This window comes from Flavobacterium sp. GSB-24 (assembly GCF_027924665.1).
Taxonomy (GTDB): Bacteria; Bacteroidota; Bacteroidia; order Flavobacteriales; family Flavobacteriaceae; genus Flavobacterium.
The window spans coordinates 2,652,267-2,709,937 of the sequence record NZ_AP027043.1 but is presented as its reverse complement, the minus strand read 5'-3'; the positions used below and the strand labels follow the sequence as shown (position 1 = coordinate 2,709,937).

Annotated in this window: 49 protein-coding genes and 3 pseudogenes (2 of these 52 cut by a window edge); 32 read left to right on the top strand and 20 right to left on the bottom strand. The window is 33.0% G+C overall.

All coding sequences use genetic code 11. The annotated features are described in order from the left end of the window. A protein-coding gene (locus QMG60_RS11835; protein WP_281865018.1) for a HAMP domain-containing sensor histidine kinase crosses the window boundary here: on the bottom strand, nucleotides 1-228 show its 5' end (the start). Its footprint begins 822 nt before the window's first position; 228 of the gene's 1,050 nt are visible here — the first part of the coding sequence; the start codon lies at nucleotides 226-228; its stop codon lies beyond the left edge, outside the window. Between the two features lie 159 nt (nucleotides 229-387). On the opposite strand from QMG60_RS11835, the gene rlmD reads away from it, so the two are divergent. The 3 genes from rlmD to QMG60_RS11820 are packed head-to-tail and all read left to right on the top strand — an operon-like array spanning nucleotide 388 to nucleotide 3,136. Next, nucleotides 388-1,800 carry a 23S rRNA (uracil(1939)-C(5))-methyltransferase RlmD gene (rlmD, locus tag QMG60_RS11830; protein WP_281865017.1) on the top strand — a complete coding sequence of 471 codons (1,413 nt, stop codon included), beginning with the start codon at nucleotides 388-390 and terminating at the stop codon, nucleotides 1,798-1,800. A gap of 9 nt (nucleotides 1,801-1,809) precedes the next feature. Continuing rightward, nucleotides 1,810-2,346 carry a DUF6452 family protein gene (locus QMG60_RS11825; protein WP_057118664.1) on the top strand — a complete coding sequence of 179 codons (537 nt, stop codon included), beginning with the start codon at nucleotides 1,810-1,812 and terminating at the stop codon, nucleotides 2,344-2,346. Then, nucleotides 2,318-3,136 carry a DUF6048 family protein gene (locus QMG60_RS11820; protein ID WP_057118665.1) on the top strand — a complete coding sequence of 273 codons (819 nt, stop codon included), beginning with the start codon at nucleotides 2,318-2,320 and terminating at the stop codon, nucleotides 3,134-3,136. Before QMG60_RS11825 ends, QMG60_RS11820 begins: the two co-directional genes overlap by 29 nt. Before the next feature lie 140 nt (nucleotides 3,137-3,276). On the opposite strand, the gene QMG60_RS11815 is transcribed toward QMG60_RS11820, so the two are convergent. Both QMG60_RS11815 and QMG60_RS11810 read right to left on the bottom strand, forming a co-directional pair. Further along, the gene (locus QMG60_RS11815; protein ID WP_057118667.1) at nucleotides 3,277-3,513 is read right to left on the bottom strand and encodes a hypothetical protein; all 237 of its coding nucleotides are present in this window, start codon (nucleotides 3,511-3,513) and stop codon (nucleotides 3,277-3,279) included. A 164-nt stretch (nucleotides 3,514-3,677) separates the two neighbouring features. Continuing rightward, the gene (locus QMG60_RS11810) at nucleotides 3,678-4,841 is read right to left on the bottom strand and encodes a THUMP domain-containing protein (RefSeq protein ID WP_281865016.1); all 1,164 of its coding nucleotides are present in this window, start codon (nucleotides 4,839-4,841) and stop codon (nucleotides 3,678-3,680) included. 158 nt (nucleotides 4,842-4,999) lie between these two features. Here QMG60_RS11810 and QMG60_RS11805 point away from each other — a divergent pair, with 158 nt between their 5' ends. Together QMG60_RS11805 and QMG60_RS11800 are read left to right on the top strand one after the other, a co-directional pair. Beyond that, nucleotides 5,000-5,764: a class I SAM-dependent methyltransferase gene (locus QMG60_RS11805; protein WP_057118671.1), complete on the top strand. Its 765-nt coding sequence runs from the start codon at nucleotides 5,000-5,002 to the stop codon at nucleotides 5,762-5,764. A gap of 81 nt (nucleotides 5,765-5,845) precedes the next feature. After that, entirely contained in the window at nucleotides 5,846-6,514 is a 669-nt protein-coding gene (locus QMG60_RS11800; RefSeq protein WP_281865015.1) for a ZIP family metal transporter, read from the top strand. An 80-nt stretch (nucleotides 6,515-6,594) separates the two neighbouring features. Here QMG60_RS11800 and QMG60_RS11795 read toward each other — a convergent pair whose 3' ends face one another. Both QMG60_RS11795 and QMG60_RS11790 read right to left on the bottom strand, forming a co-directional pair. After that, entirely contained in the window at nucleotides 6,595-8,982 is a 2,388-nt protein-coding gene (locus QMG60_RS11795) for an outer membrane beta-barrel family protein (RefSeq protein WP_281865014.1), read from the bottom strand. 154 nt (nucleotides 8,983-9,136) lie between these two features. Continuing rightward, nucleotides 9,137-10,273 (bottom strand): helix-turn-helix transcriptional regulator, encoded by a 1,137-nt coding sequence (locus QMG60_RS11790; protein WP_281865013.1) that lies wholly within the window; start codon nucleotides 10,271-10,273, stop codon nucleotides 9,137-9,139. Between the two features lie 169 nt (nucleotides 10,274-10,442). Between QMG60_RS11790 and murQ the strand changes: the two genes are divergently transcribed. The 9 genes from murQ to QMG60_RS11745 all read left to right on the top strand — a co-directional run bounded on the left by murQ (nucleotide 10,443) and on the right by QMG60_RS11745 (nucleotide 19,732). After that, nucleotides 10,443-11,255, top strand: coding sequence for an N-acetylmuramic acid 6-phosphate etherase (gene murQ / locus QMG60_RS11785; RefSeq protein WP_281865012.1), 813 nt, complete (start codon nucleotides 10,443-10,445; stop codon nucleotides 11,253-11,255). 175 nt (nucleotides 11,256-11,430) lie between these two features. Beyond that, nucleotides 11,431-11,652, top strand: coding sequence for a DUF6095 family protein (locus tag QMG60_RS11780; RefSeq protein WP_281865011.1), 222 nt, complete (start codon nucleotides 11,431-11,433; stop codon nucleotides 11,650-11,652). A gap of 84 nt (nucleotides 11,653-11,736) precedes the next feature. Further along, nucleotides 11,737-12,309 carry a pentapeptide repeat-containing protein gene (locus tag QMG60_RS11775; protein WP_281865010.1) on the top strand — a complete coding sequence of 191 codons (573 nt, stop codon included), beginning with the start codon at nucleotides 11,737-11,739 and terminating at the stop codon, nucleotides 12,307-12,309. A gap of 117 nt (nucleotides 12,310-12,426) precedes the next feature. After that, nucleotides 12,427-13,005 carry a DUF1572 family protein gene (locus tag QMG60_RS11770; protein WP_281865009.1) on the top strand — a complete coding sequence of 193 codons (579 nt, stop codon included), beginning with the start codon at nucleotides 12,427-12,429 and terminating at the stop codon, nucleotides 13,003-13,005. A gap of 85 nt (nucleotides 13,006-13,090) precedes the next feature. Beyond that, nucleotides 13,091-13,462 carry a hypothetical protein gene (locus tag QMG60_RS11765; protein ID WP_057118688.1) on the top strand — a complete coding sequence of 124 codons (372 nt, stop codon included), beginning with the start codon at nucleotides 13,091-13,093 and terminating at the stop codon, nucleotides 13,460-13,462. A gap of 226 nt (nucleotides 13,463-13,688) precedes the next feature. Then, nucleotides 13,689-15,608 (top strand): DUF294 nucleotidyltransferase-like domain-containing protein, encoded by a 1,920-nt coding sequence (locus QMG60_RS11760; RefSeq protein WP_281865008.1) that lies wholly within the window; start codon nucleotides 13,689-13,691, stop codon nucleotides 15,606-15,608. Nucleotides 15,609-15,610: 2 nt separating this feature from the next. Continuing rightward, on the top strand, nucleotides 15,611-16,240 hold the full coding sequence (locus QMG60_RS11755) for a 3'-5' exonuclease (protein WP_281865007.1): 630 nt from the start codon (nucleotides 15,611-15,613) through the stop codon (nucleotides 16,238-16,240). 161 nt (nucleotides 16,241-16,401) lie between these two features. Continuing rightward, a complete protein-coding gene (locus tag QMG60_RS11750; RefSeq protein WP_281865006.1) occupies nucleotides 16,402-17,880 on the top strand; it encodes a hypothetical protein in 1,479 nt (492 codons plus the stop codon). 67 nt (nucleotides 17,881-17,947) lie between these two features. Beyond that, the gene (locus QMG60_RS11745) at nucleotides 17,948-19,732 is read left to right on the top strand and encodes a cytochrome c peroxidase (protein WP_281865005.1); all 1,785 of its coding nucleotides are present in this window, start codon (nucleotides 17,948-17,950) and stop codon (nucleotides 19,730-19,732) included. A gap of 62 nt (nucleotides 19,733-19,794) precedes the next feature. Here QMG60_RS11745 and QMG60_RS11740 read toward each other — a convergent pair whose 3' ends face one another. Beyond that, nucleotides 19,795-20,292, bottom strand: coding sequence for a hypothetical protein (locus QMG60_RS11740; protein ID WP_281865004.1), 498 nt, complete (start codon nucleotides 20,290-20,292; stop codon nucleotides 19,795-19,797). An 83-nt stretch (nucleotides 20,293-20,375) separates the two neighbouring features. Between QMG60_RS11740 and QMG60_RS11735 the strand changes: the two are divergent. Continuing rightward, nucleotides 20,376-21,341 (top strand): annotated as a pseudogene (locus tag QMG60_RS11735) (AAA family ATPase); the annotation flags it as partial. Between the two features lie 83 nt (nucleotides 21,342-21,424). On the opposite strand, the gene QMG60_RS11730 reads toward QMG60_RS11735, so the two are convergent. From QMG60_RS11730 to ychF, 9 genes are all read right to left on the bottom strand, one after another. After that, nucleotides 21,425-22,165 carry a hypothetical protein gene (locus QMG60_RS11730; protein ID WP_281865003.1) on the bottom strand — a complete coding sequence of 247 codons (741 nt, stop codon included), beginning with the start codon at nucleotides 22,163-22,165 and terminating at the stop codon, nucleotides 21,425-21,427. A 209-nt stretch (nucleotides 22,166-22,374) separates the two neighbouring features. Next, the gene (locus tag QMG60_RS11725) at nucleotides 22,375-25,092 is read right to left on the bottom strand and encodes a DNA gyrase/topoisomerase IV subunit A (protein ID WP_281865002.1); all 2,718 of its coding nucleotides are present in this window, start codon (nucleotides 25,090-25,092) and stop codon (nucleotides 22,375-22,377) included. 57 nt (nucleotides 25,093-25,149) lie between these two features. Further along, nucleotides 25,150-27,018, bottom strand: coding sequence for a DNA topoisomerase IV subunit B (locus QMG60_RS11720; RefSeq protein WP_281865001.1), 1,869 nt, complete (start codon nucleotides 27,016-27,018; stop codon nucleotides 25,150-25,152). A 164-nt stretch (nucleotides 27,019-27,182) separates the two neighbouring features. Then, nucleotides 27,183-28,358 carry a nicotinate phosphoribosyltransferase gene (gene pncB, locus QMG60_RS11715; protein ID WP_281865000.1) on the bottom strand — a complete coding sequence of 392 codons (1,176 nt, stop codon included), beginning with the start codon at nucleotides 28,356-28,358 and terminating at the stop codon, nucleotides 27,183-27,185. Between the two features lie 45 nt (nucleotides 28,359-28,403). Beyond that, on the bottom strand, nucleotides 28,404-29,384 hold the full coding sequence (locus QMG60_RS11710; protein WP_281864999.1) for a transglutaminase domain-containing protein: 981 nt from the start codon (nucleotides 29,382-29,384) through the stop codon (nucleotides 28,404-28,406). After that, nucleotides 29,385-29,909 carry an NAD(P)H-dependent oxidoreductase gene (locus QMG60_RS11705; RefSeq protein WP_281864998.1) on the bottom strand — a complete coding sequence of 175 codons (525 nt, stop codon included), beginning with the start codon at nucleotides 29,907-29,909 and terminating at the stop codon, nucleotides 29,385-29,387. A gap of 67 nt (nucleotides 29,910-29,976) precedes the next feature. Then, entirely contained in the window at nucleotides 29,977-30,897 is a 921-nt protein-coding gene (locus tag QMG60_RS11700; protein ID WP_134140900.1) for a YihY/virulence factor BrkB family protein, read from the bottom strand. 116 nt (nucleotides 30,898-31,013) lie between these two features. Further along, nucleotides 31,014-31,691 (bottom strand): TIGR02117 family protein, encoded by a 678-nt coding sequence (locus tag QMG60_RS11695; protein WP_281864997.1) that lies wholly within the window; start codon nucleotides 31,689-31,691, stop codon nucleotides 31,014-31,016. A gap of 273 nt (nucleotides 31,692-31,964) precedes the next feature. Beyond that, nucleotides 31,965-33,059, bottom strand: a complete 1,095-nt coding sequence (gene ychF, locus QMG60_RS11690; RefSeq protein ID WP_281864996.1) for a redox-regulated ATPase YchF — start codon at nucleotides 33,057-33,059, stop codon at nucleotides 31,965-31,967. A gap of 292 nt (nucleotides 33,060-33,351) precedes the next feature. Here ychF and QMG60_RS11685 point away from each other — a divergent pair, with 292 nt between their 5' ends. Further along, nucleotides 33,352-35,985, top strand: coding sequence for a TonB-dependent receptor (locus QMG60_RS11685; RefSeq protein ID WP_281864995.1), 2,634 nt, complete (start codon nucleotides 33,352-33,354; stop codon nucleotides 35,983-35,985). A gap of 234 nt (nucleotides 35,986-36,219) precedes the next feature. Here QMG60_RS11685 and QMG60_RS11680 read toward each other — a convergent pair whose 3' ends face one another. Further along, nucleotides 36,220-37,377: a hypothetical protein gene (locus QMG60_RS11680; RefSeq protein ID WP_281864994.1), complete on the bottom strand. Its 1,158-nt coding sequence runs from the start codon at nucleotides 37,375-37,377 to the stop codon at nucleotides 36,220-36,222. Nucleotides 37,378-37,545: 168 nt separating this feature from the next. Then, complete coding sequence (locus QMG60_RS11675) at nucleotides 37,546-37,896, bottom strand: 4Fe-4S dicluster domain-containing protein (RefSeq protein WP_057118719.1); 351 nt, start codon at nucleotides 37,894-37,896, stop codon at nucleotides 37,546-37,548. Nucleotides 37,897-38,033: 137 nt separating this feature from the next. On the opposite strand from QMG60_RS11675, the gene QMG60_RS11670 reads away from it, so the two are divergent. The 7 genes from QMG60_RS11670 to QMG60_RS11640 all read left to right on the top strand — a co-directional run bounded on the left by QMG60_RS11670 (nucleotide 38,034) and on the right by QMG60_RS11640 (nucleotide 46,141). Next, on the top strand, nucleotides 38,034-39,107 hold the full coding sequence (locus QMG60_RS11670) for an acyl-CoA reductase (protein WP_281864993.1): 1,074 nt from the start codon (nucleotides 38,034-38,036) through the stop codon (nucleotides 39,105-39,107). Between the two features lie 93 nt (nucleotides 39,108-39,200). After that, nucleotides 39,201-40,271: a 3-phosphoserine/phosphohydroxythreonine transaminase gene (gene serC, locus QMG60_RS11665; protein ID WP_281864992.1), complete on the top strand. Its 1,071-nt coding sequence runs from the start codon at nucleotides 39,201-39,203 to the stop codon at nucleotides 40,269-40,271. A gap of 151 nt (nucleotides 40,272-40,422) precedes the next feature. Continuing rightward, entirely contained in the window at nucleotides 40,423-41,373 is a 951-nt protein-coding gene (locus QMG60_RS11660; protein ID WP_057118726.1) for a D-2-hydroxyacid dehydrogenase, read from the top strand. A gap of 104 nt (nucleotides 41,374-41,477) precedes the next feature. Continuing rightward, nucleotides 41,478-42,041: a hypothetical protein gene (locus QMG60_RS11655; protein WP_281864991.1), complete on the top strand. Its 564-nt coding sequence runs from the start codon at nucleotides 41,478-41,480 to the stop codon at nucleotides 42,039-42,041. A gap of 177 nt (nucleotides 42,042-42,218) precedes the next feature. Next, nucleotides 42,219-42,656 (top strand): DUF6146 family protein, encoded by a 438-nt coding sequence (locus QMG60_RS11650; RefSeq protein WP_134140887.1) that lies wholly within the window; start codon nucleotides 42,219-42,221, stop codon nucleotides 42,654-42,656. 33 nt (nucleotides 42,657-42,689) lie between these two features. Next, entirely contained in the window at nucleotides 42,690-42,995 is a 306-nt protein-coding gene (locus QMG60_RS11645) for a DUF6787 family protein (RefSeq protein WP_057118734.1), read from the top strand. 365 nt (nucleotides 42,996-43,360) lie between these two features. Beyond that, nucleotides 43,361-46,141, top strand: coding sequence for a T9SS type A sorting domain-containing protein (locus tag QMG60_RS11640; RefSeq protein ID WP_281864990.1), 2,781 nt, complete (start codon nucleotides 43,361-43,363; stop codon nucleotides 46,139-46,141). A gap of 21 nt (nucleotides 46,142-46,162) precedes the next feature. Here QMG60_RS11640 and QMG60_RS11635 read toward each other — a convergent pair whose 3' ends face one another. Next, a complete protein-coding gene (locus QMG60_RS11635) occupies nucleotides 46,163-46,459 on the bottom strand; it encodes a hypothetical protein (protein ID WP_057118739.1) in 297 nt (98 codons plus the stop codon). A 222-nt stretch (nucleotides 46,460-46,681) separates the two neighbouring features. Between QMG60_RS11635 and QMG60_RS11630 the strand changes: the two are divergent. From QMG60_RS11630 to QMG60_RS11610, 5 genes and pseudogenes are all read left to right on the top strand, one after another. Next, a pseudogene (locus QMG60_RS11630) lies at nucleotides 46,682-46,900 on the top strand (ATP-binding cassette domain-containing protein); the annotation flags it as partial. A gap of 213 nt (nucleotides 46,901-47,113) precedes the next feature. Beyond that, a pseudogene (locus tag QMG60_RS11625) lies at nucleotides 47,114-47,560 on the top strand (ABC transporter ATP-binding protein); the annotation flags it as partial. After that, nucleotides 47,560-49,260 carry a hypothetical protein gene (locus tag QMG60_RS11620; RefSeq protein WP_281864989.1) on the top strand — a complete coding sequence of 567 codons (1,701 nt, stop codon included), beginning with the start codon at nucleotides 47,560-47,562 and terminating at the stop codon, nucleotides 49,258-49,260. The pseudogene QMG60_RS11625 and the gene QMG60_RS11620, both read left to right, overlap by 1 nt. After that, complete coding sequence (locus QMG60_RS11615) at nucleotides 49,253-50,017, top strand: TIGR02757 family protein (protein WP_281864988.1); 765 nt, start codon at nucleotides 49,253-49,255, stop codon at nucleotides 50,015-50,017. Before QMG60_RS11620 ends, QMG60_RS11615 begins: the two co-directional genes overlap by 8 nt. A 113-nt stretch (nucleotides 50,018-50,130) precedes the next feature. After that, the gene (locus tag QMG60_RS11610) at nucleotides 50,131-51,483 is read left to right on the top strand and encodes a DEAD/DEAH box helicase (protein ID WP_057118742.1); all 1,353 of its coding nucleotides are present in this window, start codon (nucleotides 50,131-50,133) and stop codon (nucleotides 51,481-51,483) included. 151 nt (nucleotides 51,484-51,634) lie between these two features. Here QMG60_RS11610 and QMG60_RS11605 read toward each other — a convergent pair whose 3' ends face one another. Beyond that, nucleotides 51,635-52,747 (bottom strand): lactonase family protein, encoded by a 1,113-nt coding sequence (locus QMG60_RS11605; RefSeq protein ID WP_281864987.1) that lies wholly within the window; start codon nucleotides 52,745-52,747, stop codon nucleotides 51,635-51,637. 226 nt (nucleotides 52,748-52,973) lie between these two features. On the opposite strand from QMG60_RS11605, the gene QMG60_RS11600 reads away from it, so the two are divergent. The 4 genes from QMG60_RS11600 to QMG60_RS11585 all read left to right on the top strand — a co-directional run bounded on the left by QMG60_RS11600 (nucleotide 52,974) and on the right by QMG60_RS11585 (nucleotide 57,280). Further along, entirely contained in the window at nucleotides 52,974-54,902 is a 1,929-nt protein-coding gene (locus QMG60_RS11600; protein ID WP_281864986.1) for a BatA and WFA domain-containing protein, read from the top strand. A 70-nt stretch (nucleotides 54,903-54,972) separates the two neighbouring features. After that, entirely contained in the window at nucleotides 54,973-56,223 is a 1,251-nt protein-coding gene (locus tag QMG60_RS11595; protein ID WP_281864985.1) for a dihydroorotase, read from the top strand. A gap of 4 nt (nucleotides 56,224-56,227) precedes the next feature. Then, complete coding sequence (locus tag QMG60_RS11590; RefSeq protein ID WP_281864984.1) at nucleotides 56,228-56,554, top strand: hypothetical protein; 327 nt, start codon at nucleotides 56,228-56,230, stop codon at nucleotides 56,552-56,554. A gap of 81 nt (nucleotides 56,555-56,635) precedes the next feature. Continuing rightward, nucleotides 56,636-57,280 (top strand): alpha/beta fold hydrolase, encoded by a 645-nt coding sequence (locus QMG60_RS11585; RefSeq protein ID WP_281864983.1) that lies wholly within the window; start codon nucleotides 56,636-56,638, stop codon nucleotides 57,278-57,280. Nucleotides 57,281-57,346: 66 nt separating this feature from the next. Here QMG60_RS11585 and QMG60_RS11580 read toward each other — a convergent pair whose 3' ends face one another. After that, on the bottom strand, nucleotides 57,347-57,671 hold the 3' portion of the coding sequence (locus QMG60_RS11580) for a hypothetical protein (RefSeq protein ID WP_281864982.1). It continues 101 nt past the right edge of the window; 325 of the gene's 426 nt are visible here — the last part of the coding sequence; the start codon falls outside the window, past its right edge; the stop codon is at nucleotides 57,347-57,349.

The following is a 57,671-nucleotide window of genomic DNA, read 5'->3' as shown; positions in this document are numbered from 1 at the left end:
TTTAATTAACTTATTTAAAACTAAAAGTGTTATCGCCGTTGCCAGCAAAGTCATTATTAAAGAAAAAACGAGAATTGAAGTTGGAGAAATACTGTACTTAAAATACAATACAAAAAATAATATTCCGATTAAAGGAATATGAATCCCTATAAAAGCAACAAATAAAAATTTGAATGCATAACTTTTTTTCAGAAAGCTGATTTGTGAGAGCGCGTGATACAACTTCATAAAAAGAGGACAATATGGTAGGTTGAAATTCTAATTTTATTAGGATTATTATGCAAACAAAATTAGCTTTTAAAGTTTACTAAACTAATTTTTTGAAGAATTTCTAAAATATTTTTAAAATTAAATTTGTAAAAGTTTTCAAAGGCTTATTTTTGCGCTATGGGAAGAAAAAATACAGACAAAGTTGTCTTTCATCAAATTCAAGTTCTTGATGCCGGTGCAAAAGGAGTTTCGGTTGCCAAAGCACCTGACGGAAAAGTAATCTTTATTCCGAATGTGGTACCTGGAGATGTAGTTGACGTGCAGACATTTAAAAAAAGAAAGGCGTATTACGAAGGTAAAGCCGTAAAATTTCACGAATTATCTGATTATAGAGTAGAACCAATTTGTGAGCATTTTGGAGTATGCGGAGGCTGTAAATGGCAAAATATGAAGTATAGCCAGCAGCTTGCATTTAAACAAAATGAAGTTAAAAATCATTTACAAAGAATAGGAAAAATTGAACTTCCGGAATTTGAAACTATTTTAGGTTCTGAGAAACAGTTTTTCTATAGAAATAAAATGGAATTTTCTTTTTCTAACAGCCGCTGGCTTACAGAAAAAGAAATTGGAAGTACAGAAGATTTAGGAAATAGAAATGCATTAGGATTTCATATTCCGAAAATGTGGGACAAAATTCTAGACATTAATAAATGTCATTTACAAGAGGATCCTTCAAATGCAATTCGTAACGAAATTCGTGCATTTGCAAACGAACATAATTTAGCGTTTTTTAATCCGAGAGAGCATTCTGGATTATTGAGAACCGTAATGATTCGTACCGTTTCGACAGGAGAAATCATGGTTTTAATTCAGTTTTTTGAAGAAGACAAAGAAAACAGAGAGTTAATTCTAGATCATTTATACGAGAAATTCCCTCAAATTACTTCATTACAATATGTTGTAAACGGAAAACCAAATGATACTATCTACGATCAGGATGTTGTTCTTTATAAAGGAAGAAATTACATTCTAGAAGAAATGGAAGGTTTGAAATTTAGCATCAACGCTAAATCTTTCTATCAAACTAACTCAGATCAAGCGTACGAATTATATAAAATAACTCGTGATTTTGCTGATCTTACTGGAAATGAAATCGTTTATGATTTATATACAGGAACTGGAACAATTGCTCAGTTCGTTTCTAAAAAAGCAAAAAAAGTAATCGGAGTAGAAAGTGTTCCTGAAGCTATTATTGATGCAAAAGCCAATGCAGAACGCAATAATATTACCAATTGTGAGTTTTTTGTTGGAGACATGAAAGTTGTATTTAATGAAGCTTTTATTACTCAACACGGTAAACCTGATGTAATTATTACAGATCCACCGCGCGACGGAATGCATAAAGACGTAGTAGAACAAATCTTAAAAATTGCTCCAAAAAGAGTCGTTTATGTAAGCTGTAATTCTGCAACTCAAGCTCGTGATTTGGCTTTAATGGATGAAAAATACAAAGTTACACGTGTAAGACCTGTAGATATGTTTCCGCAGACACATCATGTTGAAAATGTTGTACTTTTAGAACTTCGATAGAAAATATACATGAAAAAATTACTCTCTATTTTGCTGCTCTTTACTTTTGGCTTATCAAGCTGCGAGAAAGATGATATCTGCGATGCAAACACACCAACTACACCTAGATTGATAATTACATTCTATGATATTGCCAATCCTACCAAAACTAGGAATGTCAATAATTTAAAAGTAATTGGCGAAGGAATGACCGAAGGAATCGTTTTTAACGAAAATGGCACAGATGAGACTAAATATCTAACTAGCGGAAGTACGGTTGCAATTCCTTTAAAAGTTAATGACGGTACGGTTACCTATAAATTTATTTATAATGCTGCCAGTACAAACCCAACATCAATTAATACTGATGTATTAACTATAAATTACACCAGTCAAAATGTATACGTGTCTAGAGCATGTGGTTTTAAAACTATTTTTGCTTTAAAACCTGTTGATCCTTTTCTTCGCACAGATCCAGATGGAGATACCGTTTGGATGACTGATGTACAATTAAAAAACCCTAACATTGAATCTGAAAATGAAACACACATTGAAGTTTATTTCTAGTATTTTTTTATTCTTTTCAGTGTTTTTAGGGCAAGCTCAAGACACGCCAGAAATATCACCAAATAAAAAAGATACTATTGTAAAACCCAAAACTGTAACTAGTAAACCACCAGTTCAGAAAGCTGAGGTAAAAAAAGACAGTGTCGTCAAAACAGATCGTTACGGTCTTCGTGTTGGTGTAGATTTGTACAAACTTACCCGCGGTCTTTATGACAAAGATTATAAAGGAGTAGAATTTGTTGGTGATTGGAGATTAACCAAAAAATACTATCTGGCTGCAGAATTGGGTTATGAAAATAAAACAACAGATGATGACAGATTAAATTCATCGGCTGCTGGAACTTATGTAAAAGCTGGGTTTGATTATAATTTCTATGAAAACTGGCTTGACATGGAAAACTTAATCACAATTGGACTTCGAGGCGGTTTTAGTACTTTTAGCCAGGATTTAAACAGCTATAAAATTTACAATCCTAATCCGTATTGGGGTGAACTGCCTGCTATAACAACAGACCAAAAATACAGCGGACTTACAGCGACATGGCTGGAAGTAGCAATGGGATTAAAAGCAGAAGTTTTTGATAATGTATTCGTTGGTTTTGGCGTTCAGCTGAAACTTTTGGCTACCAATAAAAAACCCAGCGGATTTGATAATCTTTATATCCCAGGTTTCAACAGAACTTACGATGGAAGTTTTGGAGTTGGCTTTAATTATACTGTTTCTTATTTTATTCCAATTTACAAGAAAAAGGTAGTGGTGCCAGAGATTAAGGAAGCTCCTAAAAAATAAGATGAGGTTCTAAGGCACTAAGGTTCTGAGATACTAAGTTTTATTATACAATATAAAAAAAGCCGTCAATTCAAAAATTGACGGCTTTTTTATGCTTTATAAATACTAAGAAACTTAACTGCTTAGAATCTTAGTAACTTCTACTCTATTTCTTTAATTCCTTTCACGAAAATCCATTTCATAAAAAGTTTTTCTCCATCTTTCGTTTTTACTGCCTGAAATTTTGGTCCAATAATGGTAGCCACCACAAAAGCAGTCAACGGAATCCAAATTCCTGTCAACCCTGTATATGATGCAATTACAAATCTCAACAATAGAAATAAAATTGCGAAACTTCCTAATTGATATAAAAAAGCTCTTAATTGTAGTTTTGTCATTTTTTTCTTTTTAAAGGTTCAAAGCAACAAAGGTTCAGAGGAACAAAGTTTTTTTCTCTCGAAACTTTTGCACATTTGTTATTTCATTTATTGGATTAATTATTATCAAGATTCAACGCTGCATAGATTCTTCTTTGCACCTTTGTACCTTTGCGCCTTTGTAACTATTCAGAAACCTGAAATTTCGTTCTCTTACTTCCCTCGTACATTTCGTATTTAACCAAACGTGCTTCTAGACTCGCATTAAAAAGTTTTATTTTTCTTGAAGGTTTTAAACCTACAAATTTCAACGCATCTAAATTTGCTGTAATAAACCAAGCATCGGTTCCTGGATAATTTTTCTTTAGTGTATCACCAATACTGCTGTAAAATCTTTCCATTTGAATATCTAAACGTTCGTCATACGGCGGATTGAAAACCATATGGAGTTTTCCTTCGGTTTCTTTTTCGGTATCAAAAAAGTTATCTTCACGAATAGTTACATAATCCTCTAAATTGGCATTTCGAATATTGTCTTTCGCTTTGCTTACGGCACTTGGCGCTTTGTCAAAACCTTTAATAGTGTAATGAAACTCTTTTGTTTTTTTCATTAAACTATTTATAATTTGATCGAATAAATCATTATCCCAATCTTTCCATTTTTCAAAAGCAAATTCCTTTCTATTGATATTTGCAGGAATATTGCAGGCGATCATTGCGGCTTCCGCCAAAAAAGTTCCAGATCCGCACATTGGATCCAAAAAGTGACCTTGGCCTTCCCAGCCAGATAATAATAAAATCCCGGCAGCCAAAACTTCATTAATAGGAGCAATATTCGTAGCTGTTCTATAGCCACGCTGATGCAGTGAATTTCCAGAAGTATCTAAAGATACCGAAACCTGATCTTTATCTATGTGAACATTTATACGTAAATCTGGATATTGCTTATCGATACTTGGACGTTGTCCTGTTCTTTCTCTAAACTGATCGACAATTGCATCTTTACATTTCTGAGAAACAAATTCAGAATGATTGAAATATGTAGAATGTACCGTTGTATCTATTACAAAAGTCTGGTTTGCATTTAAATATTTAGACCAGTTTAAACCAGAAATCCCTTTGTATAATGCCTGCTCGTTATTAGCTCTAAAAGAGTAAATTGGTTTTAAGATTTTAAGAGCAGTACGCAAAGATAAATTGGCTTTGTACATAAAACCTTTATCTCCTTTAAAACTTACCATTCTCACTCCTTTTTCAACATCCTGAGCTCCAAGTGTACGTAATTCTTTTTCTAATATTTCTTCAAAGCCAAAAAAACATTTGGCAATCATTTTAAAATTTTCTTCCATCTTTTCTTTTAAATTAAAAAAAACTAAAGTTTATAAAGATGCACTACATTGCATCTGTACATAATAGCAAGGATTATCGAGGTATCGCTGCTAAATAGTTATTTTTCGGCAAAAATACACTAAATTTGCGGGACTTTGAATTAATTGAAATAGAATAAATGTCTGAAAAGCATAACGCATCAATCCCAAATCAAGAAGATGACAACCAAAATTGGTATTCTTCGTGGTTTGACACTCCTTACTATCACATTCTTTATAAGGATCGCAACTATCGTGAAGCTCAGGTTTTCATGGACAACTTAACGCATTATCTTAATTTGCCCGAAAAAGCAAAAGTGCTTGACTTGGCATGCGGAAAAGGACGCCATTCTATTTATTTAAATCAGTTAGGTTATGATGTCTTAGGTGCCGATTTATCTGAAAACAGCATTGCAGAAGCCAGTAAAAACAGTAACGAAACCCTGCATTTTAAAGTGCATGACATGCGCGAGCCTTTTGAAGAAAAGTTCGATGCTATCTTTAACTTGTTTACAAGCTTTGGTTATTTTGAAAACGATGAAGACAATCTGACTACTTTAAAAGCCATAAAAGAAAGTTTATCAGAATATGGTTTTGCCGTTATTGACTTTATGAATGTTACTCAGGTAATTGAAACTCTGGTTCCTCAAGAAGTTAAAACAGTTGACGAAATTGATTTCCATATCAAAAGATATGTTGAAGACGGACACATTTTTAAAGAAATTGATTTTGAAGATCAAGGCAGAAAATATCATTTTACCGAAAAAGTAAAAGCGCTGACATTAAAAGATTTTCAAGATTTAATGGACGAAGCTGGCATTTATCTTTTGGATATTTTTGGAGATTACAAACTCAAAAAATTCCACAAAACCGAAAGCGAAAGATTAATCATGATTTTTAAGTAAATTGGTTAATCGTTTAATTGTTTAACCGTTTAATCGGTAAGCAAAAAACGATTATACGAATCAACGATTAAACAAATACAAATGAACTATCTACTACCCTTATTTTCTGTACTTTTAGGATATAGTGTGGCTTTGTTTATTAAACCCAATAACAAAACCAATTTAAAATTACTGCTTGCTTTTAGCGGTTCATTTTTATTGTCATTAACTGTAATGCATCTGCTGCCAGAAGTTTACAGCACTCACAATCATAAAATTGGTGTTTTTATAATGGTTGGGATTTTGTTTCAAATCATTCTAGAATTTTTCTCCAAAGGTGCAGAACACGGTCACGTTCACGGACATGCAAAAATGTCTCAGATTCCGTGGCTATTGTTTATCAGTTTGTGCATCCATGCCTTTTTAGAAGGTTTTCCAGTAAGTCATCACCACGATTTAGCACTCGGAATTGCCATTCATCATTTACCAATTGCGGTTATTTTAACGACATTTTTCATCAATGCCGATTTAAACAAAAAAGCCATTTTCGCCTTTATGCTGACTTTCGCCATTATGACGCCGCTTGGAACTGTTGCCTCTGAATATTTACCCTTTTTAAACGATTATTATACTGAAATTACAGCCATTGTAATTGGTATTTTATTCCATATTTCTTCAACAATTATCTTTGAAAGCAGCGAAGGCCATAAATTTAATATTGCCAAAGTCTCGATGATTGTTCTGGGAATTTTACTGGCATTCTTTTTATAATAAATTAATTAGAAAATGTGTCAATTAGAAAATTATCTCATTATCTAATTGACAAATTTTCTAATATCTAATTATCTAATTTAATTCCCCGTTCTCTTTTTCTCGTCCTGATTTCCGAAAGCACGTTCCTTTACATTTATTTTCTTGTTTCCAAAATTGTAAACTAAAGATAAGCGTACAAATCTATTGCTTTCATTCTGGCTGTAAACTTGTTTAACGTCATTTACAACAGAAGTAAAATCTTTTAAATAAGACATATTAAAAATATCATTGGCCAAAAATGCAATCTGCATCGTTTTATTAAACAAATCCTGTTTAAAACCAATATCAAAACTCGATGCATATCCTACTTCATACAAGCCGCTTTTAAAAGGCGAACTATAACTAAAATCAATTTGCAGTTTTGTCGTTTTGCCTAATATAAAAGTATTATTGGTAGAAAATTCAACTTGTAAACTATTTGACGGTGTCGCATTTATATTTTTGATAAACTCTGTTTTTGCTCCTAAAAAATACAAGGAATTTTCACTTGACCACCAATCTGCAAGACCAGCTGAGTAACTTTCTCCAACACCATAATTCAAGTTTTTAAAATAGTTTTCGCGCGTTACAATCTGCGTATTAGTTTCAGGATTTGATGTAAACAAAACTCCGTAACCGTTTGTAATTACATTCACAAAGACACTTGTTCTCAAAATTTCTTTATACGAATGCGCAAACTCAAAATTATCACTAAATGAAGGTTTTAAAAACGGATTTCCTTCAGAATAACTATTGCTGTTAATATAAACCTTAAACGGATTCAGTAAGTCAAAACGAGGTCTGTTGATTCGTTTTCCGTAATTTAAACTGAATGTATTATTTTCATTTCTTTTATAAGAAGTATAAAATGTTGGAAATAACTTCAAGTAATTATTTTCTGTTTCCTGATTCATCGTTTCAGAAAATCCGCTTGTTTGTGTATTCTCAAGTCTTAATCCCAATTGAAAATTCCATTTTTCATTTAACTTTTTATCACCATTAATATAAACTGCCTGATTATTTTCGGTGTATTTAAATCTGTTTGACTGCGAAGGATCCAATTCTGGATTTCCTGTAATTGTATTATAATAAAATACATCGCTGATACTATTTGTAAAACTCATCTTTGCACCATAAGATAAATTTAAAGCTTGAAGCGGATGCTCCATATCGGCCTTAAAACTCCAGTTATCAATTTCCTGATTCGATATATTTCTTCCCGATTGATTTACATCAACAAATGTCATATCTGGAGTGTAATTATTGGCGGTAAAATTTCTATCAAATTTTGAATTGTAATTAAAGTAATCCGCATCAAAAGATAATTTTCTGTTTAAAGAATCCAATTTGGTAATCAAATGCGCATTATAAGTTTGGTTTCCTGAACTTTTATCAGTGTAACTATCATTCAGCGTAACATTCTGCAGCTGATTTTGAGTATTATATTTCTCAATTCTTATATCCGATCCAAAATCTGGATTACTTCTATCATTCAAAAATTGAAAACCAACTGAAGTGCGTTCAGAAAAATCATAATCGACAGCCAATTTTCCCGAAAGATTTTCATTTTTCACTTTCGTTACACTTTTCATACTAGAAAGTCCATCAGGAAAATACATATCCAAAGCTTCATCAGCATTTTTGTAACCCGTTTTTCCGTTAATACTGGCTGCAATTCTAAACTTGTCTTTATTATAAAAGAAGTTATCTCTCAAAGTATAAATTCCGTATTTATTCTGGTCGTACGAAAGTGTTGCTGTATTTTTCCAAGAATCATGCACTCCTTTTTTCATTATAATATTAATTAATCCGCCAGTTCCTTCCGCTTCATATTTTGCTGGTGGATTACTGATAATTTCAATATTTTTAATATCATTTGCCGAAATAGATTTCAAGAAATTATTTAGTTCTTCACCCGTTAATTCGATCATTCTTCCGTCAATCATAACTCGTGAAGTTCCTTTGCCTAATATCGTAATCAGATCGTTTTTTACCACAACTCCAGGCGCTGTATTAATAGCACTCAAAGCATCACCGCCAACCGTTGTAACATTATTTTCAAGATTATAAACCAAACGATCTGTTTTCTGCTCAACAGTCTTCTTTTTAGACTGAATGACAACTTCAACTAAATTGGTTGTATTTTCTTTTAAAATGATTGTTCCTAAATTAGTATCATTTTCAATTAAAATGTCTTTTTCATAATCTGTAAATCCCAAAAGACTTATTCCAATTTTATAAGAACCTTTTTTAATATTCATTTCAAAAGTACCGTCTTGTTTGGTTGTAGTTCCATCGATAATTTTTCCTTCAGAATTTGAGATGGAAACATCTGCCCATTCTAATGAAGTTGTTTCGCTGGATATTTTTCCTTTTAATTTAAAAGATGATTGTGCTAAACAAAATAGAGGAAATAATAAGAAGATTAAAAGGTTTGCTTTTTTCATGATTTCTAATTTTTAAACTTGTTCGATTAATTTGAAGCAAAGTTGCCTTAGAAATTTTCAGAATTCGACCGACAAAAAAAAGTCGAACCAATTTCTGCAGTAGAAATTGGTTCGACTTTATAAGACTGAAGTACGACTTTTTACAAACCTCTTATTATGAAGCGTTTCGGTAAGCCGTAGGCGTTACGTTTGTATATTTTTTAAAAGAAGTATTAAACGAAGATTTGGAGTTAAAACCTACTTCGTATAAAATTTCTAACACAGTAAGCTGGCTTTTAGACTGATCTTTTAAAATATTCATGGCTTTTTGAATGCGATATTCATTCACAAAATCAAAAAAATGCTGATTGATATGATGATTAATCAAAATTGATAAATCCCTTACAGGCATATTAATTTGATTTCCTAATTCCTGTATTGTAAGTGAAGGATCTAAAAAAGGTTCTTTTTCGATCATATATTGTTTCAACGCTGCAATTTGATTATTAATTAAATCGTTTTGAGCATTTACCGATTCTGGTTTTTCTTCCACTTCTGGCAGAATGTCTTTTGTAAGTTTTAATTTAGAATTAACTCCTCTAAAAAGCTCTGGATGATTCAATGCTTTCATTATAAACCAACAAGTTATAAACAAAGCGATTGTTCCGACTAGTACATTTGCCCAAAGAAAAACTTCTCTAAAACCGCTGTAACGTATTATATTTTTTAATGCCACGATAGAGTGTGCAGCAAGAAAAACACATGTCATTTGAAAAAGCCATTTATAAGTTGAAGTACTCGGATTGGCGTAATTTTCTAAGTAAATTTCTCTATACTTCTTTAAAATTAAAAATACATTGATCATGTAAAAAGCATATTGAAATTCAATTAAAATCTGAATAAAGTAAATTTCAGACATTTGATTGAGTGTGCTGGCAAAACTTCCTTCATCGATTGGAATATAGATTCGTGGAATAAAGATCAAATTGGTAACAATAAAAGGAATTAGGTGAACTAAATGTTTCCATTTTAATCTAAAATCAGAATAACAAACAGCCAATACATATAAATAAAATAGAGGCATTCCCAACAAACAAGCTGTTGATCTAAAAATCTCCAGATTTCTATGATCTTCCGTATATAAATACATAAAGAATCCGCTGAGATCGATAGCTGAGAAAATAAAAAAGAAAGCAAACAGACGGTTGGCTAATTTATTTTCGGTTTTAACCGTTAATAAAAAAAACGCAAGTAATAAAGAAACGAAAACTGAAATCCGGGCTATATTCTGCAGTAAATCTAACTTATCCATTGAATCTTTTAATATAGAACAAATATAATATTTTAGTTGGTGTAACAACGCTTGAGAAAAACAGTCCTTATAAATAAAAAATAGAAGAAAAAAAAGATTTATAAATCTTTGAGACTTTGCGAGATTGCAATAAAAAATATTAATTTTGACCTGTCTAAATAACACTCAAATGACATTTACGAAAACTACTGAACTAGCATCAAAGTATGAACATTTAGAAAAAATGTCTGTTCATGAATTGTTATCCAATATTAACCAAGAAGACAAAACTGTTCCTTATGCAGTTGAAAAAGCTTTACCGCAAATAGAAGCTTTAATTCCGCAAATAGTCGCTAAATTAAAATTAGGAGGCAGATTGTTTTATATCGGAGCAGGAACTTCTGGCCGACTTGGTGTTGTTGATGCTTCAGAATGTCCGCCAACATTTGGTGTTCCTTTTGATTTGGTGAATGGTATAATTGCAGGCGGTGATACAGCTATAAGACGTGCTGTAGAAAATGCTGAAGACAGCACTACAAATGCTTGGATTGATCTTCAAAATCATAATATTGATTCTAATGATGTTGTAATTGGTATTGCAGCTTCTGGTACAACTCCTTATGTAATAAGCGGTTTAAAAGCTTGTAATCAAAACAATATTGTAACAGGATGCATAACATGTAACGCGGGAAGTCCGCTGGCATTGACTGCACAATTCCCTATTGAAGTAGTTGTTGGTCCAGAATTTATTACCGGAAGTTCTCGAATGAAAGCCGGAACCGCACAAAAATTGGTTCTTAACATGATTTCGACTGCAGCGATGATTCAGCTTGGAAAAGTGAGAGGCAACAAAATGGTCGATATGCAGTTAAGTAATATTAAACTGGTTGATCGAGGTGTTAAAATGATTATGGACGAAATTCCTGTTTCTTACGAAGAAGCTTCAGAATTATTAAAAAAATACGGCAGCGTAAGAAATGCTGTTGACAATTATAATAAGTAAATAGGTTTACTTTAATTTAACCGCAAAATTCGCAAAGTTTTTTTTGTTTGCAATGCTTTGTATAAAGCACAAAGACAGCAAAGCTTTATCTAAAAAACTTTGCGAACTTTGCGTAAATCTTAGCGCACTTTGCGGTTAAATGTAAGTTCAACAACCTGAAACAAAAAGCAAACAAATGTCTACAAATAAAGAATTGCTAAGAAAAGGAGTTAAATACTTAACAGGCGCTCTGCCTTTGATGTTTCTTGGGCCGTCAATGATTTATAATGCTTTTATGAATCAGCATACGAACTGGCACTATCTAGTTTTAGGAATTGGAATTGTAGCTTGTTTGAGTTCGATGCTTTTGATCTTTCTTGGATTGAAAATTATTATGAAAGGTATATTTAATGACTAAATAATCTCCTCCATAGACCTGACAGGTTTTTAAAACCTGTCAGGTCTACTCATCTCTAAAATATAAATCTTTATCCAAATAAAAATGGAAGGCATAATTCACATTCAGAAAACATTCGAGAAAGTTGTTTACATCGACAAAAAAATAAACAATCGAGAGTTTGAAGATTGTATTTTTAAAAATTGTGACTTTTCGAACAGCAATTTCTCCAACAATACTTTTTTAGACTGCGAATTTATTGACTGCAATCTTTCTATGACAAGTTTGGCAGGAACGAGTTTAAAAAATGTGACTTTTAAAAACTGTAAACTTTTAGGAATTGCTTTTAATGAATGTGATGATTTTTTGTTCCAAGTTTATTATGAAGAATGTACTTTAGATTATGCCTTATTTTCGAATAAAAAAATGCCTAAAACAAAGTTCATCAATTCGTCTGTACGCGAAGTAACTTTTATTGGAACCAATTTAACGAGTTCTGTTTTTGATAATTGTAACCTTGACGGTGCTATTTTTAATGAAACGCAATTAGCGGGAGTTAATTTTAAAACCGCATACAATTATAAAATAGATCCCGAATTTAATCCGATGCGAAAAGCACAATTTTCTAACGATGGAATTGTTGGATTGTTAGATAAATACGATATTAAGATTGTCTAATTCTATGAAGATGCCTCAGAGAGGCACAATATTTACAGATACAATATTTTAGTAAAGTTCAAAGCTCCATCGGAGCGACATATTTTAATTCTCTGATCAATTTAAAAATATTATTATATGAGTGTCGCCGATCAATCCTATTTAGAAAATGTAAAAAAGCAATTTTTATATTATAAAATGCTGGGAGAAAAAGCAATGGACCAATTACAGCCAGAACAGCTTTTTGTTGCCATTAATGAAGACACGAACAGCATTGCCACAATTGTAAAACACATTTCTGGTAATATGCTTTCGCGCTGGACTGACTTCCTTACTACAGATGGCGAAAAAGAATGGCGAAATCGTGACGCCGAATTTGAAAATGATTTACAATCGAAAGAACAAGTTTTAGAAATTTGGAACAAAGGCTGGAATGTTTTTCTTGAAACGCTGAATAGTCTAAACCCAGAACATCTTTCAACTATTATCTATATCCGAAATGAAGGTCATACAGTTATAGAAGCCATAAACCGCCAATTGGCACATTATCCGTATCATGTTGGACAGATTGTTTTTTATGCGAAACAATTGAAAAACAGCGAATGGAATAGTTTATCGATTCCGAAGAATAAATCGGGAAATTACAATGCCGAAAAGTTTGCCAAAGAAAAAGAAATTAAGAACTTTACCGATGACGAATTAAAAAGATTAAAATGATAAAAGCTATAAGCTTTAGGCTATAAGCAAAACTGCTTATTAAGTAAAGCTTAAAGCCTATTGCCTAAAGCTTAAAGCATAAAAAATGAAAAAAATTATATTCTTATTCCCTTTTCTGGCTTTAGTTTCTTGTTATAATGCAGAACACAATTGCAAGGATTTTAAAACTGGAAAATTCAAATTTGAGTTTGAAGTAAATGGTGTTAAAAAAACAACTTATTTTGAACGTAAAGATGATATCGAAATTGAAACTTTTGAGGGAAAAACTGATACTGCGACAATACGCTGGGTAAGTGACTGCGAGTATGTGCTGCAAAAGAAACATCCGAAAAATATGGCTGAAGAAAAAGCAATCAGCATGAAGATTTTAAATACTTCTAAAGATTCTTATACATTTGAATTTGGTTTAGTTGGTTCTGAAGAAAAACAACGAGGCAAAGTCTATAAAGTTGATTAAACTTTCGTTCTAGAATATTTAAAGCTCCAATCTTGGGGCTTTTTACTTTTAATCCGTTAAAATACTGTGTGGAGCTACTTGTGGAGATACCTCGTTCCTCGGGATGACAAAACTGTGAAGAAAACCTTTGTCCCTTTGTCCCTCTGTTTCTTTGCAACTCAAAAAACAAAAATGTTTCTTTTACATTTCTATTTTAAATAGTATTTTAGAACTCTAATCTAACCACATGAAAAATACCATTTCGCAGAGAGTTGCTGACTTTTTAAAAGGATATCCGCCGTTTAATTTTTTGCATCAGAGAGATTTAGAAAAACTGTCTGAACAAATTTCTATTATCTATAAAGAAAAAGATGCTGTAATTTTTGCTGAGAATGACAAAACTCACGACTCTTTTTATGTAGTCCATAAAGGTGCTGTTGCTTTGAAAAAAAGCACTAAAAACACCGTTTTAGACATGTGTGATGAAGGTGATATTTTTGGTCTTCGTCCGCTTTTAGCACAGGAAAACTATATTATGGAAGCTGTCGCGCATGAAGAAACTATTTTGTATGCCATTCCTATTGCAGTTTTTAAACCTTATGCGCTGGAGAATAGAAATATTGGTAATTTTTTGATTGAAAGTTACGCTTCAAACACCCGAAATCCGTATTCAGATATTCATAAAGATAAATTGTATGGTGATGATTCGTTAAATGAAAATCTTCATTCCAGCAATCATTCTTTTGATTTAGCTCCAATAAAATACTCTAAAAAAATTGTTACCTGCAGTCCGTCCACAACGGTAAAAGATATTGCCAAAATCATGGGCAAGAAAAAAGTGGGCGCTATTTTGATTGTAGATGAAATGCTTCCTATTGGTATTTTGACAGATAAAGATCTTAGAAATAAAATTGTTACAGGAGATTTTCCAATCACTACTACAGCCGAAACTATAATGACAAAACCTGTTATTACATATCCTAAAAAAATGACGGTAACTGAGGCACAAATGGCAATGATGAAAAGTAATATCAGTCATTTATGTTTGACGAAAGACGGAACGGTAAACACAAAAGCCGTTGGAATTTTATCGAAACACGACGTGATGGTTGCACTTGGGAATAATCCGGCCGTATTGATAAAAGCGTTGAAGCGTACCAAAAAAATTAAGGAAATAAAACCTATTCGCAACCGAATCATGCAATTGCTCCAAGGTTATCTGGATCAAAATATTCCGATGACTTTGATTACCAAAATCATCACCGAACTTAATGAAGCCTGCACCACCCGTGTTATCGAAATCTGCATAGATAAAATGAGCAGTCCGCCGCCAGTAAAATTTGCGTGGCTCGCTCTTGGAAGTCAAGGAAGAGGCGAGCAAATGCTGCATACGGATCAGGATAATGCGATTGTGTATGAAAATGTAAATGAAGTTTTTAGGGATGAAACCAAAGTCTACTTTCAGAAATTTGCGGGACTTGTGAATAAAGCTCTTTTTGAAATTGGTTACGATTACTGCCCTGCCGAAATGATGGCATCTAACCCAAAATGGTGTATGAGTTTGGACGAATGGAAAGCCCAAGTACATCATTGGATTACAAATCCTGGTAAAAATGAAGTACTGCTTTCGTTTATTTTCTTTGATTATAGTAAGACTTATGGTGATTCAGAAATCGTTAATCAATTATCAGATTCTATTTTTGAAGACGTAAAAGCAAATCCGATTTTTTATATGCATCTAGTGAGTGGTGCTTTGCAAAGTCCATCTCCTACTGGTTTCTTTAGACAGTTTTTGGTGGAACAAGATGGCGCTAACAAAGATAATTTTGACATTAAACGAAGAGCTTTAATGCCCCTGACAGATGCTGCACGTGTTTTAATTTTATCACATTCGGTAAAATCAATCAGCAATACAGCAGAGCGTTTTGAAAAACTGGCAGAACTGGAACCTAATAATAGAGAATTGTACTTATCGTGTTCGTATTCGTTTAAAGCCTTATTGAAATTTAGAACCAAACAAGGTCTTTTACATCACGATTCTGGACAGTTTATTGAATTGGAATCTCTAACCAAAATGGAAAAAATTAAACTGAAACGTACTTTTAAAACCATAAAAGAACTTCAGGAATTAATTTCAGTTCGTTTTAATATTTCAAATCTGGTATAATCATGAGTTTATTCAATTTTTGGAAAAAAGAAGAAAATAATCTATTCGACGAAAATATTACAATCGAAGAAACTCGTTTTGTTGTTCTGGATACAGAAACGACTGGTTTTGATTATGAAAACGATCGAATGCTATGCATAGGCGCATTGGTTCTACAAAATGGAATTATTAATGTTCAGGACAGCTTTGAAGTATATCTTGAACAAGATCATTACGATAAATCCACCGCTCAAATTCACGGAATTTTAAAAGATTTGCTTGTCAAACGTCCAACAGAATTAGAAGCTTTGCAACAATTTTTAGACTTTTTAGGAGATTCAATAATCATTGCACATCACACTATTTTTGATGTTACGATGATTAATAAAGCTTTAGAACGAAATGGACTTCCGCATTTAACCAATAAAACTTTAGATACCGCGTATTTGTATAAAAAGACTTTAATTCAGTCGCATTTGTTCGAAAGAAAAGATCATTATACTTTGGATGATCTGGCAGATAAATTTGATATTTCAAAAAAAGACCGTCACACCGCTTTGGGCGATGCGTATATAACAGCGATTGCATTTCTTAAAATTGTCAAGAAGCTGAGAGAGAAGAAAGAAGTTAATCTAAATCAGCTTTTTAAATAGTTTTAAGTTTTTTTTATCAATCTTAAATTTACATTTAAACAGGAATATTTACCATTTAGTAATATAAGACTGATAATTATTAGCAAAAAGAAAAAATAGCCATAACATGTATTTTGTTTTTGAAAGATAGCTTTGCTCTAATCAAAAAAACAAAACAAATTATGAAAGCTAACTTCTTAAAATCAATTACTTTACTTGGAATCGCAGGTCTTTCTGTAATTTCCTGTCAAGATGATGACAAAAAATCTTCGAACGATGTAAATGCCAGTATCGATTTTACTTCTCACTCAAAAGTTCCTGCATTTGTATATGCAATGCCTGGCTTCGAAAACATAAAAATCAGTACTTTAATTGCAAGTTCAGATGTGCTTCCAGAATCTCCTTCTTTTGTTTACGGTGCCCAGCCAGATGGCGCTGGACTAATGAAAGATCCAAATGGAGATGGTTATATTATGATTACCAATCACGAAATTCTTCAATCGGTTTCGAGAGTTTATTTAGATAAAACATTCAAACCTGTAAAAGGTGATTACCTAGTTGATGGTGTTGGAGGTTTAACTCGTTTGTGTTCTGCAACTTTAGCAACTCCAGAAATTCACGGATTTGGTCCTATCTTTTTAACTGCTGGAGAAAGCGGTCAGGAAAGCATGGTTCACGGAATCAATCCGTTGGGATTATCTTCAGACAAAGCTAGAACGGATAGAGTTTTACCAGCTTTAGGAAAAGCAAGTATGGAAAACACTGTTCCATTACCAAAGGAAGCTTATCCAGGAAAAACAGTAATTCTTATCGGAGAAGATCAATCTTATGCTACTTCACATGTAAGTGCAGGACAATTGATTATGTATATGAGTACAGTTGGTGATTTGTCTAACGGAAAATTATACGCTTTAAAAAGAACAGACGGAAATCAGGTTGAGACGTCTATGACATTAAACAATTCTTATCCAGTTCAATTTGTTGAAATTCCGAATGCTAAAAACTTAACTGGAGCTGTAATTAATACAACTGTAAACGATTTAAAAGCTATTCGTTTTTCAAGAGTTGAAGATGTTGATTATAGAAAAGGAAGCGCAAGCAACAATAGAGAAATTTATTTTACAGCAACAGGTCAGGCAACTAATAACGCTCCAGTTGATGGCTACACAATGTGGGGAAGAGTTTATAAATTGAAAATGGATGCTGCAGATCCGCTTAAAGGAACTTTAGAATTAGCGGTTGAAGGTGACAGTACTCCAGGAACTGGAATTATTAATCCGGATAACTTATGTGTTACTGAAAACTTCGTATACATTCAAGAAGATGGTGACAGCTATTATGCTGATGCTAAACACGATTCGTACATCTGGCAGTATAATATTGCTACAAAACAAAATAAAGCGTGGTTAAACATGAACCACAAAAGAACTGATGTAGCTTGGAATACTTTATACAACCAGACTGGAGAAATGAGATTTGGAAGCTGGGAATTTGGAGCAATGCAAGATATTTCAGACATCATTGGTGTTCCAGATACTTTCACAGTAAACGTTCATCCTCATACTTGGCAGAGTGATGCTTTTAAAAATGCTGACGGCTCAGGAACTCAAACCAATAAAGAGGGCGGGCAAACTGTAATTATTAGAAACGTACAGCGATAATAATTTCATTCAAAATCATAAAGCAACCCTTATTTTTGATAAGGGTTGTTTCTACTACAGTACTATTATGAAATTAAACCATTTTTCATTTCTGGTTATAACACTTTGTTTGTTGTTTTCATGCCAAAAGAATGAAGATCCTAAATCATCTATTAAACAAGATTTACTAATTGATTTAACCAAATTAGACAACGAAATCATTCATTTTCAAAAGCTTGTAAATGACAATTCATCTCAAAAAGAGATTGTACAGCAATTTAAAAAGTCTCGTCTTCTTTATAAAAAAGTGGAATGGGAAGTTGAATATTTCATTCCGGAAACGGCAAGATTTATGAATGGCCCAGCTTTGGATGAAATGGAATTGGAAGAAAACAGATCTTTTGAACCACACGGTTTTCAGGTTATAGAAGAAATGATTTATCCTGAATACAATAAAGAAAGTAGAGAAGATTTAATTAGAGAATTGAATATCTTTCAATCGAATATCAAACAGCTCAAAAGTACTTTTGAGGTTATTACGATTAGTGATGATTATATTTTAGATGCTATTCAGCAAAATGTATTTCGTGTTATTGCTTTAGGAATTACTGGTTTTGATAGTCCGATTTTGCAATCTTCAATTCTTGAAGCTGGACAAAGTTTAATTGTGATTCCAGAATCGTTGGAAAAAATTAATGCTAATAATAAATCATTAACAGAATTAAAAAAATTGGTATCTAAAGCGCAAAAGTATTGCCAAGAAAACAACAATTTCAATGCTTTTAACCGAGCTGTTTTTATAAGCGAATATTTGAATCCGATTTCAAAAAATTTAAAAGCATTTCAAAAAGAAGAGCATATTAAAAACGTAAAAAAAAGCAGTCCGCTAAAACCAACAATTGAAACTTTATTTGACAAAGATGCTTTTGATGTAAATGCTTTTGTACTTTCGGAAGAATATAATTTTACGAAGGACAAATCAATTCTGGGAGAAAAACTGTTTTATGATAAAAGCCTTTCTAAAAATAATGATCGAAGCTGTGCTTCTTGTCATCATCCTGAAAAAGCATTTACAGATGGACTAAAAACAAATCTATCTTTAACAGGTTCAAATCTAGCCCGAAACACTCCTACTCTAACTTATGCTTCTTTACAAAATGCTCAATTTTGGGACATGCGTCAGTTAGATTTAGAAAAGCAGAGTGTTGATGTTATTCAGAATAAAGACGAAATGCATGGTTCTATGGATAACATTCATGCCAAAATTCTCTTAGATCAAGAGTATATAAAAGTCTTCAAAAAAGCCTATCCCAAAACTTTAAAACCAGAAGCCTGGCAGATTCAAAATGCAATTGCGAGTTATATTCGTTCTTTAAATGCCTTTGACTCCAGATTTGATAAATACATGAGGGGAAATAAAAACAGCCTTAATAATCAAGAAATTGAAGGAATGAATCTTTTTATGGGAAAAGCAAAATGTGCCACCTGTCATTTTACGCCTTTGTTTAATGGAACAGTTCCGCCAAGTTATTCAAAAACAGAACATGAAGTTATTGGAACTCCAAATGAAGCATCAGGCAGAACTTTGAGTCCAGATAAAGGCCGTTATTTATACAATAAAATGCCCCAATTGGTTGGTGCGTTTAAAACTCCAACCGTTCGAAATGCAGCAGTTACCGCTCCGTACATGCACAATGGAGTTTTTAAAACACTCGAAGAAGTGGTTTCTTTTTACAATAAAGGCGGCGGACAAGGTTTAGGTTATGAAGTAGCAAACCAAACTTTGCCGTTTGATAAACTGAATTTAACCGTAAAAGAAGAACATGCTCTTGTTGCTTTTATGAAAACGCTTACAGATAAAAAATACCAATAAAACCAATAATAACTTCCAGATTAACAAAAACGCCGAAAATATAAATTTCGGCGTTCCTCTTTTTAGTCGACAAACATTCTATATGGAAATACGTTTGACGATCTATTCTTAAGATTTTTCATGAAGCTGTCACATAGATACTCCCATTCGGAATTTGATAAATGTTCCTTTTCTTCTGGATTTGTTTTTATGAAAATATCTACCGTTCGGCTAAAACCTGCTTTTACAGAAATTTCTTTTCGAGTTCCTTTTTCTATTTTAATATCGGTAATCGAATTTTTAAAATGGTTAAAACCAAAAGCTTTAATATCAGCAAAAGTTACGATTCTGCCACGGGTTAGTAATGCATTTCTGTACGCTAAAATCCTGTCCTTATTATTTTGCTTATTTACGCCTCCAACAGTATTAGTCATTAAGGTAACTTTGTTGCTTATAAAAAATAAATCTTTGCAGTCTAAAGCGGTTCCTGCTTTAATGTCATTTCCCTCTTCTGCACAGGTTGACCAGTAATTTATTTGAAATGTATTATCTTTATATTGATCAGATTTAGGTTTGATCATTATATAAGGATCATTATTTTTTAAAAAGCTGCTTTCCTTTGCCTGCTGCTCTACCGAAGCCAAGAGCTGGCTGATCTGCAGGAATACCAGCAGGAAAATTAAACGAAGAAGAAAAACAAAAACTTAACAATATTGAGCAAGTTCTTAACCAAAGGGTAATTGGTCAAGATCATTGTATTGCAACAGTTGCAGGTTCAATTCTAGAATCAAGATCTGGATTAAGCAAAGCTGGACAGCCAATCGCTTCTTTCTTTTTCTTAGGTCCAACAGGAACTGGTAAAACAGAACTGGCCAAAAGTCTAGCCGAATTTCTTTTTCAGGATGAGAATGCAATTATACGTTTTGACATGTCTGAATTTAAAGAAGAACATTCAGCGGCTTTACTTTACGGGGCGCCTCCGGGATACGTAGGGTATGAACAGGGAGGCTTACTGGTAAACAAGATCAGACAGAAACCTTACTCTATAGTTTTATTTGATGAAATTGAAAAAGCGCATCCGTCTGTTTTTGATGTTTTTCTTCAAATTATGGACGAAGGAAAACTGCACGACCGACTAGGAAAAGAAGGTGATTTCTCTAATGCTATTATTCTTTTTACTTCGAATATTGGTGCAGACCACATTGTTGAAACTTTTAATAGTGGTCAAATTCCTGCCTCAACTTCTTTAATGGAAATTATGACGAATTATTTCAGACCAGAATTTTTAGGACGTTTAACTGAAATTGTACCTTTTGCGCCTATCAGTAAAGAAAATGCTCTAAAAATATTTGAAATTCACCTGAAAAAAGAGTTTATGGATTTACTCAAAAACATCAATATTAAAGTCGATATTCCAATAGAAGCTAAACTTTATCTGGCTGAAAATGGGTATAATGCTAAATACGGAGCAAGACCGATTAAAAGTATCATTCGAACGCATTTAAGAAGACCTTTAGCTAAGAAAATAATCTCAGGAGAAATAAAAGACGGAGATACTATTTTTGTTAGTATTGAAAACAATGAAGTAAAATGGATAAAACAAGAATTAATCTCTATCTCAGAAAATTAATTCTAAAAACTTCAATACAAAAAAGCCGCTAAGATTAATTTCTTAGCGGTTTTTATTTTTAATTGATGTTACAATTTCTAATATTAATAAAAAAATTGAGTTGTTTCCTTAGCGTTTCGATTTACTAAACTTTTAATTTTTTCAGTTGGATAATCTTTAGCATTATATTTATAAGCGTTTGTAAATTCAGTGGTTACACCTGAATTTGAAATACAAGTTTGTTTAACTACATTATTAACAGATACATCATGATCTAATAATAAATTAAATCCTAAAATATTTTTACTTGGATTATTTTTATTGTCATATTCATAATATACACCTGTAGTCATAACTCCATTCTCATACTTTTCACTACTTAATAAATTGCCATTTGAAAACTTATAAACTCCTAAAACTGTAACTATTTGAGATCCTGCTTTAATAGATTCCAAATAACTTATATTTCCATTATCAAAATAAGTATATTCTGTTTCGCTTATTTTTTCACCATTAGGCAACATGTTACTTTTAGAAACCAATTTTTCATTATTATATGTATAATCTATATAACTTTGAAGCATCCCTCTTTCGAAGAATTCTAGTTTTGTTATTTTAGTTCCTGTGTAAATATATCGTAGTTCATTTTCATTATTCGATGTATTACTAACTATCTTATTTCCATCGTATAAACATTTCACTTCAGAAAAGGAATTATCAGCCCCTGTAATAATTGTCTTTTTAAGTAAAACTTCAGAAGTTTTATCTATGCTTTGTGCATCATTACTTGAACAAGAATTTAATACCAATAAAATGGCACTAACTAGACATAAAATTTTTTTCATAATTTGATTTTTAAATGAATTGCTAATTTAAAAATCAAAAAAAGTTATAAGTAACCACAATAAGTTAATTTTATAACAATATAAGACTTATTAAAAATATGTTAATCGAATAAAGTAATAGGCAAATAATTAAAAAAATAATCATTTAAAACTAAAACATTAATCTCGATAAAAAAACGCTAAGAAATTAATCCTAGCGGTTTTTATTTTTAATCTAAAACCAAACCTATTTGACCATCGTCGTCTAATTCTGTTTCAACTGAATCTTCGTCTGACAATTCTGGCTTCTCTGGAACTTCTTCAACTGGTTCGTCGTAGGGAAGCGGATCTAACAAATTAACTTGTTTTAATTTGTCAGTTGTCAACTGATTTCCTAGAGCCTTGAAGCCTTTTACAGCTATAAAATCTTCAACATCAATATGTAAATCTTCTTTTTGAACTCCTTTTACTTTTGCAAAAACCAATTGAGCCACAGGACGATAATCTGTCGACACAATTTCTAATTGCGAATTCGGGTGATCTGTAATAAAGCTTTCTTCCTTTCCTTCATTCTCCACAAGAAAACGTTTCAAGAAATAGCGCTCTTTTTCTCCATCATAATAAATTGCCGAAATTGGCTTTTTAGGCTTCCATTTTTCCAAAACAATCATATCTTCTTCAAAATGAGTTGATAATTCTGGAATAATTACTTTTAATTTTCCTGACTGGCTAATTATTAAGATTTTATCTGTTGGTTTAAATTCTCCAAGCAGTTCTCCTCTTCCATCAACATTTAGACGTTTTACAGTATCATCAAACCAAACTTTTCTTGGCAGTAAAGTCGAAATTCCTTTTTCTTTTAATTCGATTTTCTTGATTGGATATTTTGTTACTAAATTTCCTTTTGATCCACGGCCTTTAATAGCCAGCTTAGCAAAATCAATATCGAATTTCAGTTTCTTAATGGTTCCTATTTGACGCAATAATATGGTTACAACCTCAGCTTCTCCATTTGGATTATGTGAAAAATAAACCACTTGCGAACCATTTGTTCCGTTTGTCAAATCGTATGCTTTGTCACGTGTTACCCCTGTCACATTAAAGCGTTTGATATAAGACGGACCCGATTTACCATCACGGTACATCATGTTATAAATCGTACGTTTATCACTCTTATCAAAAACAGCAACATGAATTATATCTTTACCTATAAACGTTTTAGCGTCTACTTTTGTAATCATCATTGTACCGTCGCGCAAAAATACAATTACATCATCAATATCAGAACAATCGGCAACGTATTCGTCTTTCTTTAAGCTGGTTCCTACGAATCCTTCCTCGCGGTTTACGTACAATTTGGTGTTACGTAAAACGACTTTGGTTGCTTCGACATTATCAAAAACACGAAGCTCTGTCTGACGTTCACGACCTTTTCCGTATTTCTCTTTTAATTTGGTAAAATACGCAATTGCAAAATCTGTTAAATGCTCCAGATTATACTCGACTTCTTTCATTTCTTCTTCTAACCTTGAAATCAATTCATCGGCTTTATCCGAGTCAAAACGGGTAATACGAATCATCGGGATTTGAGTCAAACGCTGTAAATCTTCATCAGTGATTTCTCTAACGAATGATTTTTTGAAAGGCTCAAAACGATCGTATAAATATTTGTAAAGCGATTCTCTGTCTCCATACAACTTGAAATCAATATACATTTCTTCGCGAATGAATATTTTTTCCAAAGTAGAGAAATGCCATTTATTCTTTAATTCTTCTAATTGAATTTCTAATTCCTGACGAAGCAAATCTACGGTTCTGTGCGTTGAAATCTTCAACATTTCAGAAACACCAATAAACAACGGTTTATTATCTTCAATAACGCAACCTAAAGGCGCAACAGAAGTTTCGCAGGCTGTAAAAGCAAATAAAGCATCAATTGTTTTATCTGGCGAAACACCTGGGAAAAGATGAATTAAAATTTCAACATCGGCTGCTGTGTTGTCTTCAATTTTCTTGATTTTGATTTTACCTTTATCATTGGCTTTCAAAATACTATCAATTAAACTTGATGTATTGGTCGAAAACGGAATTTGCGTTATGACCAGTGTATTTTTGTCTAATTGCGAAATCTTAGCACGCACACGTACACGTCCGCCACGCATTCCGTCATTATAATTGGAAACATCGGCAATACCAGCCGTCATAAAATCAGGATAAAGCGTAAATGCTTTTCCTTTTAAAATTTTAATAGAAGCATCAATCAACTCGTTGAAGTTGTGAGGCAGCACTTTTGTAGAAAGTCCAACTGCAATACCTTCTGCACCTTGTGCCAAAAGCAATGGGAATTTTACTGGAAGATTGTTTGGTTCTGCACGACGACCATCATACGAAACTCCCCAATCTGTAATTTTTGGAGAATATAAAACCTCCAACGCAAATTTAGATAAACGTGCCTCAATGTAACGCGAAGCTGCCGCTCCGTCGCCTGTTAAAATATTACCCCAGTTTCCCTGGCAGTCAATTAGTAGATCTTTTTGACCAATCTGCACCATTGCGTCACCAATACTCGCATCTCCGTGTGGGTGATACTGCATGGTGTGCCCTACTACATTGGCAACTTTGTTATATCGACCATCATCCAGCTCTTTTAAAGAGTGCATAATACGACGCTGAACAGGTTTAAATCCGTCCTCGATAGCAGGAACTGCACGTTCCAGAATTACATACGAAGCATAATCCAAAAACCAATCTTTGTACATTCCCGTTACTTTTGTAATAACGTCTTCGCCTTCTTCTTCTTGGTTTTCGTAAAAATGCTGTCCTTCAAAATGCTTAGCATCTACATCGATAATCTCATCTTCATCTCCATCCTGATTATCCATCAGGTTTTCATCTGAATTATTCTCGTCGTCGTTTGGAATTATGTTATCGTCTTCTTCGTCTTTCATATATTTTGTTCAGTATAACTACTAAAAAATTCTTCTATAATTCTTTTATTCTTTCTTCTAAACCTCTACCAACTCATCGATCTCCACCTTCAAATTCTTGATAATAAAATCTTGTCTGTCTGGAGTATTTTTCCCCATATAGAAAGATAATAATTGCTCAATAGAAGTGTTTTTATCCATCATAACCGGATCAAGACGAATGGTTTCTCCAATAAAGTTTTTGAACTCATCTGGCGAAATCTCTCCCAAACCTTTAAATCGGGTGATTTCTGGTTTTGGTTTTAGTTTTTCAATGGCTTCTTTTCTTTCTTCTTCAGAATAACAGTAAATGGTTTCTTTTTTGTTTCGAACCCTGAAAAGAGGCGTCTGCAAAATGTACAAATGCCCTTCTTTGATTAATTCTGGAAAAAACTGTAAAAAGAAAGTAATCAACAGCAAACGAATGTGCATTCCGTCGACATCGGCATCGGTTGCGATTACGATGTTGTTGTAACGTAATTTTTCTAGTCCGTCTTCGATATCTAAGGCTGCTTGAAGCAAGTTGAATTCTTCATTCTCATACACAATTTTTTTTGTCATTCCGTATGAATTCAAAGGCTTACCACGCAAACTGAAAACGGCTTGCGTATTCACGTCGCGTGACTTTGTAATCGATCCAGAAGCCGAATCTCCCTCGGTAATAAAAAGTGTGCTTTCTAAGTTTCTTGGGTTTTTGGTATCTGGAAGATGCGCGCGGCAGTCTCTTAATTTTTTATTATGAAGATTGGCCTTTTTAGCACGATCTGTAGCCAGTTTTCTAATTCCTGATAATTCTTTACGTTCGCGTTCTGCCTGTAGAATTTTACGCAATAAGGCTTCGGCAGTCGGCGGGTTTTTATGTAAATAATTATCTAATTTGGTTTTAATGAAATCGTTAACGAAAGTACGAACAGAAACTGGAGGTGTTCCATCATCTGAACCCATATCTGTAGAACCTAATTTTGTTTTGGTCTGAGACTCAAAAACAGGTTCCATTACTTTAATACTAATCGCACTCACAATCGATTTTCTAACATCTGATGCTTCGAAATTCTTATTGTAAAATTCACGAATTGTTTTTACAACAGCTTCACGATAGGCCGCTAAGTGCGTTCCTCCCTGTGTTGTATTCTGACCGTTCACAAAAGAGTGATATTCTTCACTGTACTGCGTTTTACTATGTGTTAACGCAACTTCAATATCATGCTCTTTTAAGTGGATAATTGGGTATTCTAAATCTTCTTCGTTAATTGTTTCTTCTAATAAATCGCGAAGTCCGTTTTCTGAATAATATTTTTCTCCGTTAAAAATAATCGTTAAACCATTGTTCAAATAACAATAATTTTTGACCATTTTGATCACATATTCTAAACGGAATTTATAGTTTTTGAAGATCGTTTCATCTGGCGTAAAAGTCACTTTGGTTCCTTTACGTTTTGTTGTATCAATTACATCTTCTTCTGAAACTAAATTTCCTGCAGAAAACTCCGCCGCTTTTTGTTTATCGTCACGAACAGATTCTACTCGGAAATAATTGGAAAGCGCATTTACCGCTTTTGTTCCGACACCATTCAAACCAACTGATTTTTGGAAAGCTTTAGAATCGTATTTTCCACCTGTATTCATTTTCGAAACTACATCGACAACTTTTCCTAACGGAATTCCACGTCCGTAATCACGAACGGAAACCGTTTTGTCCTTGATTGTCACTTCAATAGTTTTTCCAGAGCCCATTACGAACTCATCGATACAGTTATCTAAAACCTCTTTTAAAAGAATGTAAATACCATCGTCTGGAGAAGAACCGTCTCCCAACTTTCCGATGTACATCCCTGGACGCATACGAATATGTTCTTTCCAGTCGAGTGATCGAATATTATCTTCGGTATATTGATTTTGCTCTAGCATAAGGTGAATTGGATTTTTGGCTAATGTACCATTTATCGGTAAAAAATGAAAGCGTATTTTTTTTTTGTTATGAATAATAACAGTTTAAAAATCTATTTAAATTGATTTTAAAATAAAACGGACGCTAAAATTATCAAAAAACTGCATTTTCAGCAAAAAAAATACTATTTGATTCCGAGTACTTGTTTTGCCAAAGTAATCATTTCGGGAGTTCCAGTATTTTTATTTTTTTCGTCAGAAAGCTTTACTACGCCCTGCCAATGTATATTATCGGGTTTTGTGTCGGTTAATTTGATAACCATATTCATGGCAGGAAGACCAACATCATTAGTGAAATTTGTTCCAATTCCAAATGACGTTTTGATTTTGTCCTGACAAAAATCGACAATCTTTTTTACTTTATCGTAATTCAATGAATCTGAAAAAACAATAGCTTTCGATTTGGGATCAATTCCCATTTTAACGTAATGCGAAATCACTTTTCGGGCAAACTCAATTGGGTCACCGCTGTCGTGTCTTACACCGTCAAAAAGCTTGGAATATTTTTTATCAAATTGATTGAAAAATATTTCTGTAGTGTAAGTATCGGTTAAAGCAATTCCGAGGTCGCCTCCATAAACTTGCGTCCAATGTTCTAAACTTATAGAATTGGCCATTTTAAAACCATATTGTGCGGCATGAAACATAAACCATTCATGGGCATGCGTCCCCAAAGGTCTTCTGTTATTGACCATTGCAAAATGCACATTACTGGTGCCAATAAAACTTTGTCCTCCGTATGCCTTCAAAGTTTCATTTACCAAATCATGTACATCATACGAATGACGGCGTCTTGTGCCGAATTCTAAAACCGAAACTCCTAATTTATTGTAATTGTCAATTTTCTCTTTCGTTAAATCTTTTATCGCTTCATCATTCAATCGAATTAAATGATTTGACTTGTAAAAAAGTTCTGAAATCAAAGCCATCAAAGGTACTTCCCACAAAATGGTTCTGTACCAAAATCCTTCAACAGTAACTTTTATTTCTGAACCTTCCTGGCTAATCTGCACTTCAGATGGATCAAAACTATAACCTTGCAGAAAATCTAAATAAGTTGGATCAAGATAAGGGCAATAATGTGATAAATAACTTTTTTCTTCTTTCGTTAACCGAAGATCTGCCATTGCATCAACAGAATGTCGAAGCAAATCTGCAAAGCCAGCTGGAAAAATATGTTTTCCTCGATTTATAAATCCGTAACGAACTTTTGCCTTAGGAAAAAGCTTTATTACAGCATGCTGCATTGTAAATTTGTAGAAATCATTATCTAAAATAGATTTCAGGAAAGTTGTTTCCATAGCTTTTAATTCGAATCATTACTTGCTAAGATACGTCAATTAAATCTATTTTGGAAGTATTTTGAAAGACACAACACTACTCGTATTTACAAAAATAGTAATATAGTCTCCTACGTTATTATCAATAAGAATTTGGAATTCTAAACCGCCTCGTTTCTCTTTTGGATTTTGAACTTTAACTGCCTGATTCTTTTTATTGAGATAAAAAACCTGATTTGATTTTGAAACATTTTTGATTTCAAAATCGATTTTATCTCCTCTTCTTACCTCTAAAATTCCAGAATCTGGAGCTTTTATTTTATAATCTTCTTCAATAGTTTTATTATAAATTAAAGGCCCGTTTAAGAAATCTTCTTTGCTTAATCTATTTCCTAAAAAAGAACCCGAATCTGGAAAATGTTTAGCAAAGAAATAATCGGGATCTGTATCGAAATAAATAGGCGCAAAATCATTTACCATTCTGCCTTTACTGCTGTCATAGTAACCCTGCCCCCAAGTTACATCAATTAAACGCCACTTTTTATCAATCAAAACCATATTCCAGGCATGATTAGAAGATGTTGTTTTTCGTCCGATATCACGAACTGAAGTTTTAGAATCTCCGCGGATTATTTCACATTTAATTCCCACTAAAAAAGCCAAATGCTGATACAAAGCCGTAAAGCCTTCACAAACTGCTTTTTTTGAAGTAAATGCTTTCTGAATCAAATCATCATTCATCTGTTTTATTTTTCGCTGCTTTTCGGCTTCTGAAGAATAGGTAAAACCGCGCACTCTTGGCGGATTCAAATAAGCATTATAATCGTATTTTATATTGAGAGCAATCCAAGTGTAAATAGCACGTGCGCGATCATAATCCGAATTAAAATCATTCTCGATTTTATCGGCTAACTTTTCTGTAGTATTAAAGCTTTTAGGATATTTTGCAACGATTTTATCTACTTCATTAAGCTTTTGAGCAAAAGTAAAATTTAGAAAAAAATAGTGCAGGAAAAGAAATATAAAAGCAGGTTTGGGTATTCTCATTTAAAAACAATCTTTAATAATATCTCTTAACTCTTTGTCTAATTCAGCATTAGAAATTTGATTTTTCTCTAAATCAAAATTGGCATTAAATGCTGGAAGCGAAAATGAAGCTTTAATTTCGGCACCATATCTTGGCAGAGCATTACGAGCTATTTCTAGAACAGATGCTCCACCTCTTGTTCCTGGCGACGTAGCCATAAGTAACATCGGCTTTTTCTGAAAGACTTCTTTATTAATTCTGGAACTCCAATCGAATATATTTTTAAATGCCGTTGAATAGTTGTTATTATTTTCTGCCAAAGAAACTACTAATATATCTGCACTGGCAATTTTTGCAAGAAATGCTTTTGCAAGTTCATGCTGACCAATTTCTTTCTCAATGTCAACACTGAATAAAGGCATAGCAAAATCATTAAGATCTAAAACTTCAACCTCAGCGTTTTCAAACAAACTTGATGCATAAGTCGCTAAACGCTTGTTGATTGAATGCTGGCTGTTACTTCCTCCAAACGCTATTATTTTCATATTCGTGGTATTTATTTTATTTTAATAACAAAGTTCTTGCCACAATTATAAAGATTAATATTTGCGGCTAAGCTTTATTTTCGATCTCGTAAATTTCTTTTTGAATCTCAACTGAATATTCGTTCGGATAAATTTTTCCACCGTACGATTTTGCGTATACTTTCGTAAATTCTGCTCCAAAATACAGAATAATTGCCGAATAATAAACCCAAACCAGAATTATTATCACAGATCCAGCTGCGCCATAAACAGAGGCTACAGTAGAACTTCCCAAATAGAAACCGATAGCAAATTTACCAATCATAAAGAGGACGGCTGTAACTCCCGAACCTATAAAAGCATCTTTCCATCTTATTTTTCCGTCTGGTAAAGTCCTGAAAATAATAGTAAAAAGCAGTGTTATACTAGCCAGCACAATTACGACATTGACCACATAAAACAAATAAACAGTGCTTTCTGGAAAATATATTTTTAAGCGTGAGCTCACTAAATCTAATGTTGTATTTACCAAAAGACTGACCAGCATTAAAAACCCTACTGATGCAATCATAGAAAAAGACATTAATCTGTTTTGAATAAACTTTTTAACTCCTTTATCCGGCTTGGCACGTAATCCCCAAATAAAATTAATAGAACTTTGTATTTCGGCAAAAACCCCAGAAGCTCCAATTAACAGCATCACAACTCCAAAGACGGTTGCAAACATATTATCACCAGATAATTGAACATTTTTTATTGCTTCCTGAATTTGACTTGCCGCACTATTGCCAACCATTCCGTTTATTTGTCCGTATAATTGACCAGTCACAGCATCTTCTCCAAAGAAAAAACCACAAATAGTAATGATGATAATCAACAAAGGAGGCAATGCAAATATGGTATAATAAGATAAAGCAGCACTTAGCTTGATAGCATTGTCATCGTTGAATTCTAAAAAGGTGTTTTTCAATAGAAACCATGACTTGGAGAATATATTTTTGATTTTCATTTGCTGATTTTTTGAGATACTCTCAAATTTACGCATTAATCAAAATCTTAAATTCTCGTTTTTTAGTGGAATCTTATATTTTTTCCATGTTAGTTTAAGATTAAAAAGCAGAATATTTATTGATAATGACAAAAAATTCCTTTAGCATAAACCGTCCATAAACTTGCTTTTTGATTGGCGGCTTTCAAAGCAGAATTTGCCCAAGTATTACAAGTATAAAAAAGACTGTAACTTCCTTTTGCTTCATAAAAAGCATCTTTTTTTCCGTAACTGTGACCTTCAATCCATTGCGGGTGAATAGGGTCGCTGAAACTTTCAGATATGTAAGAAACTAATTTTTGATAATTTTCTTTTGAGACTAAAATACGTTTGCAATCTTCTCCCTCTTTTAATTGTTTGAAAAATGTAGTGTGCATAGCTGATGAACTTACCCCAAAAGCTGCTTTTAAAGCTGTACTGGCTTTTAAATCTGACCATTCTGGCGTATCGAGATAAAAACCTTTATCGCCCCAGCCGAAAGCGATAAAATTCATTAGTGAATCTTTGGATTGAGTTTGACAGAATTGAATTTCGTTTCGCCAATCTTTAATTTCATTTTTTATCGGAACGACAATATCGGTATGAACACCGTTTGAAAGTATGTAAATGGGAATTGCATTTTGTTCCTCAACTTTTGCAACATCTGAATTGACTGTAATTTTAGAAATGAAATAAACAGAAACCACATAAAGAACAAGAAAACTGAAGATTCCGAAAAGTGTCCAGCCCAGAAATTTGAAGGTTTTTTTTAGCATTTTTGATTAATTGATTTTAGATTAGTAATTGGTTATTTTTTCTGTAACCAATTTTTGAGCCAAAAATTTTGCTTCCTGAAGATAGTACACGGATTTTACGGATTCGCTTTTGCGAAAGCGCGGATTTTACACGGTTTTTTTGTTTTATTTTGTAGAAAAATCAAAATACAGACGCATAGTGAAGGCTCATTCTTAAAAATAAAAAAACTGCTGAATTTCTCCAGCAGTTTTAAATCTATTTTCTTGTTTCGTTCTTCTATTATCTAAAAAAAATTAAACGTTGAAACGGAAGTGCATTACATCACCATCTTTTACTACATATTCTTTTCCTTCCACTTTGAATTTTCCAGCTTCTTTTGCTTTTGCTTCAGAACCGTATTGTACGTAATCTTCGTATGAAATAACTTCCGCACGAATGAAACCTTTTTCAAAATCTGTATGAATAACTCCAGCTGCTTGAGGCGCAGTCGCTCCAATGTTGATTGTCCAAGCACGAACTTCTTTTACACCTGCTGTAAAGTATGTTTGTTGTTTTAGCAATTTGTAAGCTGCACGAATTAAAACCGAAGCTCCAGGTTCTTGTAATCCCATATCTTCTAGGAAAACCTGACGCTCTTCATAACTTTCTAACTCAGTAATATCAGCCTCTGCTCCTACTGAAAGTACAATAACTTCAGCATCTTCATCTTTTACTAACTCACGAACTTGATCTACATATTTGTTTCCGTTTACGGCAGAATTTTCATCAACATTACAAACATACAAAACTGGTTTTGCAGTAATTAACTGAAAAGATTCCATTAAAACTTCTTCGTCATTACTTTGAGGAGTAATTGTACGAGCCGATTTAGCCTGTAATAATGCTTCTCTGATTCTGTCTAAAAGTGCTTTTTCAGTCTGCGCTTCTTTATTTCCAGTTTTAGCGGCACGATTTACTTTTTCCAAACGTTTTTCAACAGTTTCTAAATCTTTTAGCTGTAACTCGATATCAATAGTTTCTTTATCACGAATTGGATTTACATTTCCGTCAACGTGAACAATATTATCATTGTCAAAACAACGTAAAACGTGAATAATAGCATTACACTCTCTAATGTTTCCTAAAAACTGGTTTCCAAGACCTTCACCTTTACTTGCTCCTTTTACCAAACCTGCAATATCTACGATATCTACAGTTGCCATTTGAACGCGTTCTGGTTTAACCAATTCTTCCAATTTGTTGATTCTTGGATCTGGAACGTTTACAACACCAATATTAGGTTCGATTGTACAAAACGGAAAGTTGGCACTTTGCGCTTTTGCATTAGATAAACAATTAAATAATGTTGATTTTCCAACATTTGGTAATCCTACAATTCCTGCTTTCATCTGTTTGTTTCTATATTATTTATTCGGTCTTAATAATTAGACCTAAAACATTAAACGTTGTAATTTAATGCCTTATGATTTACGTTTTTCTTGGTTTCTGCCAAAATGATATTTTTTGGCTTTAAAATTTTGCAAATATAAGATTTAATAGCTCTTGCACGAAGTAAAAATGTTCAATAATATAATTTTAAGAGCATTCTTTAAAATTTTTAAACATTTTATTAATTTTTTGTTAAAAAACACTACTTTTATAAAACTAATCAACAAAAAACAAATCAAAAAACCAATAACCATGAGAAAGATTGCATTATTTTTATTTCTGCTGAATTCAGCATTTCTTTTTGCACAAAAAGAAGTCTCGGGTCTTGTAAAAGACAAAACTGGTAATCCACTGCCTGGCGTTAATATTATTGAAAAAGGAACTTCGAATGGAGTATCAACCGATTTTGAAGGTAGTTTTAGAATAAAAGTAAAAGATGGTGCAACATTAGTTTTTAGTTATGTCGGATTTGGAACTGTTGAAAAAACTGTTTCTGGAGATAAATTAGATATCGTTTTAACGGAAAGTGAAGGTCAAATTTTAAATGATGTTGTTGTCGTTGGATCTAGAAATGCGAAAAGAACCGTTGTAAATTCGGCTGTTCCAATTGATGTAATCAATGTAAAGGACGTTACGACACAAAGTGGAAAAATTGAAATCAACCAATTATTACAATATGTAGCGCCGTCATTTAATGCCAATAAACAATCTGGTTCTGACGGCGCCGATCACGTTGATCCTGCTTCTTTAAGAGGTATGGGGCCTGATCAGACTTTGGTTTTGATTAACGGAAAAAGAAGACATCAATCTTCATTAATTAATTTGTTCGGAACACGCGGACGCGGTAATACGGGAACCGATTTGAACACAATTCCTGCTGCGTCCATTAAAAGAATTGAGATCCTGCGAGACGGAGCATCTGCACAATATGGTTCTGATGCGATTGCCGGGGTTATCAATATTGTTACTAATGATAATGTAAATGAACTTACTGGTTCTATCACTTATGGCGTTTTTAATACTCACGCAAAAGGTGATTTCCTGCCGGGAACACCAAATACCGAAGGTTTTCGATTGGATAAGAATGGAAACGGAAATTCATACGGAAAGGATCAGGATTTTGACGGAGGTTCTGTAAGGGTTGCGGCAAACTACGGAACAGCAATTGGCAGTAAAGGTGGTTATGTAAATATTACTGGAGAATTTTTAAACAAAAACAAAACATTAAGACCTGCTTATGATTTTAGAAAAGGTTTTGGTGATGCTGAAATGCAGGGTGTAAATTTATTTGCAAATCTTGCTATTCCGATTTCTGATAAAACTGAGTTTTATGCTTTTGGAGGAAGTAATTTTAGAGATACTGACGCTTACGCTTTTACCAGAAATGACGGGGAAAGAGTTGTAGAATCTGTGTACCCAGGCGGTTACACTCCGAGAATTACTTCTAAAATTAATGACAATTCGGTTGCTGCTGGAATTAGAACAGAAACTTCTGGAGGCTGGAAATTTGACTTAAGTAATACTTTTGGAAAAAATAAATTTCAATACGAAATAAAAGGAACGATCAATGCTTCTCTCGAAGAAAATTCACCTCTCCAATTTGATGCAGGTGGACACAGTTTACTTCAAAACACAACCAATTTTGACATTTCAAAAAATTACGGGGATGTTTTAAGTGGCTTAAATATTGCTTTTGGAACAGAATTTAGAGTTGAAAAATTCGAGATTTTTGCTGGTGAAGAAGGTTCTTACACTACTTATGATACCAACGGACAACCAATAACAGATCCGACTACACAAAGTGCCCCAATTGACCCAATCTCTGGCGAACCAAGACCAGGAAGTTCACAAGGTTTTCCTGGATACAGTCCGGCAAATGAAGTGAATAAAGATCGTACCAACTTCTCTCTTTATGCAGATGCAGAATTGGATGTTACAGAAGCCTTAATGTTTAGCGGTGCAGTTCGTTTTGAAAACTATAGTGACTTTGGAAGTACTGTAAACGGAAAATTAGCTTCAAGACTTAAAATTACAGATCATATTAACGCCAGAGGATCTATTAGTACTGGATTCCGTGCACCATCTTTAGCGCAGATTTACTACAATTTACGTTTCACTAATTTTAATGCCAGCGGTGCAACTGAAGTTTTATTGGCTCCAAATGACAGCCCTGTTACTAGAGCTTTTGGAATTGATAAATTAAACGAAGAAAAAGCAGTAAATGCTTCTTTAGGCTTTACAGCTTCGTTTGGTGATTTTACTGCAACGATCGATGGTTATTATATCCAAGTTAAAGACCGTATTGTTCTTACTGGATATTTTGACGCAAGTGCATTAAACCTGGGTGTTTCTGAGGCACAATTTTTTGCAAACGGTGTAGATACCAGCACACACGGTTTGGATATTGTTTTTTCTTGGAAGAAGAAATTTGATTTCGGACAGTTTGGCGCTACGTTAGTTGGAAACATTAATGACATGAAAATTGACAAAGTTAAAAATGGCTCTTTAGACGAGGCAACTTTCTTTGGAAAACGCGAAAAAGCCTTTTTATTAGCTTCTGCTCCAGATAATAAATTCGGATTAAACCTTACTTATGCTAAAAATAAATTTGATGCAGGATTGGCTTTTACACGTTTCAGTAAAGTCGTTTTGGTAGATTACGCAGATGAAGATGATGTTTACAATCCGAGATTAATTACTGATTTAACTGTTGGATATCAATTTACTAAAAGCTTGAAATTAACTCTTGGAAGCAACAACTTATTTAATGTTTATCCAACAAAACAAGATGAACAAGGAAATACAGAAGCCGGTGGTTATTGGGATGCCGTACAAATGGGTTTCAGCGGTGCTTATTACTATGCAAGACTTGGATTTAATTTTTAATAAGTAAGGGCTTCGACTTCGCTCAGCCTGACAAACTTTGTAGTTATTTCAAGCAGATTTTGCAGATTTCTCTTTTTGTCCTCCTGAGCGAAGTCGAAGGATGCGTAAGAAGTTCAATACTGTAAAAATCTTTGCGGGGCTTCGACTTCGCTCAGCCTGACAATCCATTTATCAATAGTTTATAAATAAAAAATCCTGAACAATTAAGTTCAGGATTTTTTTCTGTTTATATAATTACAATTTAAATTCTAAAGAGGCAATAATTGCTTTTTCTTCATCAGTAGCGGTAAAACCAGAAATATCCCAATAATTAGTTAAGATTTTATTTCGTTTATTAAAAAGGGATTTTTCTTTAAAGACATCACTTTCGCTATACGTGAAGTTTTGTTTATTAAAACCTGTCGTCACAAAACTATTTCTGACTTGAATATTTTTAGCTTTATCTTTTAAAATCACGGTATATCCAATTTCTTCATTAGAACTTAGCAGATAATAATCGGTTCCATCCCAGCGATAATTCACTTTTACAAACGATTTGGTAATATTTTTGTCTCCAACCTTTGTTTTATCTTCTATTTTATCAAGACTCGCCGGAGTTACAGATATAGTAAATTCTAAAATTATTTTTTTTACTGGATCATAAATAATTTCAAAATTATCGACTGCTTCTTTAGCTTTATCCAGCGGATTAACAGACATTACGTAATACTCTTTATTTTTAGCATGCCCTTTAATAGTAAAATCATATTCTTTCTTTGCTTTAGAATCTAACAAAGGTTCAAAATATTTAAAATTTGAATAATTCTCCATTATATTATTCAAATTATATCCCATTAAATCTGCGCTTACATCTGTTTCCAGTAATCCGTAAGAGCGGTTTTGTTCTACCAGTAAAGTGGTTGTGTTATTTTTATTGAATTGAAAATTAACCAATCCGTCATTATAATAGGAATATTGGTTGTCGAGCATAAAAAATTCTCGAACATAAACTTTTAATCGATGTGAAATACTTATTTTATCTTTTGAATTTGAAACTATTTTTTGAAGTGTTTTTTGAGGATTTTCTTTTGATACAACAACTTCATCTAAGTTTTCTTTCTTGTTTTTGAGGTAAACTATAAACTCATTTTCTTTTAAAGAAGCCCAGCGGATTGTCAAATTTTCATAATTCATTTCTGAAACCTGCACATTTGAGCCGCCGTTTAAAACAAATGTAACTTTACCATCTTCGTTAGTCAGCAAAACTTGTTTGGTTTTTAAGATAACCACAGTTGCATTTTCGATTGGCTTTAAAGTTTCAATATCTTTTACAAGAATAGAATACTCTTCGCTTTGTGCAAAAACGCTTACATTATTGAGTAATACGACAAATAAAAGTAGTAGTTTCTTCATAGGCGTTATTAAATTTTCAACTAAAGTATTAAATTTTTGTTAATAAATCAATACCCAAAAATAAATCATTAGTTATCAATACAATAAGGTCCCGAAAATATTTCAATTTTAAGCAAAAAAAATCCTGAGCATAAACTCAGGATTATATTTTAAATAACTTTAAAGTAATTATTCTCCGTGTAAAAACGCTTGTCTTTGTAACAAAGTTTCTTCGTCTTCTACGTGATTATCATCTGGCACACAACAGTCTACCGGACAAACCGCAGCACATTGAGGCTCATCGTGGAAACCTTTACATTCTGTACATTTTCCTGGCACGATATAGTAAACCTCGTCAGAAATTGGAGTTTGAGCATCGTCTGCATCAACTTCAGTTCCGTCAGGTAAAACTATCTTTCCAGTAAGACTTGTTCCATCTTTATATCTCCAGTCATCTGCTCCTTCATATATTGCTGTATTCGGGCACTCTGGTTCGCAGGCCCCGCAGTTTATGCATTCGTCAGTTATTATAATTGCCATCTTTTTCGTAGTTACATGTTAAAAGTTATAAGAATATAAGTTTAAAATATCAAAGATTTGAATCTACTTTGCCTTATAACGTAATATAGCTTATTTTTGTGCAAAATTACAATCAAAACAATTCATAAGCAAACATTATGACATTAGAAACAAAAAAAAGTGTTTTTGTTGAATTAGGAAAATTTTTAAGTCAGTTTTCTGAAGAGCAATCGGTGCAAAAATCTGACGTTTTATATAATGATATCTTTTTTGAAGATTTTAAAAGTCTGATCCATTTATCCCAATCCCATAACGGATGGTATACTCCTGAACAGGTTTATTTCGCATTACAGTCTTGGGCAGAAGCTTTAACAGAAGAAAACCTCGAAAAATGGCTTTCTCAATACGAAACTGACTTCGCTCAAAATGACAGCAGAGAAAAAACTGTTGCTTTAATATTAGCTGGAAATATTCCGTTAGTTGGTTTTCATGATTTTTTATCGGTTTTAATTACAGGCAACAAAGCTTTAATCAAAACTTCATCAAATGACCAGCATTTACTGCCTTTTTTGGCCAAGTATTTAATTGCTGTAGATGAAAGTTTGAAAGATAAGATCACTTTCGTGGAAGGAAAACTAGAAAATTTCGATGCTGTAATTGCTACAGGAAGCAACAATACTTCTCGCTATTTCGAATACTATTTTAAAGATAAGCCATCGATTATTCGCAAAAACCGAAATTCAGCAGCTATTTTAACGGGTAAAGAAACCCATGAAGAATTAGAACAATTAGGCGAAGATATTTTTAGATATTTTGGTTTAGGATGCCGAAATGTTTCTAAACTTTTTGTCCCTAAAGAATATTCTTTTGATGCCTTTTTTCAGGCCATTTTCAAATATCAGGATGTTATTCATTATGAAAAGTATGCTAATAATTACGATTACAATAAAGCTGTATTTTTAATGAGTAATTTTAAATTGTTAGACAATGGTTTTCTAACCTTGAAAGAAGATTCGAGCTACGCCTCTCCTATTTCAAGTGTTTTTTATGAATATTATGAAAACCTTGAAGAACTTCAAAAACGCCTTGAAACCGATTCAGAGCAAATTCAATGCATTGTTGGTACCAATTTAACAAGTGACAGTATTGCATTCGGAGAAACGCAAAAACCGCAATTGTGGGATTATCCAGATAATGTCGATACTATAACGTTTTTGTTAACAACAAAGTAATAAAATGTTTAATTATTTCGAATATTTTAACGCTTTTTCGGCTCTTATTACCGAAATTTGCGTCTTTAAAATTTTCGACTATTAACAACAACCATGAAAAAACACAACTACAGCGCAGGACCAAGTATTTTACCTCAGGAAGTTTTTGAGAAAGCATCAAAAGCAATTTTAAATTTTAATGATTCAGGATTATCTATTCTTGAAATTTCGCACAGAAGCAAAGATTTTGTTGCCGTTATGGAAGAAGCTCGATCCCTTGCTTTAGAATTATTAGGACTTCAAGGAAAAGGTTATCAAGCTTTATTTTTACAAGGTGGTGCAAGTACAGCATTCTTAATGGCTCCATATAACTTAATGAAAGAAAATGGAAAAGCAGCTTATTTAGACTCAGGAACATGGGCAACTGCTGCTATTAAAGAAGCTAAACTTTTTGGAGAAACTGTTATCGTTGGTTCTTCAAAAGACGACAATTATACTCATATTCCAAAAGGTTACGAAATCCCAGCTGATGCTGATTATTTCCACTGCACAAGTAATAACACCATTTTTGGAACTCAAATGAAAGATTTCCCAGCAACAAATATTCCTGTTGTATGCGATATGAGTTCTGATATTTTTTCACGCGAATTAGATTTTTCTAAATTTGATTTGATTTACGCTGGAGCTCAAAAAAATATGGGACCTGCCGGAACTACTCTTGTTGTGGTTAAAGAAGAAATCTTAGGCAAAAATGGAAGAACAATTCCTAGTATGTTAGATTATGCTAAACATATCAAAGCAGAAAGTATGTACAATACTCCTCCTGTTTTCTCTGTTTACGTTTCTCTTTTAACTTTACAATGGATCAAAGAAAAAGGCGGAATTGCTGCTGTTGAAAAATTAAACAACGCAAAAGCAGCTTTACTTTACGCTGAAATCGACAGAAACCCATTATTCAAAGGCGCAGCAGCAGTTGAAGATCGTTCGAATATGAATGTAACTTTCTTATTGAACAATCCAGATCATACAGCAACATTTGATGCTTTATGGAAAGAAGCAAATATCTCAGGATTACCAGGACACCGTTCTGTTGGTGGTTACAGAGCTTCTATTTACAACGCAATGCCAATCGAAAGCGTTCAGGTTTTGGTTGATGTAATGAAAGCATTGGAATCTAAAGTTTAGTTTTCAGTTTCAGTTTCAGTCTCAGTCTCAGTTTTCAGCTAAAAATATCAAAAAAAAAAGAAAAATCAAATAGTTGGTTCATCGATTAAACAATTAAACGTATAAACAGTTAAACCTTTACACGATTCACCAAATAAACAATAAACACACAATGAAAGTATTAGCAAATGATGGAATTTCTAAAAGTGGAATTCTAGCCTTAGAAAAAGGCGGATTTGAAGTTATAACTACAAAAGTAGCTCAAGAACAAGTAGCTAACTATATAAATGAAAACAATATTGACGTAATTTTAGTTCGTAGTGCAACTAAAGTTCGTAAAGACATTATTGACGCTTGTCCTGGTATTAAAATTATCGGACGTGGTGGTGTTGGTATGGATAACATTGATGTTGACTACGCTAAAAGCAAAGGAATCCATGTAATCAATACTCCAGCTTCATCTTCAGAATCTGTTGCTGAATTAGTGTTTGGACACTTATTTAATGGTGTACGTTTTTTACATGATTCTAACAGAAATATGCCTCTTGAAGGAGATACTAATTTTGACGGTTTGAAAAAAGCTTACGCTAACGGAACTGAATTAAGAGGTAAAACTTTGGGTATTGTTGGTATTGGCCGTATTGGTCAGGCTACTGCAAAAATGGCTCTTGGTTTAGGAATGAAAGTTATCGCTGCAGATAGTTTTATTCCGGAAGTAGATATTAAAGTTGAATTTTTTGACGGACAATCTATCACAACTAAAGTAGTTTCTCAATCTTTAGAATCTTTATTTAAAGAAGCTGATTTCATCACATTACACGTTCCTGCTCAAAATGGTTACATCATTGGAGAGAAAGAATTTGAAATCATGAAAGATGGCGTTGGAATTGTTAACTGTGCTCGTGGAGGTGTTATTGACGAGGTTGCTTTAGTAAAAGCATTAGATTCTGGAAAAGTTGCTTTTGCTGGATTAGATGTTTTTGAAAACGAGCCAAAACCAGAAATGGCAATTTTAATGCACTCTAAAATCTCTTTGACCCCGCACATTGGAGCTGCAACTGGAGAGGCACAAGATAGAATTGGTACAGAGCTAGCTTCACAAATTATTACTTTGTTAAGCTAATCAACTATAATTAAATCACTTACAAGGGATTTATTAACATCGTTTAATAAATCCCTTTCTTTTTTTTTGTTTAAATTTGAGTTCTAATCTAAATCCTAAAAATCATGTTTGAACAATTAACCCAATTAGTACAACAATATGGAGGCGATGCAGTTGTCAACAATAACGCTGTTCCAAACGAACACAACGAAGCCGTAATCAATGAAACCAGTAGTTCTATTTTTGAAAGTTTAAAAAAGATTGTTTCTGAAGGCGGAACCGAACAAATTGCAGGATTGTTTAGCGGTAAAGAAGCTATTGATAGTTCAAATCCTGTAGTACAACAAATTCAACAACAATTAAGCGGCAGTCTTGGTCAGAAATTTGGACTAAGCAGTGCAGACTCAAACGGAGTTGCGTCTAATTTAATTCCGCAGATTTTAGGTTCTTTAGTTAATAAAGCAAAAGATCCAAACGATAATAGTTTTCAAATTTCTGACATCATCAACTCTATTTCAGGAAACAGCGGACAAGCTTCAGGAATAATGGATACCATTTCTAAATACGGAATGCAATTCGGTCTAGACCAAAACAACGACGGAAAAGTAGATGTTACTGATGTTCTTGTAGTAACCAAAAGCAAAGGCGGTATAGCTGGATTTATTGGAAAATTGTTTGGAAGTAAATAGTCGTAAATAGTCTAGGTACAAAGGTTTAAAGTGACAAAGGAACAAAGGCCTTAAGAAAACTCTAAAAACTGATTGCAAATTGTAATCAGTTTTTATTTTTATAAGTAAGAAGTTAAACCTTTGTTACTTTAAACCTTTGTTCCTCTGAACCTTAAAAAAAATTCGTAAATTTAAATCATGAAAAAATGCGTTTCCATATTGATTGTAGTATTAACAGTAATTGCTTGTTCAACAGCTTCGCAGAATAATATTGCGAGCAATAATAATGCAGTAAACAAAAAGGGAAATGATACTGTTAGAATTGCAAACGATTCTTTAGAATACGAAGTAATAATTATAGATAATGGTTTCAATACCTGGTTAAATTCACGTGCGCTTCCCAGACATTATTATACATTAAATTATCTCGAAAATAAAAATTATCAATATGTTGTGGAATGGAACATTCGAGCTTCACAACCCAATCGTTACAATCCGAATTTATACGAAATGACTATAGATTACCAACCGCAGATTCGTTATGGATACGAAGTGAATTATTTAATTTATAACTATATGATTTATTTTCAAAATACTTACAAACAAAAGCTCGCTGGGTATGTTCCGCAAAGATAATGTTAGTATATTTGTAATGGTTATAAATAAATAATGGACAGACTTAAAAAACGCTGGGGAATCACATCCAACCTACAAGCCATAATCATATTTATTGTTTTTGCTATCACTGGATCAGCATCTGCATGGATTTCTAGACCTTTCTGCGACTGGATCGGAATTTACAAAGAAGATTTCGGGGCTGTTTGGTTTACTTTAATCCGTTTATTAATCATTTTTCCTATTTACCAAGTTTTATTAGTTGCCATAGGAACCCTATTTGGTCAATTCCGTTTCTTCTGGAATTTCGAAAAGAAAATGCTCAAAAGAATGGGGCTTGGATTTCTTTTTAAAGATTAATTTTATTATTTCTTTTAAAAACAAACCGTTCTGGTTAAGACCTATTCTTAATCACAATATTTTATTTATTTTAATTTCTTCAAATCAAGGAAATCTTTTTCTCTCAAACCAATTCATTTTTACTCAATCCCTTTATTCACCTAATGTAAACAATGTAAAAAATTGATATAAAAAAAGTATAATCCGTTTTTTTATATTAATTTACTACGAAAACAGCATACAGAACAGGATGGAGCAGGATGGTTTGTTTTAAAGTAATAATAATCTTTACAGTAGTGAAAACCGTTTTTTAAACCTGATAATCAGTTGTTTAAAATTATTTTCTAACTAAGATTATTTTACTTACTAACCAAACCACTATTGACATGCTGAAAAATTACTTAAAACTCTCCGTGATATCGGCCATAACCTGCCTCATTGCGCCGATGACTTTAATTTTTGCCCAAAATCCAATCGTCAAAATTGACTTTGATCAATCAGGAAGACCTAAAGCCGAAGTAAACGATCCAGATTACACAACTTGGGTAATAGCCTCTGGAAATACCAACACTTATACAGAAAATGGAGTTACATTTACTGTAACCAGAGTTGGAGACAAAGGAGATGCTCTAGGAACAAACTGGTACAAAGCAGGAATACAAGCCCCATACTATGCCAGATTAGTGAGCGATGGTCTAACTGTAAAAGGAACAACTGCAAATCTAGGAGCACAGATAGAACTTAAAATAAGCGGATTAACAACTGGCGAACATTCCTTTTTAGCGTTTTTTAATGCTGTAGACAGTCCGTCTGGAAATAACTTTAGCCCAATTGATATTTCTATTAATGCAAATTTGGTTGTCGATAATTTAATTCCGTCTGTAAGAGCTCTTAAAACTGCCGATGCCAAATCTACTTACTTAAAATTTCAAGCTGTAACAGGCACAGATGTTGTGATTTTAATTGCTGCAGAAACCTCAGGTACAGAAAATATTAAAAATATTATGCTTAACGGTTTTGAACTTAATACACCTAATATTTTTTATCAAGCCACAAATCCAAATCCGAAACAAAATGACGAACATGTTGAATTAACTTCTGGCGGTAAATTACTGCAATGGACCGCGGCGGCAAATGCGGTTTCGCACAACATTTATTTCGGTACAGATCAAGCGTCTGTAGATAATGCTACCACATCTTCACCAGAATACAAAGGAAATCAAGCTTTAGCTAACACTTCTTATCAAGTAAACGGACTATATACGGGAGCTACTTATTATTGGCGTATTGATGAAGTTCTTGCAAATGGAGTTGAAAAAGGAAATATCTGGCGTTTTCGTCCAGCACAGCTTGCATTTCCAGAAGCTGAGGGATATGGTCGTTTTGCAAGAGGCGGTCGCGGCGGAAAAATAGTTGCCGTAACTAATCTAAACGACAGCGGACCTGGAAGTTTCCGTGAAGCTGTTACAAATGATATTGGACCAAGAACCATCATTTTTAATACCTCGGGAATTATCCAATTACAATCTCGTCTTGTTTTAAGTCAGCCTTACGTTACAGTTGCAGGACAAACCGCGCCTGGCAAAGGTATTTGCATTCGCTCTGCTCCTTTTGGAGTTACTGGAAATGATGCCGTAGTCCAAAATCTAAGAGTTCGAATTGGAGCTGGACCAACTTTTGACGGAATGGGATTAACTGGCGCCGACAATAGCATTATTGATCATTGTTCCATCAGCTGGACAATTGATGAATCTTTCAGCTCTCGATCAGGAAAAAATATAACACTGCAAAAAACACTTATTTCTGAAGCTCTAAACGCTGCCAATCATCAAAATTATCCAACAGGAACAGAACATGGTTATGCAGCTACAATTGGTGGAGATATTGGAAGCTTTCATCATAATTTACTAGCACACTGCTACGGTCGTAACTGGAGTCTTGGCGGCGGATTAGACGGAAGCGGTGCCTATACCGGCAGAATGGACATCACAAATAATGTAGTCTACAACTGGGGAAGCAGAACAACCGACGGTGGAACCAAAGAAGTGAATTTTGTAAACAACTATTATAAACCAGGCGCAGGCTCAAAAATATTTGTAGCATTTAATCAGCAGAATGAAGGTGTTGGAACTGGAATGCAGCAGTGTTATTTTAACGGAAATGTAATGCCGGGGTATTTCGACGAAAGCAATCAAACTGCAGGAAGAAAAGCTTCAGGAAATACTGTTACATATGAAAATTTTGTCAACACACCCTTTTTTCCTTCTTTTGTAACTACGCAATCTGCCAAAAATGCTTATAAAATTGTACTGTCGGATGTGGGATGTACACAGCCTGAATTTGACGAACATGATCAAAGAATTATCACAGAAACTTTAAACGGAACCTATTCTGCTGTTGGAAGCGTAACTGGAAAACCTGGATTTCCAGATAACGAAGCTGATGTTGGAGGATTTGAAATTTACCCAATTGTAAATAGAGATGCCAATTGGGATACTGATCAAGACGGACTTCCAAATTGGTGGGAAACTATTATTGGAACTAATGCAAACTCTGCAATTGGTGATTTTTCAGATGCAAATGCTGATAACGATTTAGATGGATACACAAATCTTGACAAATACCTGCAATGGATGTCTTTACCACATTATGAATCTCCAGAAGGAACAAAAATTGACATCAATATTCAAAAATTATCAAGAGGATTTACAAGTGGTGTTTCATATGCTATTTCAAATGTTGTGAACGGAAATGCAGTACTTAATACTGATACAGTTGCATTTTCACCAGCAGCCAACGGATTATGCTCTTTTGAGTTTACAGTTACCGATTCTGAAGGCGGCACTATGAAAAGAAAGATAAATATTATAAGCGGACAAAGTTTAACTTTAGGTATTAACGAAGTTGTTAAAGAACCAAAAGACAACTCTTTTAATGTATGGCCAATTCCGAGCAGGGGGTCTTTTTCAGTCTTTATTAGCAATGAAGAAACAGAAACTGCCGATCTTAAAATCTATGATATTGCTGGAAAAGAGTTAATACAACAAAATATTAGAACCAATACAGCCGAAACAATTCACTTATATTCAAAAGGAGTGTTTCTAATTAAAGTTGTTAATCCTCAAACAAAGAAAACACAATACATCAAAAAAATAATTGTTCAATAAAAGACATGATTAAAGACGGTTTTATAAGCCGTCTTTATTTTTTTGAAAGAAATAAGTATAAATCCATGTTAATGTAAAAGAAGGAATTACATCCGTAAAAGGTATAATTTCTTCTACAAAAGTCAAAATACTTGCCACCCTTCCTACGCGTCCTTTATACATTCTAGTCATAATAAAAGCAGCAATTGGCGCCCAAATCACATCCGAAAATTCGCCTACTAGCGGAATCGAAAATGAAACCATACCAATAGCATCCAAAATTAAACCGATTATTAATTTGGACGTTCTGTTATCTTCAACAACATTTAAATCTTGCATTTTGATCTCTATTTGAAGTTTATTCGAAATTAAAAATAAACCCTTAAATCCTGTTATTTCTTTTTCCTATTTAATTTCCACAATTCCCATATCAAGAAACGTACCTTTTTATCATAGATTTCAATCCGATCTTTAATGGTATTAAATTGGAATTTGGAATTTAAGACATTGAAATTTGATTCTATACATAATCTTCGTTTCTTTGTAAAAAGAGTTTTCTAAATGATACACGCAAAAAACATACATAAATTCTACGACAAACTTGAAGTTTTAAAAGGAGTCGATTTACATATTAAAAAAGGCGAAATTGTTTCAATTGTCGGTGCTTCAGGTGCGGGGAAAACGACTTTACTGCAGATTTTAGGAACTCTAGACAAACCAGATCATAGTCCAGATTCATCATTAACGATTAATGGTAAAAATGTACTGGAATTACAAGATCTCAAAAACGATAACTCAAAACAAGAAAAGACATTTAAAATCATTACTTGGGCTGGCTCTCTTTACATTGTTGTTTTGGCCGTTTATTTGATGTTTTTCAGAACCAAAGTTTTCGATGATACACTTAGATTAGTAGTAGTTGGAGTCCTTTTTCTGCCAATATTTTCAATGCTCGTTTATTATAACAGATATTTTAAAAAGAAAAGCAGACAAGACAAAACATTATCCGATTTTAGAAATTTAAACCTTGGTTTTATTTTCCAGTTTCATCAGCTTTTACCCGAGTTTACAGCTCTAGAAAACGTTTGTATCCCAGCTTATATCGCCGGAAAAAAAACTTCAGAAACCGAAGCCGAAGCTAAAAAACTGCTTACTTATTTAGGACTTTCACACAGAATTAATCATAAGCCAAGCGAACTTTCTGGCGGAGAACAACAGCGTGTGGCCGTTGCAAGAGCTTTGATCAATAAACCAGATGTTATTTTTGCCGATGAACCTTCTGGAAATCTAGACACGCATTCTGCCGAAAACCTGCATCAATTATTTTTTCAGCTTCGAGACGAATTCGGACAGACTTTTGTCATCGTAACCCATAACGAAGAATTGGCTAATATGGCTGATAGAAAATTGATAATGTCTGACGGGCAAATTCTTTATTAATGGTTTTAATTATAATTAGCTGGATTTATATTTTAGTCACAACCATTAATTTAGGTGTTAGTTTCGACAAATTAATGAATCTCAGCAATAAAAATTTTGTAATTACATCTATACTTGGGTTGTTCTCAACAACTATACTAGCAAGTATTTGGGCAATTTTCGGAAGAATTAATATCGAATTTAATATTTTTTTAATACTTCTGAATATTTTTTCATTTCTAAAATTTCAGAATTCGATTATTGATCTTTACAAGACATCTTTATTAGAATTACAACAACTGCCAAAAAGACTAAAAATCGTTTTAGGTATTATTTCTGTTCTGATTATTTTACAATGTGCATCAATTCCTTTTGTAATTGATAACGAATCGTATTATATTCAAACTATAAAATGGCTTAACGAATATGGCTTTGTAAAAGGAATTTCAAATCTCCATTTATTTTATGGACAGACGAGTGGCTGGCATATTACGCAAAGTGTTTTTAATTTTTCCTTTTTTTATAAAAATTTCAATGATTTAAGTGGTTTTTGCTTACTATTAGGAAATGTATTTGCCATTCAGAAACTAAATGAATACAGCAAAAATGATAACAAAAATTATCTGTTAGTTGGATTGCTTCCTTTATTTAATATTTTCTTTTTTCAATTTATAAGCGCACCTTCTCCAGATATTCCTGTTTACATTTTCTCGTTTATTTTTTTCTTTTATTTTTTAGAAAATTTCAAACAAATAACTTCTGAAACATTTGGTTTGCTCTTAATTTTAGTTCTTTTTTTACTCTACATCAAAAACACAACGCTGACATTTGCAGTTTTTCCTTTAATTTTATTAGTTTTTAATTTCAAAACGTTATCAGGAAAACTTCTAAAACCGATTTTATTAAGCACATTAATAATCGTGCTCTTTTTCATTAAAAACCTAATTCTCTGTGGATCTCTTCTTTTCCCATCTAAAATATTCACAGCAATTGCAACAGATTATGCTATCCCGAGTACAATACAGACTTTTTATTATGACAATCTGAAGTATTATGGCTATTTTATTACAGCGGAACAATATAATTCAATGTCGGTTTGGGATTTATTTATAAGATGGATCACGCTGCCAAAACTGAATGGATTATTTAATAAACTTAGTGTTTTTTTGATTCTAGCCTTACCTTTTTTTATATACAAATTTAAAAATGAAAAAGCTCTTTGGCTCATTTATGTTAATATGATATTGCAAATATTCTTACTTTTAATAAGCTCTCCACAATATCGCTTTTTCATTCATTTTGTTTTATTTTTCTCTGTCTTTTGTTTGATATGTTTAATACAGAACAAAAAACTAATAAATGCACTATTAGCACTTTCACAAATCCCAATAGCACTAATTTTATTTTTTCCTTTTAATCTAAGTAAACTTGCAAATCATAAATCGTTGATGGAAATAAGTACATTTTCTATTAACAATATTGTTTTTCCTTACCAAAATACAAAAAGCAATACCTCCTTCGAGACTATACAATTAGGAAATTTGAAGTATAATTCTCCTCAAAAAAATGCTTTTTTATGGGCAAGCGGTAATGGAGATTTACCTTGTGTCAATAAAAAACAAGTTGATACTTTTGAAAAATACTTTCAGTACATTCCCCAAATGCGTACTAATGAATTAAAAGATGGATTTTACGCAAAAAAAATCTCAAAAAATGAATAAAAAAGAACTCAAAGAATTTTTAGACGAAAAAGTCATTCAATATAATAATCAGGATTTTATCGAAAGCGATCCTGTACAGATTCCACATCTTTTCAGCCAAAAAGAAGATATTGAAATTGCTGGTTTTTTAAGCGCATCTATCGCTTGGGGAAACCGCAAAATGATTATTAAGAATTCACATAAAATGATGGAATTAATGGGCAATACACCTTATGATTTTGTCATGTCACATTCTGATAAAGATTTGGCCAGACTTGAAACTTTCGTCCATCGAACTTTTAACGGAAATGATTTTTCTAGTTTTATAAAAGGTTTAAAGCATATTTATAAAAACCACAACGGACTTGAAGCTGTTTTTGCTAAAAACCAGCAAGAAAATAGTCTGCAAAAAAGTATTCACGAATTCAAAAAAATATTCTTTGAGATCGATCATTTAGCGAGAACGCAAAAACACATTTCAGATCCGTTAAACAATTCGGCTGCCAAAAGAATTAACATGTATCTGCGCTGGATGGTACGCCAAGATACAAAAGGCGTTGATTTAGGAATCTGGAAAAGTATTTCTCCTGCTGCCCTATCTTGTCCGCTTGATGTACATTCTGGAAACGTTGCCCGCAAACTTGAAATTCTTTCGCGAAAGCAAAACGACGCAAAAGCTTTACTGGAATTAGATACAAAATTAAGAGAAATGGATGCGCAAGATCCTGTAAAATATGACTTTGCTTTGTTTGGATTGGGAGTTTTTGAAGGGTTTTAAAATTTTAAATCTGTATGTCAGGCTGACATTCAAGATGGTAATAAGACATCAAAAATTACAAATTCAACAAAAAACCGTGAATTTAACGTACATTTGCACAAAATTTAAAGCAAATGAGCACTTTCGAAAAATTTAATCTTCCAAAATCAGTACAAAAAGCTATAGACGATTTAGGGTTTGTTACACCAACTCCTATTCAGGAAAAATCTTTTTCAGTGATTACTTCTGGGCGAGATATGATGGGAATTGCACAAACCGGAACTGGTAAAACACTTGCTTATTTACTGCCGCTTCTAAAGTTATACAAATTTACCAACACCAATACACCTAAAATTGTAGTTCTTGTTCCAACCAGAGAATTAGTAGTTCAGGTTGTAGAAGAAGTTGAAAAACTGACTAAATACATGTCGGTTAAAACTTTAGGAATTTACGGTGGGGTAAACATTAACACACAAAAGAAAGCTGTTTACGAAGGTGTCGATATTTTAGTGGGAACTCCAGGTCGTACAATGGATTTAGCTCTGGATGCTGTAGTTCGCTTTGACGAAACTCAAAAACTGGTTATTGATGAATTTGACGAAATGTTGAATTTAGGTTTCCGCGCGCAATTGACAGCTCTTTTGGCAATGATGAAACCAAAACGTCAAAACATATTATTCTCGGCAACAATGACAGACGAAGTTGATGCGATTTTAAATGATTATTTTGATTTTCCTGAAGAAGTTACTTTAGCTGCTTCTGGAACTCCGTTAGAAAAAATAACACAGATTACGTATAATGTTCCAAACTTTAATACTAAAGTAAATCTTTTAAAGCATTTACTAGAGACGGACGAAAGCATGGAACGTATTTTGATTTTTGTTAATAATAAAAAGATTTCAGACATGCTTCATACTCGTATTGAAGAAATGTTTGAAGGACAATTTGGAGTAATTCACTCTAATAAATCGCAGAATTATCGTTTAAGTACAATGGCAGAATTTCAAGAAGGAAATCTGCGCGGATTAATTACTACCGATATTATGGCGAGAGGTTTGGATATTTCGAATATCTCTCACGTTATAAACTTCGAACTTCCAGAATTACCAGAACTTTACATGCATAGAATTGGGCGTACTGGTCGTGCTGATGCAACAGGAACCGCTATCAGTTTTGTTACACCACGTGAAGAAGAATTTAAAATCGAGGCCGAAGTTTTAATGAATCAGGAACTTAAAATCGCTGATTTCCCAGAAGAAGTTGAGATTTCATCTAAATTAATAGAACCTGAAAAAGACAGACAGCCGATTAAGTTTTTAATGAAAAAACCAAAATTAGACGGCGATGGTGCTTTTCATGAAAAATCGAAAAAGAACAAAAAAGTCAATCTTGGAGGCCCTTCAAAAACAAAAAAGAAAACACATGGTTCTGTTAACAGAAATATGCTGAAGACTAGAGATAAGAAGAGAAAAGATAAGGATAAATAGATTTTCTTAAAAGTTACAAAGGTTCAAAGAGGCAAAGCTTCAGAGGTTTTGCTATTTTTAAATATAAAAAAGGCTCAAAAATAAAGTTTATTTTTGAGCCTTTTTTGCCTTTGAACCTTTGCATCTCTGAGCCTTTGTCCCTTAAAAAAAGCTATATTTTCGTAAAAACCAATCCAACCGGCGAGCACAACTCGATTCTTTTTCCGGTGTCTGTGATTTTTCCAGTTTTTTTGTCTCTTTTAAAAATAATGATATCATTTGTATATTGATGTCCAACTAAAAGGTAATTTCCTGTTGGGTCAATAGCGAAATCTCTTGGACCTTTTCCTAAAGTGCTTTGCTGCTCTACCAATTCAATTGCTCCTGTTTTAAGGATTTTATAAACCGAAATAGAGTTTGCGTCTACACGATCAGAAACATATAAAAAGTTTCCGTCTGGCGAAATTTTAATTGCCGCCGCACCTGTTCCGCCGGTAAAACCTTTTGGAAGAATGCTTGTTTCGGCAATTAGTTTTAGATTTCCAGTTTTATCATAACTAAAAGTCGTTAAAGTTCCGTCTAGTTCCTGAACCAAATACACAAATTTACCATCTTTACTAAAAGTCAAATGTCTTGGTCCGCTTCCTTTCTTTACATCAACACTTCCTTTAAGCATCAGCATTTCGTTTGTAGAATTCGGGTTGTACTTATAAATAAACACTTTATCTAAACCTAAATCATTAGACAAAACGAATTTTTTATCTGGTGAAAAAACAACCATATGCACGTGCGCTTTTTCCTGACGCGCTGCGTTTGGTCCTTTTCCTTCATGCTGAATTATTTGCTGCACTTCAGTAAGACTTCCATTTGGCTTTTTCTTAAAAACGACAATGTTTCCGCCAGAATAATTGGCAACAATTACATTTTTATCATCATTAATTAAATGACATGGATCTGCACCTAAAGAAGCATTTGTATTCAATAACTTTATTTTTCCTGAAGCTGAATTATAACTAAAAGAACTGACAGCACTTTGAGTTCCGTTTTCGTTTACAGCATAGATAAATTTATTATCAGCAGAAACCGATAAATAACTTGGACTGATAACATTTTCTGAAGAATTCTTTAATTTTAAACCGCCGGAAGATGCATCAAATTCATAAACATAAATTCCGTTGCTTTGACAGGTATTTGTGTAAGTTCCAACCAATAAGTTGAATTTATTTTGAGCTTTTACCGTGGTCAGGGATAAAGCAGAAAATAAAAATAAATATATTTTTTTCATAGTTTGTTTTTTTGAATCAGCTAAAATAAGGAATAAAAATCGTTTTAAAATAGTTTCTTTGTTACAAAAGAAATGGCAAAAGTTACATTTTTCAAACTCCATAAATTTTATCCAGCACTAGTTAATCTCTTACAGAAACTTATTATGGTTTAAATAATTTTTAATTCGTATTTTTGACCAGCATCTTCGCGAAAAACAAAACGTAGTGAAGTAAATCGAAGCCAGAATGCATTTTAAACATCCCGAAATTCTATACTTTCTGTTTTTATTGATCGTTCCAATTTTGGTTCACTTATTTCAATTAAGACGTTTTAAAACCTCTTTTTTTACCAATGTTCGATTCTTAAAAGAACTTGCAATTCAGACACGTAAAAGTTCTAAAATTAAAAAGCGCCTTTTATTGGCTACACGTTTATTACTGCTGACTTTTATAATTTTAGCTTTTGCCCAGCCGTTTTTTCAGGCAGTCGACAGCAAAAATGCTTCAAACGAAATGTATATTGTTTTAGACAATTCGTTTAGTATGCAGGCAAAAGGCAAAAAAGGCGAATTGTTAAAGAGAGCTGTTCAGGAATTGCTTGAAAACACTCCAGAAAACACTCCATTTTCTTTATTAACTAACACCGAAAATTTCTGGAATACCGATATTAAATCTTCTAAAAGTGCTTTACAAAACCTAAAATACAGCGCAGCGCCTTTTGACCTTTCGGCAATAACTGCAAAAATTAAAGCACACAAATCTGCACATAAAAAAGACATTGTAATCATTACAGATGCTGTAGGTTTAAAAGAAAAAGATGTTGCAACTGTAAATTTTGAAGAAAAACCATATTTCATAGTTCCAGAAGCAGAACAAAAAAATAACGTTTCGATCGACAGCGTTAACATTAATCAAACTTTAGAGAATTTCTATGAAATCGGAATTAATTTATCAGCTTACGGCGAAGATTTTAAACCGGTTTCGACTGCTTTGTACAACCAAAATAAATTGATTGCCAAAACGATTGTCAATTTTGACACTAAGAAAAAGAAAATCAATTTTACGATTCCAAAAGAAGCTTTTCATGGATATATAATGATCGAAGATAACGGCTTAACGTATGATAACAAATTGTTTTTCAGCATTTCTAAAAACAAAAAAACAAACGTTATCAGTATCGGCGAACCTGAAAAAAGTAATTTCTTATCTAGAATTTACACTCCAGGCGAATTCAATTACCACAATTATTCGATTAGTTCTTTAGATTACAATAGTTTAGAGAAACAAAATACGATTATTTTAAACGAATTGAATGAAATTCCTCAGGCTTTGCAGACTACTTTAAAAGCTTTTGTTTCTAAAGGCGGTAATTTGGTTGTAATTCCTTCTGAGAAAAGTTCTATTTCTAATTTAAATACTTTGCTGAGTAATTTTGGGAAAGTTCAATTCGGAAATTTAGAAGCCAGCAATAAATTAATCACTAAAATTAATTTTGATCATCCGTTATTTTCGGGGGTTTTTGAGAACAAAATAACGAATTTTCAATATCCAAAAGTAAATAGTGCATTTGCCGTTTCAAGTTCATATCCTGCTGTCCTTTCCTTTGAAGATCAGACACCTTTTGTAACTTCTGTTCAAAATCAGGTTTCTGGAATAACGGTTTTTACAGCACCAATAAATAGTACAAATTCAAATTTTCAGCAATCACCTTTAATTGTTCCGCTATTTTATAAAATCGCTCAGAACAATCAAAAAACTGGAGTTAACGCATTGACAATAGGAAATAATCAACCTTATTTTGTGGATGTTTTATTAACTAAAGACGCGATTTTGGAAGTAAAAGGAAATGAAGATTCTTTTATTCCGATTCAGCAGATATTGAACAATAAAGTAAAATTAACCTTTAATGATTTTCCTGAAACTGCTGGTAATTACGGTGTTTTCGATAAAAAAGAATGGGTTGAAAATATTAGTTTTAATTACAAACGAACGGAAAGCGATTTGAGTCAGGTAAACACAAATGTAGTTTCTGACTTTAAAACCGCCGATACTATTTCGACCATTTTTAATACCTTACAAACTGAACGAACTGACAGCCAAATTTGGAAATGGTTTGTTATCTTTGCACTGTTATTTTTAGCACTAGAAATGGCAATTATAAAATTTGTAAAATAGAATTCGAGTTTGTTTTAAAGGCATTTTACTTTTTACAAAAATCATCTTACGACAAAAAAATATCTACAATATGAAAATAATCATCAAAAGCGCCAAAATTATCGACTCAAAAAGTCCGTTTCACAATCAGACCGTTGATCTTTTAATTGCAGATGGTTTAATAGAAAAAATAGGCGTTTCACTTCCAAACGATGATGCAGAAATTGTACGTTTCGATGACCTTCACGTTTCGCAGGGCTGGTTTGACAGCAGTGTTTCACTAGGAGAACCAGGTTACGAAGACAGAGAAACCATTGCAAACGGTTTAAATGTTGCCGCAAAAAGCGGTTTTACCGCAATTGCACTTCAGCCTAACTCTTTACCAGTTATTGACAATCAGTCTCAGGTAAGCTTTGTGAAAAATAAAGCAAATGGTTTTGCAACAGAAATTTTCCCAATTGGAGCATTAACTAAAGCAAGTGAAGGAAAAGATATGGCAGAACTTTTTGATATGAAAAATGCCGGCGCTATCGCTTTTGGAGATTACAACAAAAGTATTGACAACGCAAATATCCTTAAAATCGCTTTACAATATGTACAAGATTTTGATGGTTTGGTAATTGCTTACTCGCAAGATCCTAATATTAAAGGAAATGGTGTTGCTAACGAAGGAATTGTTTCTACAAGATTAGGTTTAAAAGGAATTCCAAACTTAGCCGAAGAACTGCAGATTTCAAGAAACTTGTTTTTATTGGAATATACTGGCGGAAAACTTCATATTCCGACCATTTCTACAGCAAAATCGGTTGAATTAATTAGAGAAGCTAAAGCTAAAGGTCTAAATGTAACTTGCAGCGCATCTGTACATCATTTGGTTTTAACAGATGAAAAACTGGACGGATTTGATACTCGCTTTAAAGTTACGCCTCCTTTAAGAACTGAAGTAGACAGACAAGCTTTATTAAATGGAATTGCTGACGGAACTATAGACACAATAACATCTGACCATAATCCGATTGACATTGAATTCAAGAAAATGGAATTTGATACAGCTAAAAACGGAACTATTGGTTTAGAAAGCGCTTTTGGAGCTTTATTAACAGTTTTACCACTGGAAACTGTTATTGCAAAATTGACTTCTGGAAGAACGCTTTTTGGTCTTGAAAACAACACAATCGAAGAAGGTGCAAAAGCAAATTTCACCTTATTTACTCCAGAAGGAAAATCAGCTTTTACGAAAGAAAACATTCTTTCAAAATCTAAAAATTCTGCTTTTTTAGGAACTGAAATTAAAGGCTCTGTTTACGGAATTTTAAATCAAAATCAACTTGTTACAAAATAATAAAATGAATAATTCAGTCGAAGAAGGGAAATCAATCGCCATTACCAGCTACATTCTAATCATTGGTGTTTTGATCGCCATGAGTATGAATTCTGAAAACAAAAATAGTTTTGCTTCTTTTCATATCCGTCAGGCTTTAGGATTGTCTTTAACCTTTATTTCATTGGGCGCAATAATCAGCAATTTCGACAGTTTTTTTATTACTTTACCAATGTGGATTTGTATTTCAATTTTGTGGACTTTCGGTATTTTTACTGCCATTCAAGGACAAACAAAACCAATTCCGTTAGTTGGAGAATTATTTCAAAAATGGTTTAAAAAGATTGGTTAATTTTTTAAATTTCAATTAAAAAATTCCAAATTCCAAATTCGGAAAATTCACAATTCACAATTCACAATTCACAATTAAAATATGAATCTATCTTTAGAATATAAAATAAGAGAACCAAAAGTAATTTTAGATAAAAACCCATTATTGCTTTTATTGCACGGATACGGAAGTAACGAATCCGATTTATTCTCATTTGCTTCTGAACTTCCAGACAACTATTACATCATTTCTGCCAGAGCGCCTTACGATTTACAATATGGAGCATACGCTTGGTACGCAATTAATTTTGATGCTGATCAGAATAAATTTTCAGATAATGAGCAAGCAAAAACTTCAAGAGATTTAATTGCCAAATTTATTGACGAATTGGTTGCAAATTACCCAATTGATGCGAACAACGTAACTCTGATTGGATTTAGCCAAGGATCTATTTTAAGTTATGCAACAGCACTTTCTTATCCAGAAAAAATTCAAAGAGTAGTGGCAATGAGTGGTTATTTTAATGAAGAAATCATCAAAGAAGGTTTTGAAAACAACGACTTTAAAAACCTTAAAATATTCGCCTCTCACGGAACTGTAGATCAGGTTATTCCGATTGAATGGGCTAGAAAAACTCCAGCAATTTTAGATAAATTAAATGTCCCTGTTGTTTACAAAGAATATCCGGTTGGACATGGAGTTGCTCCGCAGAATTTTTTTGATTTTAAGAATTGGCTGGGTTTGTAGTTTTCAGTTTTCAGTCGCAGTTTACAGTTTGTTAAGATTGAAAACTGCGACTGAAAACTGTAAACTTTATTCTCCTGTATAAAAAATCTTTCCGTTTTTCTTCAAAACATAACCTTTCCAAGGAATTAACTGCCAATCGCCGTTAACCCAATAATCACCTTCAGACTTTCTTTCTAAAATGATGGATTCTTTTTGAGTTTCCAGAAAAAGTTCAGCTTTGTTTCCATCGAAAATTACATATGATGCAGTAGTGTACGTTTTACCATCATCATAATGTGACAACTTTGTTCCTTCAAAAATTCGGATACATTCTTTTTTAAGTATTGACCAAGTATAACCAGCGGAAGCTTTACAGCCGTGAGAATCGGCATCTGCTCCTACTACAGCTTCT

Excerpts from the sequence above, each read along its gene's own strand:
- QMG60_RS11710 (WP_281864999.1), bottom strand. The coding sequence starts at position 29,384 with ATGAGAATACCCAAACCTGCTTTTATATTTCTTTTCCTGCACTATTTT.
- QMG60_RS11680 (WP_281864994.1), bottom strand. The coding sequence starts at position 37,377 with ATGAAGAAACTACTACTTTTATTTGTCGTATTACTCAATAATGTAAGC.
- QMG60_RS11650 (WP_134140887.1), top strand. The coding sequence starts at position 42,219 with ATGAAAAAATGCGTTTCCATATTGATTGTAGTATTAACAGTAATTGCT.
- QMG60_RS11695 (WP_281864997.1), bottom strand. The coding sequence starts at position 31,691 with ATGCTAAAAAAAACCTTCAAATTTCTGGGCTGGACACTTTTCGGAATC.
- QMG60_RS11745 (WP_281865005.1), top strand. The coding sequence starts at position 17,948 with ATGAAATTAAACCATTTTTCATTTCTGGTTATAACACTTTGTTTGTTG.
- QMG60_RS11795 (WP_281865014.1), bottom strand. The coding sequence starts at position 8,982 with ATGAAAAAAGCAAACCTTTTAATCTTCTTATTATTTCCTCTATTTTGT.
- QMG60_RS11765 (WP_057118688.1), top strand. The coding sequence starts at position 13,091 with ATGAAAAAAATTATATTCTTATTCCCTTTTCTGGCTTTAGTTTCTTGT.
- QMG60_RS11635 (WP_057118739.1), bottom strand. The coding sequence starts at position 46,459 with ATGCAAGATTTAAATGTTGTTGAAGATAACAGAACGTCCAAATTAATA.
- QMG60_RS11685 (WP_281864995.1), top strand. The coding sequence starts at position 33,352 with ATGAGAAAGATTGCATTATTTTTATTTCTGCTGAATTCAGCATTTCTT.
- QMG60_RS11670 (WP_281864993.1), top strand. The coding sequence starts at position 38,034 with ATGACATTAGAAACAAAAAAAAGTGTTTTTGTTGAATTAGGAAAATTT.
- serC (WP_281864992.1), top strand. The coding sequence starts at position 39,201 with ATGAAAAAACACAACTACAGCGCAGGACCAAGTATTTTACCTCAGGAA.
- QMG60_RS11645 (WP_057118734.1), top strand. The coding sequence starts at position 42,690 with ATGGACAGACTTAAAAAACGCTGGGGAATCACATCCAACCTACAAGCC.
- QMG60_RS11805 (WP_057118671.1), top strand. The coding sequence starts at position 5,000 with ATGTCTGAAAAGCATAACGCATCAATCCCAAATCAAGAAGATGACAAC.
- QMG60_RS11755 (WP_281865007.1), top strand. The coding sequence starts at position 15,611 with ATGAGTTTATTCAATTTTTGGAAAAAAGAAGAAAATAATCTATTCGAC.
- QMG60_RS11740 (WP_281865004.1), bottom strand. The coding sequence starts at position 20,292 with ATGATCAAACCTAAATCTGATCAATATAAAGATAATACATTTCAAATA.
- QMG60_RS11730 (WP_281865003.1), bottom strand. The coding sequence starts at position 22,165 with ATGAAAAAAATTTTATGTCTAGTTAGTGCCATTTTATTGGTATTAAAT.
- QMG60_RS11585 (WP_281864983.1), top strand. The coding sequence starts at position 56,636 with ATGAATCTATCTTTAGAATATAAAATAAGAGAACCAAAAGTAATTTTA.
- QMG60_RS11655 (WP_281864991.1), top strand. The coding sequence starts at position 41,478 with ATGTTTGAACAATTAACCCAATTAGTACAACAATATGGAGGCGATGCA.
- QMG60_RS11770 (WP_281865009.1), top strand. The coding sequence starts at position 12,427 with ATGAGTGTCGCCGATCAATCCTATTTAGAAAATGTAAAAAAGCAATTT.
- QMG60_RS11790 (WP_281865013.1), bottom strand. The coding sequence starts at position 10,273 with ATGGATAAGTTAGATTTACTGCAGAATATAGCCCGGATTTCAGTTTTC.
- QMG60_RS11605 (WP_281864987.1), bottom strand. The coding sequence starts at position 52,747 with ATGAAAAAAATATATTTATTTTTATTTTCTGCTTTATCCCTGACCACG.
- QMG60_RS11720 (WP_281865001.1), bottom strand. The coding sequence starts at position 27,018 with ATGCTAGAGCAAAATCAATATACCGAAGATAATATTCGATCACTCGAC.
- QMG60_RS11825 (WP_057118664.1), top strand. The coding sequence starts at position 1,810 with ATGAAAAAATTACTCTCTATTTTGCTGCTCTTTACTTTTGGCTTATCA.
- QMG60_RS11620 (WP_281864989.1), top strand. The coding sequence starts at position 47,560 with ATGGTTTTAATTATAATTAGCTGGATTTATATTTTAGTCACAACCATT.
- QMG60_RS11725 (WP_281865002.1), bottom strand. The coding sequence starts at position 25,092 with ATGAAAGACGAAGAAGACGATAACATAATTCCAAACGACGACGAGAAT.
- QMG60_RS11810 (WP_281865016.1), bottom strand. The coding sequence starts at position 4,841 with ATGGAAGAAAATTTTAAAATGATTGCCAAATGTTTTTTTGGCTTTGAA.
- QMG60_RS11815 (WP_057118667.1), bottom strand. The coding sequence starts at position 3,513 with ATGACAAAACTACAATTAAGAGCTTTTTTATATCAATTAGGAAGTTTC.
- QMG60_RS11615 (WP_281864988.1), top strand. The coding sequence starts at position 49,253 with ATGAATAAAAAAGAACTCAAAGAATTTTTAGACGAAAAAGTCATTCAA.
- ychF (WP_281864996.1), bottom strand. The coding sequence starts at position 33,059 with ATGAAAGCAGGAATTGTAGGATTACCAAATGTTGGAAAATCAACATTA.
- QMG60_RS11800 (WP_281865015.1), top strand. The coding sequence starts at position 5,846 with ATGAACTATCTACTACCCTTATTTTCTGTACTTTTAGGATATAGTGTG.
- QMG60_RS11610 (WP_057118742.1), top strand. The coding sequence starts at position 50,131 with ATGAGCACTTTCGAAAAATTTAATCTTCCAAAATCAGTACAAAAAGCT.
- QMG60_RS11700 (WP_134140900.1), bottom strand. The coding sequence starts at position 30,897 with ATGAAAATCAAAAATATATTCTCCAAGTCATGGTTTCTATTGAAAAAC.
- QMG60_RS11595 (WP_281864985.1), top strand. The coding sequence starts at position 54,973 with ATGAAAATAATCATCAAAAGCGCCAAAATTATCGACTCAAAAAGTCCG.
- QMG60_RS11600 (WP_281864986.1), top strand. The coding sequence starts at position 52,974 with ATGCATTTTAAACATCCCGAAATTCTATACTTTCTGTTTTTATTGATC.
- QMG60_RS11820 (WP_057118665.1), top strand. The coding sequence starts at position 2,318 with ATGAAACACACATTGAAGTTTATTTCTAGTATTTTTTTATTCTTTTCA.
- QMG60_RS11675 (WP_057118719.1), bottom strand. The coding sequence starts at position 37,896 with ATGGCAATTATAATAACTGACGAATGCATAAACTGCGGGGCCTGCGAA.
- rlmD (WP_281865017.1), top strand. The coding sequence starts at position 388 with ATGGGAAGAAAAAATACAGACAAAGTTGTCTTTCATCAAATTCAAGTT.
- QMG60_RS11775 (WP_281865010.1), top strand. The coding sequence starts at position 11,737 with ATGGAAGGCATAATTCACATTCAGAAAACATTCGAGAAAGTTGTTTAC.
- QMG60_RS11760 (WP_281865008.1), top strand. The coding sequence starts at position 13,689 with ATGAAAAATACCATTTCGCAGAGAGTTGCTGACTTTTTAAAAGGATAT.
- QMG60_RS11705 (WP_281864998.1), bottom strand. The coding sequence starts at position 29,909 with ATGAAAATAATAGCGTTTGGAGGAAGTAACAGCCAGCATTCAATCAAC.
- murQ (WP_281865012.1), top strand. The coding sequence starts at position 10,443 with ATGACATTTACGAAAACTACTGAACTAGCATCAAAGTATGAACATTTA.
- QMG60_RS11590 (WP_281864984.1), top strand. The coding sequence starts at position 56,228 with ATGAATAATTCAGTCGAAGAAGGGAAATCAATCGCCATTACCAGCTAC.
- QMG60_RS11750 (WP_281865006.1), top strand. The coding sequence starts at position 16,402 with ATGAAAGCTAACTTCTTAAAATCAATTACTTTACTTGGAATCGCAGGT.
- QMG60_RS11660 (WP_057118726.1), top strand. The coding sequence starts at position 40,423 with ATGAAAGTATTAGCAAATGATGGAATTTCTAAAAGTGGAATTCTAGCC.
- pncB (WP_281865000.1), bottom strand. The coding sequence starts at position 28,358 with ATGGAAACAACTTTCCTGAAATCTATTTTAGATAATGATTTCTACAAA.
- QMG60_RS11780 (WP_281865011.1), top strand. The coding sequence starts at position 11,431 with ATGTCTACAAATAAAGAATTGCTAAGAAAAGGAGTTAAATACTTAACA.
- QMG60_RS11640 (WP_281864990.1), top strand. The coding sequence starts at position 43,361 with ATGCTGAAAAATTACTTAAAACTCTCCGTGATATCGGCCATAACCTGC.